We start from the raw sequence: 57671 nt of genomic DNA on the forward strand, positions 1-57671 counted from the left end.
AACATCATATTTTCCGATCTCAGCATGGTTAGCAAGTTCTATTTTAACCTCTATGAAGAAATAGACAGATTGTCATTTATTATACAAGTAGAGGATAGCATCGTAAAAACTCAGTATATCCAGACATTAAATAATAACTTAGTCGACATATCACCCATCATATTATTTGAATGGGATAACATAATGAACGACAGCCCAGAAATAGAAATTATAAACTACAACATAGAAAAACCGTTAATTCTAACCAAAGCTATATTGACGGCAGACACTGGCATTAAAACAGAAAGAAAAAGAGATGTAAATCAAGTAGTAAACACAAGCAAAATAATATGTGCCTTTACTCCGTTCCTAAATATTTATAATTACATTACACATGGTAAATGCCAGCAATTAGATAGTATTATATTTAGCGCAGAGAAATACTTTAATAATAGCACGGAAGGAAAAACATTACATATTGCAGGCAGCAGTCGTCCACTAAAGAAAGAATCACTGGCAAGAACAGAGCCAGCCGATATAAATGGTTTTAATAGCTACGTGCTATTAACTTATATTGACAGTACTAAGCATAACCAATCACTAAGTTTACCGGCTGTTGCTAAAGCCTGCATGGTTTCTATCTATTCTTTATTCAATTCACGTCAGGTACGTCAAATAAAGCCTCATTGTATTGATTGGACATTAGAAATCATGACTGATTTCACCTTATTATTCGGCCATAGTCTGGAAACATGGAATGCTGTATTTTTTGGCCAAATTATAGACTCTATTATTAGAACCGGAAGCACTGGAGTCGAAGTAGCAGACCCAGAGGTGGAAAAGCGATTAATCAATACGGTAAAAGAAAAAGTAACGGAGCGAAGTGAAGAAGATCCTCTCCATCATGTCAGAACCGCCTTTGACTATGCTCAGCTTAGCTATTTAGGGTACAACTTTCGTTATTTATCGGATGAGCCGCCCTTACGAGTGGAATTATTACCTCTAGGAGTCTATGAGTTATTATTAGATACATTTGAATACCGACCAATCCACCCCAGCTTCATGGTGCAAAATGAACTTGTTATGCAACATGACTTGAATTTTGAAGTGGAAATACTGACTACACTCCCCCCTGAAGAGGAGGAAAAACTTTCGGATGCTGAAATTCAGAACGCTCAAGCCATGCGAAGAAGACTCAGCGAAACTATTGCGCAATGGGGGCAACAGTATCAAGGCGCGCATATGGGATCAGATCCTACTGTAGATGGCAAAGAGGCCGTACTCAGTAAAATCCTACATGCAGGACATATTGTTACCGGAATAATCCATCGGAGATTAATTATTCGCCGCCCCGGTGAAATTTATGTGGTTATCAAGCTACATGGCAGAATTATAGCGATTGTTCTGGCTGACCGTTTTAACAGCCAAAATGAAGTTGAGCTGGTCGCCTCAGCAACCCTGCCAGATTATGTATTATCCCCGGAACGTGAAGGAACTGTTCGTGGGGCTGGAACCGCCGCAGTGAGTGAACTCGCCCGCTATTTACAACGACAAGGAGCCAGAACATTATTTTCTGAAGTCATTTCTCAGCCCTCAGCGCGAGTCAAACAGAAGCTCGGCTTTAATTTCAAAACGGAATTTTAAGCTCAATTAGCAAAAAAATAGCCCATAAATTTATGGGCTATTAGAGTAGAAGTTTATTTGGCGATATCGTGGTTCAGCCCATTACTTTCTTGGTTATCTGAACTTTCACGTCACTGTTAATATCATTACGCAGATAAATCCCTAACAACAACCCCACCAGTGATAACAACAACATGTAATACGCGGGAGCCATTGGGGTCACCTTCATCAATAAGGTCACCACAATCGGTGTCAACCCACCAAAAATGGCATATGCCACGTTGTAAGAGAAGGAAATACCGGTGAAGCGAACTTCCGCAGGGAATGCACGAACCATCACATAAGGTACTGCGCCAACAATGCCCACACAGAATCCAGCCATCATATAGTGGCTAAACAGTTGGGTCGGATCAGTCAAATTAGTGTGATAAAACGACCATGTGGACACAGCCAGCATCAGGCTACCAATAATAAAGGTCTTACTGGCACCAAAACGATCAATCGCCAGCCCTGCGACTACACAGCCAAATACCAATGCAACAATTGCCAAGCTGTTTGCTTGCAATGCTAGCGCCGGTAAGACATCAAACTGTTTCTGTAAATAAGTCGGCGTCATCAGGATAACAACCACAATACCGGCTGAGAGCAACCAAGTCAGCAGCATGGAAACAAACACTTCTTTCTTATGATTAACCACGACAGATTTCAATGGCAATTCATCTGCCAAGGTTTTGCGGGCCTGCATCTCTTTGAAGATAGGAGTTTCCTGCAACCAGCGGCGTAAATACATCGCGAACAAGCCGAAGATCCCACCAAGGAAGAACGGCACACGCCAGCCGCCATCTAAAATAGCTTGATGACTCAGCATGGTGTTCATCGCGGTCGCAACCAGTGAACCTAACAAGATCCCAGCGGTTAAACCTGCGGTTAAGGTGCCGCAGGCGATACCAATGCGCCGGCGTGGTACGTGTTCAGCCACAAAGACCCAGGCACCGGGAACTTCACCACCGATTGCCGCACCTTGTAATACCCGCATCAGCAACAGCAGTAATGGTGCCGCGATACCAATAGAGGCATAAGTCGGCAGCATACCAATCGCCAGTGTTGGCAATGCCATCAACAAAATACTCAAAGTGAACATTTTTTTGCGGCCGACCAAATCACCAAAGTGCGCCATGATGATGCCGCCCAGTGGACGAGCCAGATAACCGGCGGCAAAAATACCGAATGTCTGGACCTGACGCAGCCACTCCGGCATATCTGTCGGGAAGAATAGGTCGCCAATAACCGCCGCAAAGAAGACAAAGATAATGAAATCATAAAACTCTAGCGCCCCGCCAAGTGCGGCCAGCGTGAGTGTTTTGTAATCTTGCTTATTCAACCGGCGATTATGATTATGCTGTTGGCTAGCATGAGACTGGGATAAGTCATTTTGAGTTGAGTTGTGTTCTTGAGGCATATGACACCGTAGTAAACCAGAGTAGGGGAAGAAAAATATTTCCAACTTTTTGTAAAGTAAACATGACTATACCGTACAAAATTCCCCACACGCTTACAACGGAGTTTTATGCTATAGAAAATTCTAATTTAGTCTTTTGCACCAATAATGGCACTCTTAGGACGAAAAGACGCTACCACTTCACTGTTAGTTTCGACGTAAGGTCCGTCCAGTAATTGGATGCAATAAGGCACACTGGCAAAAATCCCGGCGACAACAACCTTTGATTGAGCATCTTTCACTCCTTCAAGGGTTTCTTTGATGGATTTAGGCTGCCCAGGTAAGTTAATAATCAATGCTTGCTTACGGATAACCCCCACCTGACGGGATAATATCGCGGTAGGAACGAAATGAAGGCTGATTTGACGCATTTGCTCACCAAAGCCCGGCATTTGGCGATCGGCAATAGCCAAGGTGGCATCAGGGGTAACATCACGTCTTGCAGGGCCAGTTCCGCCGGTGGTCAGCACCAAATGGCAGCCCATTTCATCGACTAGCTCACACAAGGTTTGTTCAATCAGTGTTTGTTCATCGGGGATAAGACGGGTTTCGATTTCAAAAGGGGTGGTCAATGCACTGGCCAGCCACTCTTCCAATGCTGGAATGCCTTTATCCTGATATACCCCACTCGACGCGCGATCTGAGACGGAAACTAAACCGATACGTAATGTATTCATGTGACTACCTCGACGAAAAGCCTTTATCTGTGGCGAATAATAGCATATCCCACGTCATTGGAACTGCTCTCAGACGCAAGTGACAGGCAATAAAAAAGGCGGCTTACGCCACCTTTTCGTCAGATAACTGCGGATAATCAATTACCGCAAGCTATAGAAATTACAGCAGGTCTGAGATCATTTTCTCAAGTTTGCCTTGGTCGATAGCAAATTTACGGATGCCATCAGCCAGTTTATCAATCGCCATTGGGTCCTGATTGTGCTGCCAGTAGAACTCAGCTTCAGTCAGTGGAGCAGGTTTAGCCTGTACTTCACCGGTATAAGACAATTTACGCTCTACCGGGCCTTCACTTTCTGCCAGTTCTTTCAGCAGAGATGGCGCGATAGTCAGGCGGTCACAACCTGCCAACTCGATGATTTCGCCCAGATTACGGAAGCTTGCGCCCATAACCACAGTCTTATAACCGTGTTTTTTGTAATACTGGTAAATCTCGGTGACGGAAACAACACCTGGATCTTCGTTTGGTGCGAACTCTTTTTTATCGCCATTGGCCTTGTACCAGTCAAGAATACGACCAACAAATGGTGAAATCAGGAACACACCCGCTTCAGCACAAGCACGCGCCTGAGCGAAGGAGAACAACAGAGTCAGGTTACAGTTGATACCTTCTTTTTCCAGCTGTTCCGCAGCACGGATACCCTGCCAGGTAGAAGCCAGTTTGATCAAAATACGATCATTGCTGATGCCAGCTTCGTTATACATTTTGATCAGGCGCTTGGCTTTTGCCACACTGGCAACAGTGTCATAAGACAGACGAGCGTCAACTTCAGTAGAAATACGGCCCGGGATCAGCTTCAGAATTTCCAAACCAATATTAACAGCCAGTTTGTCTGTCGCATCAACGATTTGCTGAGCATGGTCGCTACTTTGTTCACGAGCCCAAGCAACAGCCTCATCAATCAGCTTGCGGTATTCAGGAATTTGCGCAGCATTCAGAATCAGTGATGGGTTGGTGGTTGCATCTTGCGGCTGATACAGTTTCATTGCCGCGATATCCCCAGTATCTGCTACTACAGTGGTGATTTGACGTAGGGAAGTAAGTTTATCGGTCATGTTGTCGTTTCTCATCGTTTGTGCATGAACTTTTGGCATGTCGCTGCTTTTTATCTCTGTCGAAACAACTAATCATCTCTTTTCTGATGTTAGCCATTTCTCACAATTGGCTATTTCGACACTGTGCCTTGTCTTGATAATAACATGCGTAAGCCTCGGTGCAAGGCAGTTAAACTGATTAAAAAAGGCACAAACCAGCACTATTCGGTTCGCAACCGTTTTCGCCTTTTAAAACAGCCGGAAACCGGCAGGTTATTAGCAACTTCGTCCATTCTTGTGGTGCTGAGACGATTTAGCTAAACAAAGTTTTTCATCATTGGCTACCAAAGCTGTAAAAACTATATCCGTTATCGGAAATACCGCCTACCTATCTTAGCAATCGTCCAATCTTCTTTTAGCTGACGGGTGCTTTTTGCTACAGTGTGTTATCTGGATAAACAGGATGTCGTTATGCTTATTATTATTTCCCCAGCCAAAACCCTTGATTTTCAAAGTCCGCTAGCGACCAAGAAGTTTACTCAGCCTGAAATGTTGGATAAGTCACAACAACTTATCGAGATTTGCCGTGAGCTGACGCCGGCGCAAATCAGCAGTCTGATGGGGATTAGCGACAAACTGGCGGGGCTAAATGCCGCCCGCTTTAGCGAATGGCAGCCAGATTTCACGCCGGACAATGCTCGCCAAGCTATTCTGGCCTTTAAAGGTGATGTCTACACCGGGATGCAGGCACAAGATTTCAGTGCGGCTGATTTTGATTTTGCCCAACAACACTTGCGCATGCTCTCTGGCCTATACGGTGTGCTACGCCCACTCGATCTGATGCAGCCTTATCGGCTAGAAATGGGAATTAAACTGGCAAACCCGCGCGGCAAAGATCTCTATTCTTTCTGGGGTGATCAGATAACCGAAAAACTGAATCAGGCGCTGGAGCAGCAAGGTGATAACGTGCTGATTAATCTGGCCTCTGATGAGTACTTTAAGGCAGTAAAACCAGCCAAATTAGCCGGTTCACTGATTAAGCCGGTGTTTTTGGATGAGAAAAACGGTAAATATAAAATCATCAGTTTCTACGCCAAAAAAGCCCGAGGTCTTATGAGCCGCTTTATCATTCAGAACAAATTGACCAAACCAGAGCAACTGGTTGATTTTAATCTGGAAGGCTATGAGTTTGATGCCGGGTCATCGGCGAAAAATGAGTTGGTATTTAAACGGAGTGAAAGCTAGGTTTTGTCATTCAGTTGTTTGGGGGCTGGGTTTGTAGGGTGGAGTTAACAGGCAATATTTCTCGCAAACCGCAGGCGCAGGAGGGCTGGTTTACCCTCCTGCTCGGTTGAGTTCACAAAAGTAAGATGAACACTGAACGGTGAGCAACCGATAACAGTGACCCCATACTTAACAACCGAACCATAACCTACTATTTTAACAAAAAACGGATAGACGCTACTTCGGCAAAGCCATCAAGAAACCACGTAACTTTGCAAAATCTGCCGATAAATCATGGGATAGCAAAGGTAACTGTGCCCGCACCGCCAATGGTTTTGGCAACGGCAACTCTTGCCCCAGGATCTCTTCTACACTCTCTTTGAATTTCGCCGGATGTGCCGTACCAATGAACAACCCGAATTCACCATCTTGCAATTGGTCACGCAGAACACGGTAAGCAATGGCAGCATGAGGTTCTGAGATATAACCCAAACCCGCCAGCTCGCGCATGGTGTCTTTGGTGATGTCATCACTGACCGCCCCGTGGCCCAAATCCTTCAACTGCCAGATTTTACGGCGATAGAGTTCTTCAACCCGTGGCCAGTTATTTGGCTGGCTGACATCCATGGCATTCGATAGCGTCGCCACAGTGGGTTTTGGCTGCCACTGGCCATTAACCAAGAAACGCGGCACGGTATCATTGGCATTGGTGGCAGCGATAAAGCGCTTAACCGGCAACCCCAAGGATTTAGCCAGCAGGCCAGCCGTCAAATCACCAAAATTACCACTTGGTACAGAGATAACCAGTTGATTACGCGCTTCTTGTGGCAGTTGGGCTACCGCTTCAAAGTAATAGCAAATTTGCGCCAATAAACGGCTAATGTTGATTGAGTTAGCAGAATTAAGGCTCAATTCCTGCTTTAACTCTTCGTCATCAAAGGCTTGTTTCACCAGGGCCTGACAAGCATCAAAATCGCCATCAATGGCCACCGTGTGGATATTGCCCCCCAGCGTACAGAACAGTTTTTCTTGCAGTGGGCTGATTTTGCCACGTGGGTAGAGGATAACCACCCGCACGTTTTTCAGGCCATAAAACGCATGGGCCACTGCGGCACCGGTGTCGCCAGAGGTCGCCGTTAAGATAGTTACTGGCTGATCGCCAGCCACTTCAGCTAGCATTTGCGCCATAAAACGTGCGCCAAAATCTTTGAATGCCAATGTCGGGCCGTGGAACAGCTCCAGAACCGCGATATCATTCTCAACCTGCGCGACCGGTGCCGGGAACTCAAAAGCCGCCTGCACACGTTTGGTTAAAACTTCGGGAGCAATTTCACTGCCAATAAATGCAGATAAAATGCGGCTGCTGCGTGTTACAAAATCCAGATCCAGCAATTTATCAATTTCAGTCAGCTCAAACTCGGGGAGTTCCAGCGGGAAGAAAAGCCCCTGCTGCTTGCCCAAACCCTGCTTGATCGCTTGCGCGAAGCTGACCTGCTCGTTGTGATCTTTAAGGTTATACAGTTTCATGCGTTATCCCAGTAGTCGTGCGCCTGCGGTATCCAGACGGCAAATATGAACAAAACCTTCGTCGTTTTGCAGGTAATGATTTTGTAGCCAGCCCGCCATACGCTGCGCGGTGTCTGCGTCGTCACAGACGGCAAACAGGGTCGGGCCGGAGCCGGAAATACCACAGGCCAATGCGCCAATATCATGCGCAGCTTGCCGCGCTGCCGCAAAGCCCGGCAGCAATTGGGTGCGATAAGGTTCGGCAATAACGTCTTTCATCATTTTAGCCGCCAAATCTGGCTGCTGAGTGTGGCAGGCGTGAATGAACCCGGCGACATTGCGCCCATGGGTGATGCAGTCCTGACGGCGATACTGCGCCGGTAAAATCGCCCGCGCTTCAGCGGTTGAGACTTTAATACCCGGATATGCCATCACCCACAGCCAGTCATCGAAGCCGGGCACGTCTTGGCTAATATAGCCATCTTGTTCAAGAATCAGCTGCATCCCGCCCAAATAGCACGGCGCAACATTATCAAAATGAACGCTGCCGGATACCCGCCCTTCCAGTTCACCCATCAGGCCAAGCAAGGTAACTTTGTCCAGCGGCTTGCCACAGAATTCGTTCATAGCCATCAAACCAGCGACGACTGAACAGGCGCTAGATCCCAGCCCTGAGCCAATCGGCATGTTCTTTTCCAGTACCATCGCCACCGGGATCTCTTGGCCAATTTCCTGACAAAAACGCTCCCAGCATTGATAAACAATATTCTGTTTTGGGTCGTCAGGCAGTTTACTGACAAAGCGGCCTTCATTGCGCAGGCTGAAACGCTCTGCCGCAACCACACTGACACAGTCACCCAGCAAGCTGCCGTCAATCGGTGAGACCGCCGCACCTAGTACATCAAACCCGACGCTGACATTGCCAATCGATGCCGGAGCATAGATTTTAACCATATTTAAACTCCCAACTTCCATGATAATGTGCGTAAAAGATCGGCGAACACCCCAGCAGCAGTCACGTCATTACCCGCGCCATATCCGCGAAGTACCAACGGAATTGGCTGATAATAGTGGGTATAGAAGGCCAACGCATTCTCACCATTTTTAACTTTATACAGCGGATCGTTACCGTCAACAGCATCCATCCGGACAATACAACGCCCTTCTTCGATAACCCCAACATAACGCAACACTTTGCCCTGCTCGCTGGCATCCGCCACCAGACGAGTAAACTCGGCATCCAATGATGGCAAGCGCGCGAGGAAGCTGTCGACATCACCTGAAGCATCAAAACTTGCTGGCAGAACTGACTCAACCTCGATATCCGTCAGTTCAAGTTTGTAACCTGCTTCACGGGCCAAAATCAACAATTTACGCGCAACGTCCATCCCGGAAAGGTCGTCACGTGGGTCCGGCTCGGTATACCCCATTGCCTTGGCCTGCAACGTCGCCTCCGACAATGTCATCCCTTCGTCGAGCTTACCGAAGATAAAGGAGAGTGAGCCAGACAGAATGCCAGAGAAACGCATCAGCTCGTCACCAGCATTCAGCAAATTCTGTAAGTTTTCGATTACTGGTAAGCCAGCACCTACGTTAGTGTCATACAAGAATTTACGGCAGGATTTCGCCGCCGCCGCACGCATCTGACGGTAATAATTCATTGATGATGTATTGGCTTTCTTATTCGGCGTCACAACATGGAAACCATCCGCCAGGAAATCAGCATATTGGTCAGCCACAGCCTGACTGGAGGTACAATCAACAATCACCGGATTGAGCAAATGGTACTCTTTCACCAGACGAATCAGGCGGCTCAAGTTAAACGGCTCTTTCACTTCAGCCAGCTCATGACGCCAGTTATCCAGCTCGATACCGTGCACATTGGTCAGCATAGCTTTGGAGTTGGCAATACCGCATACGCGCAAATCGATATGGCGCTGTTTCAGCCAAGGTTGTTGACGATAGATTTGCTCGATCAATGCTCCACCGACGCCACCAACACCAATGACAAACACTTCAATGACTTGGTCAGTATTGAACAGCATCTGGTGGCAAACACGCACCCCGGTAGTGGCTGCATCATTGCTGACCACCACCGAAATAGAGCGCTCAGATGAGCCTTGAGCAATCGCGATGATATTGATATTGGCACGGGCCAGCGCCGAGAAGAAACGGGCCGAAATCCCGCGCAGCGTGCGCATGCCATCGCCAACCACTGAGATAATCGCCAAATGCTCCATGACATCCAGAGGCTCCAGCAGGCCGTCTTTCAGTTCCAGATAGAACTCTTCTTCCAATGCTCTGCGGGCGCGAGCTAGCTCTGACTGCGGGACACAGAAACTGATGCTGTATTCCGAAGATGACTGAGTAATCAGCACCACTGAAATGCCGCTGCGGGACATAACCGCAAAGACACGGGCGGCCATGCCGATCATCCCTTTCATACCTGGGCCTGAAACGTTAATCATCGCCATATTATTCAGGTTGGTGATGCCTTTAACCGGGAAGCCATCATCGCTGCTCTCACCACCAATCAGAGTGCCGGGAGCTTGTGGATTCGAGGTGTTTTTAATCAGGCAAGGAATTTGGAACTGGGCGATAGGAGCAATAGTGCGAGGATGGAGAACTGAGGCACCAAAATAGGAAAGTTCCATAGCCTCTTGATATGACATCGATTTCAACAATCGCGCATCAGGAACAACACGCGGGTCACAAGTATACACCCCGTCGACGTCAGTCCAGATTTCGCAACAGTCAGCACGTAAACACGCCGCCAGCGCCGCAGCAGAATAGTCGGAGCCATTACGGCCCAACACTACCAGTTCGCCTTTGTCATTACCGGCGGTGAAACCTGCCATCAGGATGATGTGATCAGCAGGAATAGCACTGGAACCAATACGGCGAGTAGATTCAGTGATATCAACTGTGGATTCAAGATAGTGGCCATGAGCCAGCAATTTCTCCACCGGATCAATCACGCTAACTTGATAACCTTTGGCTTGGAATACCGCTTCCATGATAGCAATGGAGAGTTTTTCGCCACGGCAGATGATGGAGGCATTGATACTATCCGGGCATTGCCCTAGCAAAGAGATACCGTGCAGAACATGTTTGAGTTGCGCAAACTCATGGGCCACCAGTGCTTTCAGGCGCTCGTAGTCAAAACCGGGTTGCGCATCAGCCAATCCACGCAATAGCTCGGAGAAAATTCGCTCTGCATCACTGATATTCGGCGAGATATCTTGCCCGGCGACCATTTTGTCGATCATCGCCACCAGATGATTGGTAATTTTAGCGGGAGCGGATAACACCGTAGCCACTTGCCCCTGACGCGCATTATTTTCAATGATATCGGCAACACGCATAAAGCGTTCTGCATTTGCTACTGATGTCCCGCCAAATTTCAGCACTCGCATTTCTGGTTCTCTCCCGCTTTCGCGCTATTTTTATCGCAAACTTTTTTGCAAAGATTTGATTGAAAAAAAAAGCCCGCACTGTCTAGGTGCGGGCTTTTTTTTGTTGTTTCCTTTACGCGTCAGCCCGCCCCGTAACCTGTGGTTTCGGTGGTGGTAATAATTGTTGTGTTCAGGCTGATGTATCGCATGTCGTCTGTCTGTCTCATAAAATAAGTTCTCCCTCTATTGGTTAAAGCAATCGTCCCCTCAAGTCAAATTTTTTCATCCGCCGCCAGTAAGAAATTAACTGCCGCATAATGGTTAATCGTCTAACTCTGGAAACATTATCAGCGGATACAAATAAAATACCCCGGCAAACACCAGACAATAAAACCGTTGAATTAGCTTTGGTCGCTATAATGAACTTTGCGATTTTTTTTCACCTTAATGATATGAAATACCCTGACAGGCAATTGAGGCGTTCTACAGCATAAAATCTAATTGAAGGGGCAAAATAGGCTGGTTATCGGTTCAAATGGTTTTAAATGCAACAAAAATGAAAACTTTGTCACTTCGCTTTACATTTGACTAACATTGGTGATAATTCTTCTTATGCTTCTGGATGAAATAGACCGCTGACAAGGAAAAAGGCTTAATTGGCTTTATGTCGAAAGAATATTGATTTTAAACAATAAAAATCAACAGATTAGAAATTTCATTTTTTTGTTACGTCTGTCTTCCAATTTTTAATATTAATAACACTGAATCGATCACATAATTTAACCAACTATCGCTTAAGCTGGTATTCTTGTAAGTCTTTTTCACAAAAGTGTTAACGTGCTACAATTGAATTTGATATATGTCAACAAAGCGTAGTTTTGTTGGGTGGTACATTCGGCTCACACTGTTATATTGCTGTTAATAGGGTTAGGATATGCGCCGCTTTTGTCACCTTTGGGGCTGTAGGGAGTAACACCCCGACCAAGCTAGTGATGTTGTTGACGTTGATGGAAAGTGCATCAAGAACGCGTTTACGTACTTTAGTCATGTGATGAACGGGATGACGAGTAACCAGTCAATAAAAATCCTAATATAACAAAGACTTCTGTACTTCCTATTTCTATTTTGTTGGCAATTTTAGGTAGCAAACATGCAGACCCCGCACATTCTGATCGTAGAAGACGAGATCGTTACTCGTAACACCCTGAAGAGCATTTTCGAGGCGGAAGGCTATGTTGTTCATGAGGCTAATGATGGCGCAGAAATGCACCACATTCTGTCTGAGAATGATATCAACTTAGTTATCATGGACATCAATCTGCCGGGCAAAAATGGCCTGTTGCTAGCACGAGAACTTCGTGAACAAGCAAGTGTTGCCCTAATGTTCCTGACAGGCCGTGATAACGAAGTTGACAAGATCCTTGGCTTGGAAATTGGTGCTGATGATTACATCACCAAACCTTTCAATCCGCGCGAATTAACCATTCGGGCACGTAACTTGCTGTCACGCACCATGAATTTGGGTAGCGTAGGCGAAGAGCGCCGCTTGGTTGAGAGCTATAAATTCAATGGCTGGGAGCTGGATATCAATAGCCGCTCACTGATAAGCCCTGCTGGCGAGCACTATAAGCTGCCACGCAGTGAGTTCCGCGCCATGCTGCACTTCTGTGAAAACCCGGGCAAGATTCAATCCCGTGGTGAATTGCTGAAGAAAATGACCGGTCGCGAGCTGAAGCCGCACGACCGTACGGTTGACGTCACTATCCGTCGTATTCGTAAGCATTTCGAATCTACGCCGGACACCCCAGAAATCATCGCTACTATTCACGGCGAAGGCTATCGTTTCTGTGGTGACCTGGAAGAGTAAACCTCTGCCTGCCGTCTACAATAAAAAAGCCAGCTGCAAATGCTGGCTTTTTGCTTTTCTAGCATTAACGCCAAGGTATGATTGGCACCGCACTTATCGCGTTTTTCGGTGAGCCATCGACAATTCTGTCTGAGTAAGTGAGATAAACTAAAGCATTACGTTTCGGGTCATAGAAACGAACCACCTGTAGCTTTTTAAAGACCAATGATGTCCGCTTCTGGAAAACCACCGAACCTTCAGATTTCCTATTCTTAATTTTGTCACTTAACTCGATTGGCCCGACTTGCTGGCAAGAAATGGCAGCATCAGAAGTGTCTTCCGCTAATCCTAATCCCCCCTTGATACCACCGGTTTTTGCCCGGCTGATATAACAAGTTACATTTTTAACATCAGGATCATCGAAGGCTTCAACCACAATTTTATGGTCAGGTCCCAGCAATTTAAATACCGTATCGACGGAGCCAATCTCCTCCGCATGGGCGGTTATTACCCCCAAAGAAAGTACGCAACCAAGGAATATCCAATTTTTTTTCATACACTTACTCCATGTCATTGAATAACGTTATTCAACGTTAAATATTTATTGCTGATAATAAAACAATTGGTTAAAAAGTCATTTTATAAATCTTAGGTACTTTTTTAACACACAAGGCCAGTAAATTCTTAAGCAGTCGAGAACATAAAAAGTTGCTACTATGCGCCAGAGCTATTCTTTTGATATTACTAATACCCTAAATTTAGGCCGCTTTACGAGGAAGATCTATGGATCAAGCCAGTATCATTCGTGATTTGCTTAGCTGGCTAGAAAGTCATTTAGACCAGCCTTTAGCATTGGACAATGTCGCTGCCAAAGCAGGCTATTCAAAATGGCATTTACAGCGAATGTTCAAGGATGTCACCGGGAATGCTATCGGTGCTTATATCCGTGCCAGAAGGCTTTCTAAAGCCGCTGTCGCATTACGATTAACCAGCCGTCCTATTCTGGATATTGCCCTGCAATATCGTTTTGATTCGCAGCAAACTTTCACCCGTGCCTTTAAGAAACAGTTTGCGCAAACGCCTGCGTTATACCGCCGGGCGGAAGATTGGAATTCAGCGGGAATATGTCCGCCTATCCGACTAGGGTCATATACTCTACCTCAGCCTGAATTCATTACCTTACCTGAGCAGCACTTGGTGGGGCTGACGCAAAGCTATTCTTGCACACTTGAGCAGATATCGACGCACCGCACTGAATTACGGACTCATTTCTGGCAACAGTATCTTGGTGGTGCCGATCAAGTGCCGCCGGTGCTGTATGGCTTACATCACTCCCGACCTAATCAGGAGAAAGATGACGAGCAAGAGGTTTTCTACACGACGGCCATCGAACCACAGCATGTGCCGGGTAATGTGCAGGAGGGGCAACCGATTATCTTGCAAGGTGGCGAGTATGTGCAGTTTAGCTATGACGGGCCACTGGAAGGGTTACAGAATTTCATTCTGACACTCTATGGCACCTGCGTGCCACAGTTAGAATTAACGCGTAGGAGTGGCTACGATATCGAGCGATTCTTCCCGCAGGGGAGGCCAAAAGATGGGCCTCCGTCCACGTTGAAGTGCGAATATCTCATTCCAATCAGGCGTTAACGCTGTAGTTCGTCAAGTGCTGGCATATCCAAGTGAGCGGTATCGCCAGCACTTTCAATGACCCATCCAGAAGCCAGCCAAGGGCTTTCCTGATAATCAACACGCGATAGCGAACAGTTACGCAAACGTAACCGCCGTTCAGCATAAGCGGGTAAACCAAGCAAGGTACTCAATAAGCACCCTAGCGCCATACCGTGGCTAACTAATAGCGGCTTACTGCCAGCAGGAAGCTCCAGGCAGCTATCCAGCGCCGCACGCATCCGATGCGCTAACTCCGTCATCGACTCCCCTTGAGGAATCCGACCACCTTCAGTTCCGTTGACCATCTGCTTGCGCCATTGCTCTTCTTCGGGGGTTAAGCTTTCAATCGGACGTGTTTCCAACACCCCCATATTCAGCTCGCGTAGACGCGGGTCTGTCACCATTTTTAGCCCACAAGCATCAGCGATGATTTTTGCCGTTTGCTGCGTGCGCCCAAGGTCGCTGGTGATAATATGGGTGATGCCCTGGCTGCGAACTCGTTGCGCAACCAAGTGTGCCTGACGCAGACCAACATCAGTCAGAGGGCTGTCTGATTGGCCCTGAATCTGGCGCGATGCGTTCCACACGGTTTCGCCGTGGCGCACGAGATATACCTGTAACATGTCATTTTTCCGTTATACTGCGTGAAATATACACCAAATCTATTTAAATCTATTCTGAGACTTATTATGTACCATGTTGTTGCCGCAACTACCAACCCTGCAAAGATTAAGGCTATTAGCCTCGCGTTTGATGATGTCTATGGCTCCGGCGAGTATCACATTGAAGGGGTTAATGTTGATAGCGGTGTTCCCCTGCAACCCATAGGCAACACTGAGACACGCTCCGGTGCCAGACAGCGAGTGAGTAATGCACGTCAGATGCGCCCTGATGCTGATTTTTGGGTCGGGGTTGAAGCCGGTATTGAAGATAATATGACCTTTGCATGGATGGTAATTGAACGCTCGCAGCTCAGGGGGGAGTCCCGCTCTGCCAGCTTGATGCTGCCCGAGATTATATTACAGGGGATTCGCCAAGGCCGTGAGCTGGGCGACGAAATGGCAGATTTAACCGGGATATCGAATGTTAAACAACAGGGTGGCGCGATTGGTATTTTTACCGACGGTAAATTGACTCGTACCAGTGTTTATCATCAAGCTCTGCTGCTGGCACTGGTGCCGTTTCACAATGAAATTTACCAGCGCCCTGCATCGTAATTAGTTTTTGTCTGTCAATAACTGCGCTTCGAGCCAGCTTTTCAATTCTGGCGGCGCCGCTTTCAGACTATTTGAACCACGGGTGATGGTCGCGATACCAGCACCCAATTGATTTTTCAGTTCACGCTGGCTCAACTCACCACGCATTAACTCCTCAATAATACGCACTCGAGTTCCCAGCGCGGTGCGCTCATCTGGAGTCAGCATCAATTGCAACAGGGGTAAATGGAGGTCTTGCGCAATGGCGTCTTGCAACAGTGCAATGAAAGTCAGCCAGTGCTGATTATCCTCAGTCGACAGATTCGGATCGGTCAATCGTAGTTTTGTCATGATATGCAGCCATACTATTTAACTAGTACAGCAGCATACCATAACCTCACATATCCCCAAAACCCTTGGACCAACAGATGAGTGCGCGCCGCTAATACTCCTGTGGCTTCAAGGGCGAAGAGAAATCCCCAAAGTCATTGGAGCCACAGGTAGGCAGCAAGCAAACGCATCCCGGTGAACTTACTCAGGTAAGTGATTCGGGTAAGTGCGCGCCGCTAACGCCGCTGTGCCCCCCAAAGTCATTGGAGCCACAGGTAGGCAGCAAGCAAACGCATCCCGGTGAACTTACTCAGGTAAGTGATTCGGGTAAGTGCGCGCCGCTAACGCCGCTGTGCCCCCCAAAGTCATTGGAGCCACAGGTAGGCAGCAAGCAAACGCATCCCGGTGAACTTACTCAGGTAAGTGATTCGGGTAAGTGCGCGCCGCTAACCCCCCTGTGGCTTCAAGAGCGAAGGGGATTAGTAGCGCCGCTGCCACTCGGCATCACTCAGCACCTTCGCTGGGCGATTCATAAAGTGGCGATAGAATGCATCGTAAGCCAATACGTTTTTCACGTAGCCACGGGTTTCTGAGAACGGAATACTTTCGATGAATGCCACGGCATCCACCTGCCCGCCACTATTCCCCAGCCAGGTATTAACCCTTGATGGGCCAGCATTATAGGCCGCGCTGGATAAAATCCGGTTGCGACCAAATTGCTGATAGACCTCTTCCAGATAGCTGGTTCCTATCTCTATGTTGGTGATGGGGTCGAGCAACTGGCTGCTATTAACATAGCCTGGAATATTATTCAGTTTGACCGTGTGTTCTGCGGTTCGTGGCATCACCTGCATCAGACCTGCTGCCCCCACTGGGGATTGTGCTTTCGGGTTCCAGGCACTTTCCTGACGGGCAATCGCCATGGCATAACTTGGCGTTATGCCTTTACCTTCAGTGGCCTGACGGAATTCTTTCGGCCATGCCAGTGGGAAGCGCTCTTCCAGATGGTCCCATAATTTAGCCACGATGGTCGCCTGAACACTCAGATCCGCCCACTTTTGGTTAAATGCATAACGCGCTAATGCTTCCTGCTCAGGTTTACTGCGGCTGGCAACCAGATAGCTCCACTCGTTGCGCGCCAGATTATCCATATTCCAATACATTAGCTCACGCACCCGGGCGATCTCTGGCCGTTGTGCCAGCGAAGCATCGGGTTTGGTGGCAACCTCAACATTGATAGGGTAAGGAACCCCCAGTTTTTGGGCGGCCACCATCGGATAAAAGCCACGTTCCTGCATCAGGCTGCGCAAAATAGCTTCGCCCTCGGCTTTCTTACCTTGTTCCAGCAGCAACGAAGCACGCCAGTAACGCCACTCATCTTTGTTTTGTGCCTCGGCCGGTAACCGAGCCATCCAAGTCGCGAGTCCTTGGCGGTCGCCACTGCCCAGAGACATGCGGATACGGCGCTCCAGCAATGGGGTTGAATGACTGCGTAAGGTGACTTGATCGCGCCATTTGGCTTGGTCGTAAGTTGCATCATTGCCCATCAAACGCCAGGCTACTGCTTCTTCCAGCTCCAGTTTTTCGCTGTCACTCATTTTTTGTAGCCGTGCCAACGTTGGGATCATCGCCCGCGCATTTTCTACGTCCTGACGAGCCAATCGAGTAAAGGCAATAATCGTGGCTGAGCGAGTAAAATCGGTCGGCCCAACTGTACGGGCAAAGCTTTCAACACTGGCTGGGTCACTTTGCAATTTCGCCAGTGCCGTCCCCATGGTCTGATAATCGGCTGGCAACTGCTTGAGTAAGTAACTCACCAGACTGGCATTGCCCTCTTTCAGGGCTAATTTCATACGGGCCAATGTGGCCAATGGTGTTTGATGCCCGGCTTGCTGCCAGACACTGAATAATTTATCGCAACTACCGGGTAGCGCCTGACCATTAAGCCAGATTTCACTCGCCCCATCCCACGCCACTTGCTGCTCGCCTGTTGCCCATTTGGCATAGTAGTAATTACAGCGGGCTGCGGCCGGTTGCGGAGCTTGCGGGCTGAACGCTAATAACCCACGCCAATCCTCGCGACGTGCCAGCTCATTAACAAAACGCGATGACAGCGAACGTGCTGGCGGCAATGTCGGGTTACGCGTCAGGAAATCATTCACTTGAGCCGCACTCACCTGACTCAAATCTTGTGTTAACTGGCGGTATTCCAGATACGGGTACAGAGGATAGTCGCGCAACGTTGGCATCAGTTGCGTCACGGTATCCATCTGATTGCTGTCCCAAGCTTGTTTAACTTGTTGATAGCGCTGCCGTTGGGCATCAATGGAGTCTGCGAATGCCACTCCTGAAGTCGTCACCAGACACACGCCAATCGCCAGATATCGCCACTTGTCCATACTTACTGTTTCCTCACTGGTTGTTGGCCACTGCATTTTGCTTACCGCAACTTCTGATTAGCATAGTCATAATTAGTTCCGGCAGCAGGACATACTAACTAAGAGTTTCACCTGATAGCCAGCGATTACACTCACGAATAGATAGGGAAACTTAATCTTTTCGGGCGATTGATTAAATTAAGGGAAGTTGAAGAAGATAACTGGCAGGATAGTTCATCATGTAATGACTTATTATTCACCATGTTAGCGGCTATTTATAGTGAAATGTTTCGACTTTATTATCTCAGATCAAGACGCTATTTTGATAAAAATCTACTATCCTTGCTTAATATAACTATGTTGTTGTAAATATATCATTCAGAATCATTTTTTTGTCTTTTAATAAAAATCAAATAATTAAGGAGCAGGATATTTTCATGGAAGAAAGAAGGTGACTCTCTGCCCCGAGTTAATGAAATAGTCCGATGATTCAATCAAATGGATAGATAGATTTCAGATTTATTAATTTTTAAGAAGGTTCTTTCAATGCAAAACTCATCAAACCATACGTCCGGAGCGAAACCCCCAGAGGGAAAGGCCTGGTATCAGCTTACTGCGGAAGAATCTTTGCAGCATTTAAATAGCCGCGAAGAAGGTTTAACCCAACAAGAGGCGGAAGAACGTCTTAAACAATACGGCCCTAATGCGTTACCGGCCAAAAAAAGTAAGCATCCTTTACTTCAGTTTTTAGCGCATTTTAATGATGTCCTGATTTACATTCTATTAGCTGCGGCGTTAGTTAAAGGTCTAATGGGCCACTCTGTTGACACCATTATTATCCTTTGCGTCGCGGTCATTAACGCATTAATTGGTTACGTTCAAGAAAATAAAGCCGAGAAATCTCTGAAAAGCATTCAGAATATGCTTTCCAGCAAAGCTGTGGTAATACGAAATGGTAATGCGCAAACTATTGATGCGCAGAATTTAGTGCCCGGCGATATTGTCACATTGAAACCAGGGGATAAAATTCCAGCCGACTTGCGCTTGCTCGAAGCTCACAATCTCCAGATTGAAGAAGCTATCCTGACCGGTGAATCAACCGTCGTTGAAAAGCAAATCGGGGTAATTGAAAACGAATCAGTGATTGGCGACCGCAAAAACCTGCTGTTCTCCGGTACCACTATCAGTGCCGGTACCGCGAAAGGTATGGTCATTGCCAGTGGCGGTGACACTGAGCTCGGTCATATCAACCAGATGATGTCGACGGTCGAATCCACCCGAACGCCACTGTTGCAACAGATGGATCGGTTGGGTAAAGCCATCTTTATTCTGATTCTGGTCATGATGGCTTTCCTGTTCGTCTTCGCCTTTATCTTGCGCGACTTGCCAGTCAATGAACTGCTGTTGGCCTTGATCAGCCTGGCCGTGGCATCGGTTCCTGAAGGGCTGCCTGCCATTATTTCAATTATTCTGTCCTTGGGTGTGCAAGCGATGGCGCGCAACCGCGCGATTATCCGCAAGCTGCCAACGGTAGAAACCTTAGGTGCGATGACCGTCGTCTGTTCCGATAAAACCGGGACATTGACGATGAATGAGATGACCGTCAAAGCAGTAATTCTGGCTGAGCATTGTTACCGAGTGGAAGGCGAAAGCTATGAACCGGTCGGTAATATCTATCCTGAGGGCAGCGATCAGCAAGCCACTCTTGCCGGGCCGTTAAAAACATTTATCACTGCGGTGAATCTATGTAATGACAGCCAGATTCAAAAGAATGACCAAGGTCACTGGACGATTACTGGCGGCCCAACTGAAGGTGCACTGAAGGTGTTGGCTGCCAAATCCGGCATTGAACTGGGTCAGGTCACTCAACACGGTAAAATTCCTTTCGATTCTGCCTATAAATACATGGCCACCAGCCATCAAGTTCAGTCAGAAAATAGTATCTTCCTGACGGGCGCTCCTGACGTCCTGTTTACCTTCTGCCAGCAAGAACTGACGGACAGTGGTGTTGCGCCATTCCGCCGTGATTACTGGGAAGCCGAGATGGCGCGCTATGCCAAGCAAGGCTTGCGCATGGTAGCCGCTGCCTTCCGCCCAGTAGAGCAAGCGGTCAGCGAGTTAGATCATAGCGATATCCAGCAAGGCATGGTGTTTGTCGGCATCGCCGGCATGATGGACCCACCACGCCCCGAAGCTATCGATGCGATTGCAACCTGCCAGCAGGCTGGTATTCGCGTGAAGATGATAACTGGCGACCACCAAGAAACAGCCATGGCGATTGGTGCCATGCTGGGGATAGGCAATGGGAAAGATTCCATTACCGGTGGTCAGTTGGAGCATATGGATGATAAAGAACTGGCTGAAGCTGCCGTTCGTTATGATATTTTTGCCCGTACCAGCCCAGAGCATAAGCTGCGTCTGGTAAAAGCCTTACAAGAGAAAGGCGAAATTGTCGGGATGACCGGCGATGGCGTCAACGATGCACCGGCGCTGAAACAGGCTGATGTCGGTATCGCCATGGGTATCAAGGGGACCGAAGTCACCAAAGAAGCTGCCGATATGGTGCTGTCTGATGATAACTTCGCGACCATCGCCAGTGCGGTTGAAGAAGGCCGTCGTGTTTACGATAATCTGAAGAAAACCATTCTGTTTGTGTTGCCGACCAACTTGGCGCAAGGGTTGTTAATTATCTTTGCCATCCTGGTCGGTGCCGTGATCCCGCTGACGCCATTGCAAATCCTCTGGATAAACATGGCAACCTCCACCACGCTTTCCTTCGGTTTGGCCTTTGAACCGGCAGAAAGAGGCATTATGCGCCGCAATCCGCGTGACCCATCAAAACACGTGCTAGACGGCCATGCCATCTGGCGTATCGCGTTTGTCGGCACCTTGATTGCTTGTAGTGCATTCGCCCTGGAAGCCTATATGGAACCACGCGGTTACAGCACTGAATTTATCCGTACCGTGTTGATGCAAACATTGGTGACCGCGCAGTGGATTTATATGTTTAACTGCCGCGTCATGGACAGATTCCCGCTTAACAAAGAAGTCTTTGTTAACAAAGGGCTGTGGTTGGTTTCTGGCGTACTGATCGTATTGCAGTTAGCCATTATTTATCTGCCATTTATGAATACTGCTTTCGGTACTGAGCCATTACCGGCTTATTACTGGGGCGTAACATTGCTGGTTTCTATCGCGATCTTCCTGATCGTCGAAGTAGAAAAATGGGTCATCGGGCGCTTCAAACGCGGCTCGAATCCTATCTAATATCAATTAGTTATTACGACAAAAGCCCGGCTAATCAGCCGGGCTTTTTATTTATCGCCAATCAGCCTGATATCAGACTTAAGATAAATCACAGATTGCCGATACCATGACTATTATTGCATCAATAACATCTTATAATAGGATAGCGGCGATTAACTATTTGACCGCTGCAACTCACGTCGCCTAACAGGAAGCGCAAAAATGAATACTGCACCTTGCGCAATTAGCGGCGTCAGTAATGATAAACGCTATTATCCGCGAAAACTGATTACGCCACGGCATGCCTTGCGGGCCTGTGTCTGCGGTTTATTCCTGCTCACTATTTTATTTGCTTCAATGCCTTTAATGGCGGCAACTAATATCAGTGAAGAATTGCTACATGAGCGCAGTGATGCGGCCACAAAAATGGTGCTGGGTATTATCAGCTATTCGCGTTGGCCAACACCACTGCCAGTCACCCGTCTATGTGTTGTCGCCCCCACAAATTACGCAGAAGGGCTATTTAACCCGGCATTAATGGAAACGGCACATCCGATTAAAACGCAGCGCTATTCACTGCCCGACGCCTCAATAGCAACTGATTGTGATGTGGTCTATCTGGGGCTTATTGGGGAGCAGCAGCGCCAGGAACTGACCATCCAACTCGCCGGACACTCGATTCTTACCATCAGTGAAAATTATGACGAATGCACCTTGGGCAGTGCATTTTGTCTGCTACTGGAAGATAAGCAAGCCTCTTTCAAAGTCAATATGGATGCATTAGCACGCGGTGGGGTTCGAGTTCATCCCAGCGTGTTGCAACTTGCCCGTAAAAAGGCTGACGCATTATGAGTTCAACAAAGAAAAAATCTGCTGGTCAGATAAAAAATAAAACTAATGCAGCAAAGCTCCCCACACTTGGCCGTGTCTTGGGGAAAATACATTTAACAGTGGCAATAATCTCCGTCGCGACGGCAGGTATTTTCCTGACATTAGCGGCCCTGTTTGCATTACGGGTTTATGCTGACCATAACCTGCATTTGATCGCCCGCTCCATCAGCTATACCACTGAAGCAGCAGTTGTTTTCGGCGACAAAATCGTTGCTAACGAAGCGCTATCACTGATTGCGGCCAATGAAGAAGTCGCGCAGGCCAAGATTTTAGATGTTAATGGCCGGGAGATAGCCAGTTGGACGATACCTGATCACGGCCCAATACATTATATCGAGCAAAGTGTTGCCCGTTGGGCGCTGCCAGAGCCGGTAGTGGTGCCGATGATTCATGCAGGTAATGAAATCGGCAAAATAGTGATTGTGGGTCATGGCGGCAGCCTGCTGCGTTTTCTGCTGCAAGGATTAGCCGGGCTGCTTATCTGTCTGGTGCTCAGTACCGCGGTGGCACTATTCCTGTCACGCCGCATGCTGTTTGGCATTATCGGCTCACTAAACCGCATTACTGAAGTGGCTCATAATGTCAGTCGCAACCGTAGCTTTGGTCAGCGAGTGCCTTCGGCGAAAATCGCCGAGTTAAATGAGTTAAGCCATGATTTCAATGGGTTGTTGGAAGAGCTTGAGGTTTGGCAAAAACACTTAACTCAAGAAAATGACTCACTCGCACACCGGGCTGCCCATGATAGCCTGACCGGTTTGGCCAACCGTGCTTTCTTTGAAGGCCGCTTAAGCCGAACACTTAAGGATTGTAAAACCAACGAACACGTCGCGGTTTTGTTCCTTGATGGCGACCGTTTTAAAGAGATCAATGACAGCTATGGCCATGCGGCAGGCGATGTGGTGCTGACGACCATTGCTGACCGTATTCGTGCACTATTGCGTGAGTCTGATTTAGTGGCGCGTCTGGGCGGTGATGAATTCGCCGTATTACTGGCCCCCATTCATGACACAGATGATGTACTCAACATTGCTGACAATATCATCGAAAGTATGACCCAACCAATAGTACTGGTGGATGGCAGTGAGATCACCACCTCTCTCAGTATTGGTATTGCTGTTTATCCTGATCATGCACAAACGCCGGAAGAGTTATTACAAAGAGCAGATGAAGCAATGTATCAGGCAAAGAAAGGTTTCCGGCCGAGTGAACGGGGCATAGTTCACCAGTCGGGCTTGACTCACACAGAAGATTCTCAAACAGAAAGCTTAGGATAGGTGACATGCTGGATTTAAAAAGTCGTCGTCAGAGAAATCCCATTTGGATCAGTTTTTTTGCTATTTGTCTGCTGGTGTTAGCAGGCTGTCAGGCCAAACCACAAGGGCTGACAGCGGAACAAATCGCCGCATTACAGGATCAAGGCTTTAAATTAACGGATAATGGCTGGGAGTTTGGACTCACCAATAAAGTGTTATTCGACAGTGACGTTAGAAAGTTAAACTCGTCTGGCGCGCAAACTGTGCAAAATATTGGCCGGGCATTACACAATGTCGGCATCAATCATTTGCGAGTTGATGGTCACACTGACGCAACGGGTGAAGACAACTATAACCAGAAGCTCTCTTACGAGCGCGCGGCCGCAGTGGCGGATTCACTGGCAACCATTGGTATTCCAAGAGCCAATATTGATGTTCGTGGTCAAGGTAAATTAGAGCCGGTGGCGGATAACCGTACGGCAAAAGGCCGGGCAGAAAACCGCCGGGTAGCAATGATAGTGACCGCGCCATAACCTTTTTATGCCGGTCTAGCGAATGAGCTTCATGTGTGAAGCTCATTCGCTGACAGACCCTACCTTTCAGTGCGGCTTTACTGGAAAGAAAACCCGAGTTTTGCATACCGTTTTCAAAAATCTTCGCCGCAGACTCTTCAACTGCCATTGCTGCACCGAATACATCACGCCAGGTGCTCATCGGCATCAAGCCGCATATACCATCCAGACCAAATCCCCGAATGTGCATCATGGTTTTGACCGGAATAACCCGCTTTTTGCCGTTCTCGGTAGGCATCAATGGCCCTGCGTAATGATCTGCGAAAATGATCCGCTCAGTGGCAGGGAAGGTAGGCTCAGATCGCTTTGTGCACACAAGCGGTGGGCCTTGGTTCGCCCGTGAATGGTTTAACGGGTGAATGGCAAAGGCAGTGTTATCCGCACTCCTTTGCCACCCATTTCACAAACAAAAAAACTCTGACTTATGTCGGGGCTTATCATTTTTGAAGTCGGTTCCGGCATCAGCACCTACCAATGTGCTGACCGCATAACTTTGAAATGCAAAAACCCCGCCGAAGCGAGGTTTATTTGACTGGATAAGCGCTACCGCACAACCAACTCTTATCACTATAGTGGGTAAAATTCGTAACGAATAGCTTTTTTGCATTTGTTGTATTCGTTCATACTTACTCTCGTCTCCATGGCACTCAGGGTTCAGTCAGAACGGTGCCAACACAGGTCGTTATTGAACTAAAAATGCGTAATTCTGATGAAAGTAATTAGGATTTAAATGCTAAAATAGATTACGTTTAAAATCTATTTTGGAGTGGTGATGGGGCGTTCAAGTAAGCAGCAGGCCGAAACTAATCGGGCATTGATTGTGGAAAAGGCTAGTGGCCTTTTCAGGGCACACGGCATCGCCAATGTCAGCGTCTCAGATATTATGAAAGCTGCAGGTATGACGGCGGGGGGATTTTATAAGCACTTCAAATCCAAAGAAAGTCTGGCGCGAGAAGCGGCTAACCTTGCATTCAACGCATCCAATCTCAGCTGGAACAATGTTTCATCAGAGCTAGATGGCAACCACCAACACAAGATAGCCCGATATTATTTCACACCTAAACCGACGGATAAACGCTGCCCAATGTTGGCTTTCGGTAACGATCTGATGAAAGGTGATGATCCTGTACTCGCTGAAGAATGTACCGCTGGTATCAAAGACCTATTTAAGGTTTTTTCAAGCCCAGTTAAAATGAATGGCAGCAATGACCGGGATCTCGCGATGTTTGCAGCAATGATTGGGGCAAATTATTTAAGTGAGTTGAGTAGTGATCCAGAGTTTTCAGCACGAATCAGAAAGGCCGTTCTAGACCTAATGTGATTTCCCAGATTAATAAATACGGGAAACCAACAGATTCCCCGTCTGTGTTCAGGCCATAGGCAACTGTGCGGAAGCGGATTTCTTAATTGCGTTTACCAGCTCTTCAGTGGTGAGAACCTCAGTAGCATATGTCGGGCCATCAATATCCATTGCCGCATGCAGGGCTTCGTGAGAACGGGCAGATGTTGCGTCCCTCACCAGAGTAACGTGGAAACCAAGCTCCATACCAATACGAGCTGTCGCCTCAAGGCAGGTGTTGGCTAAGAGACCCACACAAATGATTTTCTCCTTACCATAGCGTTTCAGTTTGTGCTCAAGATCAGTGTTCGGAAAACCGCTTGATCCCCAGTGTTCAGTTGCAACTACATCTCCTTCATGTATCTGGAAGTCATCATGGAAAGTACCTCCCCAAGTTCCTTTTGCAAACGCCTGACGTTGCCCGGCTCCCAGTTGGTAAGGTGACGGATATTTCCAGTCTTCATAATCACCCGGCTCCCAACGATGGTGCGGCACGTGGTAAACAGTAATCCCAACTTCACGCGCAGCAGCCACAATTTTGCGCAAGTTCGCGTGCATATTATTTTCTTTCGCGATGTCTTTCACCCATGGAAATAACTTGCCTCCCTCGGCCAGAAAATCGTTATACAGATCGATACACAGCAATGCGGTGATTTCGGGTTCATATACTGGGTTACTCATGTCTGACCTCTCAATTAGATGGTGCAAGCACCGTTAAAGTAAAAATAGATTATGATCGTAATCTATTTTAGTAAAGAGAAAGTTAAGACTGATCTGGGATATAAGGGAAGAAGCTGAGAGAGAATGAGCTCGCTATTGGCGGAAATAAGGGGTATCCGAGGTAAACTTCATATAAATACCCAAGCTACCAATGATATTGTAGGTCCCTTTAGTGCTGTGAGTTCAACGGGTCGTACTCCCACTGAGATGCATTACTATAAATCGTACCATCTTCATCCATTACTTGAGCATTGAAATGCTTCGCAATCCTCAACATCTTTCTATACAGATATGTGTCTGGCCACTTGGTATAAATATTGCCTGCGCTCCAGTCAAGCCATGGCTCTCCGTACAACGAGGGGCCTGACCATAAGGCGTGGTAATCACCGTTTATAATATATCTGCTTAATTCATTATCGCTATTAATGTAGTTAAGCCATTCATCAGCAGTTATCTGCGCATCATCATTATCTGCCCAAAATTCAGCTCTCGTTATGTGAAATTCAACCCCCATAGCATCCCCTAAACGCAGAAATAGTTTTCGCAAACTAGCATAGTCCCTATTAAAACGAAATTAGTAACACAACAGTATCGATCTGGAAGCTGGCACGTTAACAGTGCGACGAAACTGGACTAGTGTGACACAGTACACTTTGCCAACAACAGAGGCTGGTACCGATCGTACTGTTTTTTTGATGGAGCCAGCGAAAGAGGCATTAAGAAAACAGCTGGCATTAACGCGGCTAAAGCCCACTAGCAAAGTAAAAGTATTAATGCGGGAGCATGGAAAAAGCCGTATAGGCCTCTGCACTTTCGTGTTCGATCCAAAGATAAATGCGAAAGGAAGTGGAGCTGGAGAACGTTTTACACCAACTGCTCTAGCTGATAGCTGGGATCGGGCCGTGAAACGGGCTAAACTGCGACATCGAAATACATACCAATCGCGTCATACTTTCGCGTGTTGGTCATTATCCGCTGGAGCGAACCCTGCATTTATTGCAATGCAAATGGGACACACCTCGGCACAAATGCTGTTTAGCGTCTACGGTGATTGAATGCCGAATCATAACGCTGACCAGCTTGCGTTGCTAAACGCAAAATTAGGTACTAATGCCCCATACATGCCCCACACCAAGAGTGGGGCATCATAAAAACCAGTTATAGCGAGGGTTAGCGCAACGTGGCTCAATACGTCTATTCCATGCATCGCGTCGGCAAAGTAGTTCCGCCGAAACGACATATTTTGAAAAACATCTCCTTAAGTTTCTTCCCTGGGGCCAAAATTGGTGTGCTGGGCCTTAACGGCTCAGGTAAATCGACCCTGTTGCGCATCATGGCTGGCATCGATACCGACATTGAAGGTGAAGCTCGCCCGCAGCCAGGGATCAAAATTGGTTACCTGCCGCAGGAGCCTAAGCTAAATCTTGAGCAAACCGTGCGTGAGTCGGTTGAAGAAGCGGTGGGCGAAGTTAAACGCGCGCTGACCCGTTTGGATGAGGTTTATGCGCTGTATGCTGATCCTGATGCTGATTTCGACAAGCTGGCGAAAGAGCAAGGCGAGCTGGAAGCGATTATCCAATCCCACGACGGCCACAATCTGGATAACCAACTGGAACGCGCTGCGGATGCTTTACGCCTGCCACCTTGGGATGCAAAAATTGCCAACTTGTCCGGTGGTGAGCGCCGCCGTGTCGCCATCTGCCGCCTGCTGCTAGAAAAACCTGACATGCTGCTGCTGGATGAACCGACCAACCACTTGGATGCTGAATCCGTGGCTTGGCTGGAGCGCTTCCTGCATGACTACGAAGGCACTGTCGTCGCCATCACCCATGACCGTTACTTCCTTGATAACGTGGCGGGTTGGATTCTGGAGCTTGACCGTGGCGAGGGTATTCCATGGGAAGGTAACTACTCCTCATGGCTGGAACAGAAAGATGCCCGTCTGGCGTTGGAAGCCTCTTCCGAAGCCGCACGTCGTAAATCTATCGAGAAAGAACTGGAGTGGGTTCGTCAGAATCCAAAAGGCCGTCAGGCGAAAGGTAAAGCACGTCTGGCTCGCTTTGAAGAACTTAACAGTGTTGAATATCAAAAACGTAATGAAACCAGCGAGTTATTCATTCCACCTGGCCCACGTTTAGGCGACAAAGTGCTGGAAGTTGAGCATCTGAGCAAGTCTTACGGTGACCGTGTACTGATTGACGACCTGACTTTCGCACTGCCCAAAGGGGCCATCGTTGGGATTATCGGGCCGAACGGCGCAGGTAAATCAACGCTGTTCCGCATGTTATCGGGTCAGGAACAGCCTGATTCCGGCACGATTTCACTGGGTGATACCGTGCAGCTGGCCTCGGTTGATCAGTTCCGTGACAACATGGATGACAGCAAAACCGTTTGGGAAGAAGTTTCCGGCGGTCAGGACATCATGAAGATCGGCAACTTTGAAATCCCAAGCCGCGCTTATGTTGGCCGCTTCAACTTTAAAGGGATTGATCAGGGCAAGCGAGTTGGCGAGCTATCTGGTGGCGAGCGCGGTCGTATCCATCTGGCCAAGTTGCTACAGGTTGGCGGCAACATGTTGCTGCTCGATGAACCGACCAACGATCTGGACATCGAAACGCTACGCGCACTGGAAAACGCCTTACTGGAGTTCCCAGGCTGTGCCATGGTTATTTCCCATGACCGTTGGTTCCTTGACCGTATCGCCACCCACATCATCGACTATCAAGATGAAGGTAAAGTGGTGTTCTTTGAAGGTAACTTTACTGAATACGAAGAGTGGAAAAAACGCACTCTGGGTGCCGAGGCACTGGAACCACATCGTATCAAGTATAAGAAAATGACCAAGTAATTCTCTTGCTGGCTAAGGCCGGAAGAAAATGACTGAGTGATATCAAGGGCCTGCGCTTGCAGGCCTTTTTAATGGCTAAAATCGGCCTATTAACCACTATGGCACGCTGAATTTCGGCGGCCACCGCCTCCACCATTAAGCCTTCTGTCAGCAGAATTCTATTCTGTGATCATCATCATTGTTAACCACTGAATTTTGCCAGTTTTCCTTGTCCTAAGGCAGTCAGCCGAAGGTGACAAGACTGCACACTATTTAGACTCCTTCGTCATCAGCGGTTTGTGCGCCCTTCCTATTCCGCGCCTCCCCGCACCATCACAACGAAGGATAATAAGATGAACAATGCAATTATATTGGGGATAATTTGGCATCTGGTAGGCGCTGCCAGTGCGGCGTGTTTCTACGCGCCGTTTAAACAAGTTAAAAAATGGTCATGGGAAACCATGTGGTCCATTGGCGGCCTGGTCTCATGGCTTATCCTGCCATGGACAGTTAGCTATCTGTTATTACCCGATTTTTGGCAATATTACGGCTCTTTTAGCTTCGCTACCCTGCTGCCGGTATTTCTGTTCGGTGCCATGTGGGGGATTGGGAATATCAACTACGGCCTGACCATGCGCTATCTCGGTATGTCGATGGGAATAGGGATTGCCATCGGTATCACGCTGATTATCGGCACATTAATGACACCTATTCTGCAAGGGCGTTTTGATGTGCTATTCGGTACCGCGGGCGGGCGTATGACCTTGTTAGGGGTATTTGTGGCTCTGATAGGTGTTGCCACCGTCAGTTATGCCGGGTTACTGAAAGAGCGGGCCATGGGGATTCAGGCAGAAGAATTTAACCTGAAAAAAGGGCTCATACTGGCGGTGATGTGCGGTATTTTCTCCGCCGGTATGTCATTTGCTATGGATGCCGCCAAACCAATGCATGAAGCCGCCAGCGCATTAGGCATCAACCCACTCTATGTGGCGCTACCCAGTTACGTCATCATTATGGGTGGTGGCGCACTCATTAACTTGAGTTATTGCTTTATCCGCCTGGCAACCCTCAAAAATCTGTCAGTCAAAGCTGATTTCTCAATTGCTAAGCCATTGCTGATCACCAACATTCTGTTCTCAGCTTTAGCCGGTTTGATGTGGTATCTGCAATTCTTCTTCTATGCCTGGGGTCATGCCAAAATCCCACAACAATATGATTATATGAGCTGGATGCTGCATATGAGCTTCTATGTGTTGTGCGGCGGCATTGTTGGTCTGTTACTCAAAGAGTGGAAATGCTCAACTAGGAAACCAGTAACCGTGCTGTGTATTGGTTGTCTGGTGATTATTCTGGCAGCCAATATTGTTGGCTTGGGTATGGCGGCGTAATACCCATTATTAAAAATGATTCGATTGACGGGCAGAGTTGAAAAACCTGCCCGTTATTTTATGGATAATCGTTGTGAAGAATAGCGCTAAATGAGAACCCGACAGTGCTCACTGCCATTTTTAGCCGGTGATGCTGGGGAGCGGACAAAGCGCTGGCGATAATCTCGCGGAGTCATACCGGCTTCACGAGTAAAAACAGCCGAGAAATAGTTGCTGTCTTCAAACCCACAGCGCGCGGCAATATCACTGATACGATGCTCACTGCACCGCAATAAACTCTTCGCATGGCAGAGGCGAATCTGGCGCAGATAATGGCTGATACTCATACCCGTCTGCTGGCGAAATAATTGCTTAAGAGAACGTTCAACCAGCTGATTTTTATGACAGAAATCAGCCATATCAAAGTGAGTTGCCAAACTTTGCTGCAACGCCGACATAATTAAATCAAGCTGCTCACCATCGGGCAGTAAGTGGGCCTGTTCAGCTCGATAGCGATGGCGTTTCAGTACAATAGCGAGTTGCAGCAACAGTGCCTCGGTCAACTGTATCGACCAGGAGTCTGTCTTGCGCGACTCCTGCGCTAACTGCTGAATGATAGGCCGCGCCTGCGCCATGCCTTGTGTCGTTAGCCGCCAATACCCTTGATTCTGTTCATGTCCAAAAGGTGGCAGTAACTTGTGCCATTGAGCATTTAGACGCAGCCGCTCGGGGCAATAAATAATATTATCTAGTACCAAATCATGTACCGATTCGTAGCTATGAAGATCTGCGGCTTGAATATAGAAAACATCCCCGCAAGTAATGCGATAAGGGTGATCATTCAGGACATGTAAACCATTACCCCGCCAGACAATCACGATTTCGCAAAATTGGTGAGTGTGCTCTGCGAAGACTTCCTGCGGATATCGGTTGGTTACCGCCACCGGCATCTGTTCCGATGGCAAATAATCCCGGCTTTCTAACAGCAGTGGTGCCCGCATGCATGCAGCCTTATTGTTATAGGTTAATTAATAAGCAGATCATTATCTTGAAACTGCCGATTTTTACCGTGATGTCATTCACGCCCTCGTTGGTTAGCGCGGTAAGGCGCTAAAGCTGGCTGCGCAAATCACGGGGAGATTGTGAAAACTCGCGCTTAAATAGGGTCGAAAAGTGGTTGCTGTCGCCGAAACCACATTGATAAGCAATATCAGTGACACTGTGGTCGCTGTAGCACAGCTGATGGCGCGCTTGCAGTAAGCGCAGCCGCGTCAGATAACGTTGGGGTGTCATCCCGGTTTGGTTTTTTAACTGGCGATGTAGAGTCCGCAGTGGCAAGGCAAAGCGGTCGGCCAACTCTGACCACTCAATCGCCTCGCTATAGTTGCTCTGTAGCCAATCCAGCAGTTGGCATAACCGCCCTTCCTGATCATCCCCTACTTGCGCCCGGCATCCCTGCCACAACTTCACCAATAACTGCATAAAAACACTCTCATGCAGGGCGATATCTTCCACCTGATCACTTTGCGGGGCGTGTTCAAGACAAGCAATTAAGCATTTTACCTGCTGTAAAACCTGGCCATTCACCCGCCAATGAGAGGGATATACACCATCACACTCTTGGGGAAGGAAGTGCCCGACACCGGATAAAAAGCGAAAAGCATCAGGTGCACGAAATAAGACATTGGTGAGAAACAAATCATCTGTTGATTCAAACAAATGGCGGTCATGGTCACGAACAAAACAGACACAGCCACTGCTTAATGTGTATGGGTTGCCATTAAAAACATGCACGCCCGCCCCTTCTTCAACAATAACGATTTCATAAAAATCATGATGATGCTCGGGAAATTCGGGTTGTGGCGCACGCGCTTCAATAGCCACGGGCGACGAGCTAGAAGAGAAAAAATCAATACTGTGCAATACAGTCATCTTTTGCCCCCTTTCGACAGGCACGGCGAAATCGCCCTGCTTCAGCCCTCGATAGTAAAAGCAGCAGCGGTGACTAAACCTTCAATTTTTGACACTAAAAAGCACTTTGGCGGCGATTTTTTTTAGATAGACGCAGCAATGTTGAAAAATATGCGCGAGGTCACAGGTGGGGAAGGTTGCGCATAAATACGAAACTGTGAGCTATTTCACTTTCACTTTCGTCATTCTGCCAGCAAGCCATAGCGGCTGGCAGTGATGAGAAGGTCGTAGATCAGGCAAATTTCTACACTGTTGGACATCGAGAAACGACAGGCCGCTTATCATGCCCACACAATCCACATTTTCATCATCAACCGTCACACCCCCCAATGCCCCACGGCACATGGTCGCTATTGACCTTGGAGCCTCTAGCGGGCGAGTGATGCTGGCAAGCTATTATCCCGCCCAGCAACAGCTTAAATTGCGTGAAGTCTGCCGCTTTACCAACCAGATTAAATCCATTGACGGCTCAGATGTCTGGGATATTGATGCCATTGAGCAATCTATTCGTCAGGGCCTAAATAAGCTCGACAGTGAAGGGATCGCGCTGGACAGCATTGGTATTGATAGCTGGGGCGTGGATTTTGTGTTGCTTGATAAGCAGGGAAAACGGGTCGGGCTGCCGGTATCTTATCGCGATAGCCGCACTCAAGGGGTGATGGAACAGGCGCAGCAGAAACTGGGTAGCAAAGCGATTTATCGCCGCACCGGCATTCAATTCTTGCCATTCAATACCCTGTATCAATTACGCGCATTGAGTGAACAGCAGCCCCATTTACTTGCCGATGTCGCCCATCTCCTCCTGATCCCGGACTACTTGCATTACCGCCTGACCGGCCAACTTAACTGGGAATATACCAACGCCAGTACCACTCAGTTACTCAATATTGACACCAATGACTGGGATGGCGACTTACTGGCTTATGCGGGGGTACCCGCGCACTGGTTTGCCAAACCCAGTAAACCCGGTAATACCATCGGTTATTGGCGCAGTGCCCGTGGTCAAGAGGTTCCAGTGGTGGCCGTTGCCACCCACGATACGGCCAGCGCAGTTCTTGCCGCCCCTCTGATTGATGCTGATGCCGCCTATCTTAGCTCTGGAACCTGGTCACTGATGGGCTTTGAGAGTGCTACACCGCTGACTCATCATCAAGCGCAGTGCAGCAATATCACCAATGAAGGTGGCGCTGAAGGCCGCTATCGGGTACTGAAAAATATTATGGGTTTGTGGCTACTGCAACGCGCCACCGATGAATTGCAGATTGACGATTTGCCGCAATTGATTGAACAAGCAGCGCGGCAGCCCGCTTGTCGCTCGCTGATCAACCCCAATGATAGCCGTTTTATCAACCCGGCCAATATGTGCCGCGAGATCCAAGATGCCTGCCGCGAGCATGGCCTGCCAGTTCCAATTACGGCTGCCCAATTGGCCCGCTGCATCTTTGATAGCCTCGCCATGTTGTACCGGCAAGTGGCTCAAGAGTTAGCAGAACTGCGCGGACGCCCCATCAGCCATTTGCATATTGTCGGCGGCGGCAGCCAAAACCAATTTCTCAATCAACTCTGCGCCAATGCTTGCGGCTTGCATGTGAGCATGGGGCCGATTGAGGCTTCTACACTTGGCAATATTGGTAGCCAATTGATTTCGCTGGGCGAGGTGGCTGATGTCACTCATTACCGCCGCATCGTGGCGAATAACTTCCCACTCCACCATTTATCCCCTCACGACAACACTGACTTTGCTGCCCATTGGCCGCAATTCCAGTCACTGAGTCAATTACCTAAGGAACTTTGCATATGACGAACTCTATTGAACAGGCCTGGGAGCTGGCTAAGCAGCGCTTTGCTGCTGTCGGCGTTGATGTTGATGCCGCACTTACTCGTCTTGATACGCTACCGGTCTCCATGCATTGCTGGCAAGGTGATGATGTCACCGGTTTTGAGAATCCAGATGCTGTATTGACCGGGGGGATCCAAGCAACCGGAAACTACCCCGGAAAAGCACGTAATGCTGCCGAGCTACGCTCTGACCTGGAACTGGCGCTGACATTAATTCCTGGGCCTAAACGGCTAAATTTACATGCCATTTATCTGGAATCCGATACGCCGGTAGCGCGCAATAAAATCGAGCCACGCCACTTTAACCACTGGGTTGAATGGGCTAAAAAACACCATTTAGGGCTCGATTTTAACCCCTCTTGTTTCTCTCACCCATTGAGTGCTGACGGTTTTACCCTGTCACATGCCGACCCAAAAATCCGTCAGTTCTGGATTGAGCACTGTCAGGCTAGCCGCCGGGTTTCCGCCTATTTGGGTGAGCAATTAGGTACCGCTTCCGTCATGAACATCTGGATCCCTGATGGCATGAAAGACACCCCCATTGATCGCCTTGCGCCCCGCCAGCGCCTGCTGTCAGCTCTGGATGAAGTCATCAGTGAAAAGTTAAATCCGGCTCATCACATTGATGCGGTGGAGAGCAAATTATTTGGTATTGGTGCTGAAAGCTACACCGTCGGTTCCAACGAGTTTTATATGGGCTATGCCGCCAGCCGCCAAACGGCGCTGTGCCTGGATGCCGGTCACTTCCATCCCACTGAAGTCATTTCCGACAAAATATCCAGCGCCATGCTGTATGTCCCGCGCCTACTGTTGCATGTCAGCCGCCCAGTTCGTTGGGACAGTGACCACGTGGTGTTGCTGGATGATGAAACACAGGCTATTGCCAGTGAAATCATCCGCCACAACCTGTTTGATCGGGTTCATATCGGTCTGGACTTCTTTGATGCCTCGATTAACCGCATTGCCGCTTGGGTCATTGGCACCCGCAACATGAAGAAAGCTTTATTACGCGCCTTACTGGAACCTACCGAGATGCTACGCCAACTGGAACTGCGCGGTGATTACACCGCAAGATTGGCGCTGCTGGAAGAGCAGAAATCCCTGCCATGGCAAGCCGTTTGGGAAGGTTACTGCCAACGCAATGACGTACCGGTCGATGCCCGCTGGCTCGATGCAGTACGTGAATATGAACAACAGATTCTCAGCCAACGTTAAGGACTCATGATGATGCAAGCGATTCTATCTTCCTGGTTTATTGAGGGAATGATTAAAGCCACCAGCGATATGTGGCGCAAAGGGTGGGACGAACGTAACGGTGGCAATATCAGTTTGCGACTGCTGGCTGAAGAAGTGGAACCTTATCGGCGCGATTTTTACCCTCAACCGCGTAACGTGGAGCTCACGCAACCGGCTCCCGAACTGGCAAACAGCTGGTTTCTTGTCACCGGTTCCGGCAAATTTTTCCGCAATGTTGAATTAAATCCTGCTGAAAATCTGGTGTTGCTGCAAGTCAGCAATGATGGCATGGCTTATCACATTCACTGGGGCTTGACTCAAGGAGGGCTACCCACCTCTGAGCTGGCGGCACACTTCCAATCCCACATTGTGCGGATGCAAGTCAGCGGCGGCAGCAACCGAGTGATTATGCATTGCCATGCTACCAATCTAATTGCCCTGAGCTATGTGCAAAAACTGGATAACGCCAGCTTCACCCGTCTGTTGTGGGAAGGCAGTACCGAATGTCTGGTGGTGTTCCCTGATGGGATTGGCATTGTGCCGTGGATGGTGCCGGGCACCGATGGGATTGGTGCACAGACGGCGGAACAGATGCGTGAACACAGTCTGGTACTTTGGCCTTTCCATGGCATTTTCGGCAGTGGGCCCACACTGGATGACGCCTTTGGCCTGATTGATACCGCCGAGAAATCAGCCGAAATCATGGTGAAAGTGCTGTCGATGGGCGGCAAGAAACAGACTATTTCACGCGAGCAATTGATTGCACTGGCGGCACGTTTTGATGTCACGCCGCTGGCCGCTGCACTGGACGTCTAAGCCCTCGACCACAGCCCCGACGGATGACATCGGGGCGAATCATCACTTATGCGTTATTTGAGGAGTACAGTATGAGTTTCATGTTGGCACTGCCGAAAATCAGCTTGCACGGCACCGGGGCTATTGGCGATATGGTTAAATTGCTCAGCGACAAACAGTGGGGAAAAGCACTGATTGTTACAGATGGGCAACTGGTCGAAATGGGTTTGTTGGATAGCTTACTCACGGCGATGAAGCAGCATCAGTTACCTTATGCGCTGTTTGCACAGGTATTTCCTAACCCAACCGAAGAGTTAGTACAGGCAGGTTTTAGCGCCTTCACACAGCATCAATGCGACTATTTGGTGGCCTTCGGTGGTGGCAGCCCCATTGATACCGCCAAAGCCATTAAGATACTAACCGCCAATCCGGGACCATCCACGGCTTATTCCGGTGTGGGTAAAGTCAAACAAGCCGGGGTGCCGCTCATCGCCATCAATACCACGGCAGGAACGGCGGCAGAATTGACCAGCAATGCCGTCATTATTGATAGTCAGCGGCAAGTGAAGGAAGTCATCATCGATACCAATATCATTCCTGATATTGCGGTGGACGACCCGTCAGTAATGCTCAATATTCCCGCCAGTGTCACCGCCGCAACCGGAATGGATGCCCTCACCCATGCGATTGAAGCTTATGTTTCACTCGGCGCGCATACATTGACTGACCATTCAGCGCTCGAATCAATCCGCCTTATTAGCCAGTGGCTGCCATTAGCGGTGGCAGACGGCAAAAACCTGCATGCTCGGGAAATGATGGCATGTGGGCAGTATCTGGCGGGCATGGCGTTTAACAGTGCTGGGCTAGGTTTGGTTCACGCACTGGCCCATCAGCCGGGGGCCACACATAACCTGCCTCACGGCGTGTGCAATGCTATCTTACTGCCGGTAGTTGAAGAATATAATCGCCCACAAGCAGTCAGTCGCTTCGCTCGCATTGCGCAGGCAATGGGGGTAAACACTCAGGAAATGAGTGATGAGCAAGCCAGCCATCAGGCGATAGCGGCTATTCGTCAGTTGTCGTTGCAAGTCGGCATTCCTGCCGGGTTCTCCGCCTTAGGTATTGAGGAAAATGATATTGAGGGCTGGTTAGATAAAGCGCTGGCCGACCCTTGCGCGCCTTGTAACCCACGTCCAGCGAGTCGTGAACAAATCCGAACCTTGTACTTGCAGGCACTGTGAGCGGAGACAACATCATGATACGCAAAGCGTTTGTTATGCAGGTCAACCCTGACTCCCATGCTGAATATCAGCGCCGACACTCACCAATTTGGCCGGAACTGCAAGCTGTGCTGAAAGCCCATGGCGCTCACCACTATGCTATTTTCCTCGATGAAGCGCGCAATTTGCTGTTTGGTTTTGTCGAAATTGAATCAGAAGAGCGCTGGAATGCAGTGGCGCAAACCAACGTGTGTCAACGCTGGTGGCAACATATGGCCGATGTCATGCCAAGCAACCCAGATAACAGCCCAGTGAGCCAATCCCTGCGCGAAGTGTTTTATCTGGAATGAAGTGTATTATCTGGAATAGATAGCCCAAAGTGGAGTCGGTAGCCCCGCACTCCACTGCGCTTACAACTTACTCTAACCCCTGCATATAATCCTCAAATACCGGATGCCCAATCACTACATCAATAAAACAGCTCAGTGCGGGAGAGTTCAGCTTGCGGCTCGGATAGACCAAATACAGCTCATTTCCCTCAGCCTGCCATTGCGGCAATACTTCAATTAACTGCCGATTTGCCACCACTTCACGGCTTAAGAAGGCCGGAAGTAGCGTGATGCCGCCATGGTTCAGCGCACATTCACGGGCATATAACAGGTTATCGGTAATATGTAGCGCGGGCACCTGCCAGCGATAGAATTCCTCATCGCGGCGCAAAATCAGCGCCTGCCAGGCACGATGGGCAATGCAGCGATGAGTATCCAATTGGCGCGGATGGAGTAATGGCGGGTGTTGGGCCAAATAAGCAGGGGAAGCCAGCAGGTAACGCGGAGCATATCCCAGCCGCCGACCAATCAGTGACGAATCCTGTGGTTTACCGGTACGCAGCGCCACATCGAAGCCATCTTCGACCAAATCCACCATGCTATCCGACACCAAAACCTCCAGCAACACATCAGGATATTGCCGCTGAAAGTCTGCCGCCAGCCGGGCCAGTAACGTGGCCCCCAATCCTGCTGGTGTGGAAATGCGCAAGCGCCCACTGGGGTTATCCTTCAGCCGTTGGAGTGCCAAATCAGCGCGCTCGGCGGCTTGTAGCATCTCCTGACAATGCACCAGATAGCGCTCTCCGGCAAACGTCAGGTTCAGTTGGCGCGTGGTTCTATTGAGCAACCGAATCCCCAGATTTTGCTCCAACTGGCTAATCCGCTGGCTGACGCTAGATTTAGGTAAGCCCGCCATAGTAGCCGCACGGGTGAAACTGCCGCACTCTGCGACCTTGGCGAACAGAGCCATATCCTGAAGTTGCTTAAACATAGCTAGGTTTCTCACGCATAATTGTTTACCTCAGACGAACACTGCGTTAGTGATTGTCCATCTTATCACTGTCATCAGAGTGGTCTAGACTCAGTTGATATGCTAAACAGGAGCAGGAATATCATCATGTCCATTAAAGCCATTGCCGTAAATCCGCAACAACCCGCTGATTTTATTGAAATCACCCTAGATACACTCACCCCCGGCCCTTTTGATTTGCTGGTAAATGTCAAAGCCGCCTCGATTAATCCAGTTGATACCAAGGTACACCACGGCCTGAAGAAAAATGGCCTGCAACAGCCGCGGATTCTGGGCTGGGATGCTGCTGGTGTGGTGGTCAGTGTTGGTGAGAAAGTGACAGGTTTTCGTGCGGGCGATGAAGTTTGGTATGCTGGCGATATCACTCGCCCCGGCAGCAATGCCACTCAACAGTTGGTTGATGCTCGTATCGCCGCCCACAAGCCAAGTTCACTCAACTGGGCGCAGGCCGCGGCCCTACCATTAACGGCCATCACCGCGTGGGAAGCACTGTTTGAACATCTGAAAATTCAGCAGGCCAGTGCCGATAAAAGTTTGCTCATCATTGGTGGTGCCGGTGGCGTGGGATCACTGGCGATCCCTTTAGCTGCGTTACGTAGCCCGGTAAAAGTGATTGCGACCGCCTCACGCCCAGAGTCAGCGGCTTGGTGCCGCGAACGCGGGGCTGACTTAACCGTCGATTACCGCGACCTGAAAGCACAGTTGCAGAAAGAAGGCATTGATAAAGTTGATTATATTCTTTGCTTGAATGATACCGACGGTCATTGGCCCGCTATCAGCGAGCTTATTGCACCCTTAGGGCAAATCTGCACCATCGTTGAGAATGAAAAACCGCTGGATCAGAACCAGTTGAAACTGAAAAGTGCCGCCCTACATTGGGAATTTATGTTCACCCGCAGCATGTTCTCCACACCAGATATCGCCCAACAGGGTGAGATTCTAAAACAAATCAGTCAGTTGGTTGATGAGGGCAAACTGCAAGGCACTCTCAGTGAAACGCTGCATGGCCTGACGGTCGAAAACCTGCACACGGCCCACAGCCAGGTGGCAGGTGGGCATATGCGCGGCAAGGTCGTGATTAGTTACTAATTAAAAGGGCTGCAACAATTGCGCCCTTGAATACTAAATTCACATCAATCTTCTTGCGGTATTTCACTTAATACTGATGGGCGGGCTAGCCTTTGCAGATCGGCGGCCAGTAATTGTTGAACCAGCTCGACACAGCGCAGGAAGCGCTCGTCGTAGTCCGCCGACTCCACATGGACATACTCAATATTATTGCTGCGCAGCATCTGCTCCAGTAATTTCTGGAAAGATTTGCGGTCACGATCACTGCCGAGGCTACGCAAACCATCGGCAACCCACGGCGTGTTATTCTCCAGCAAAATAACCAAATCAAAGCGATATTCATCAATCAGCGCCTGCACAAATGGGTGCTCTCGTCCTTCATATTTCTTACAAAATGCCTGCGTGGTAACAAAATCGGTATCAATAAAGGCCACTTTATTGGCATATTTCACCGCAAAATCAACATATTGTGCCTGCCCCAGTGCAATCTTGTCATAATCGGAATATTGCAGTGCCATCTCATCGCCCCCCAGATGAGAGAAAACATAGTCACGACCATATTCCCACGCACTGGTGGTATTGAAAATATTGGCTAACTTATTGACCAACGTAGATTTTCCACTAGATTCTCCCCCCAATATCGCCACAGTGCGCACAAAGAAGGGCTTCACTTCGGTCGGGATATAATCCCAGTAGCGGAAAGGATCACGGCGGATCTGGCGGCCACTGATATTCATAAATGAGCGCTGCGGGTCGATCAGGATGGTTTCAATACCAAATTGCTCATGATAATGCGGCGCATCCTGACTTTCGCTGGAGTAAATAAAGTTTGGGACAATCCCCTTTTCTGCCATGAATTTTTTGACGCCATGGCTCCAGACATCCCAGCCATGAGGGTATGGCTCAATACCGTGCTCATCAAATGAATGAATATGGATATTTTTCTGATATTTAAAGGTTTGTAATAACCAGCGCAAGCGGTCACTGACCGTCGGTTGCTGCGACATAGAACTGTTTTCAAACAGCTCGCGGTCACGGGGTTCATCGAAGCAAAGAATGATATGCAGCTCATCAACCTGGCTACAAGCACGTTGGATAAGATAGATATGGCCGGTATGTAGCGGGTAAAATTTACCAAACACCACGCCGACTTTTTTCTCACGACGCGGGAATTCCAGCTCAAGGTAACGGTGCAGGGCTTCTAGCTTTTGTGCACTGGGGCTTTTGATTTTGTCATTGAGTAACTGGCTTAAGTAACCTTTGGTCATGCCACTGGCATCGGCCACCTGCTGTAAAGTACAGCCTTTTTGCTTAATCGCTGTTTTGAGATAGTCGAACTGCAGCATGCTGCCTCCTTGTTTAGTGCACTAAACAAAAATAACACAGTATGCTGCGCGATTGACACGACTAAATGTGCGGTATGGCGTTACAAATCTTCCAACACCGCCAGTGCATCGGCCAGTTTTTTCACCCCGAAAACCTGCATATTGGGCAGTGGCTTCTTCGGCATATTGGCGTAAGGCACGATAGCGCGTTTAAAACCGTGCTTGGCTGCCTCTGAAATACGTTCCTGACCACTGGGTACTGGCCGAATCTCACCGGCCAAACCGACCTCGCCAAATACCACTAAATCCTGTGGTAGCGGGCGGTCACGTAGACTAGAGACCAGCGACATCAGCAACGCCAGATCAGCACTGGTTTCGGTGACTTTCACGCCCCCCACCACATTGACGAATACGTCTTGGTCGGACATCTGCAAACCACCATGACGGTGCAAAACGGCCAGTAAAATGGCTAGTCGGTTTTGTTCCAGCCCGACCGCCACCCGGCGCGGATTCGACATCATGGAGTGATCCACCAGCGCCTGAATCTCAACCAACAGCGGGCGCGTCCCTTCCCACACCACCATCACCGAACTGCCCGCCGTGACTTCATCGCCCCGGCTGAGGAAGATAGCTGACGGGTTACTGACCTCGCGCAGACCTTGCTCGGTCATGGCGAAAACACCCAGCTCATTGACGGCACCAAAGCGGTTTTTGTGGCTACGCAGAGTACGAAAACGTGAGTCACCGTCGCCATCGAGCATCACTGAGCAGTCAATGCAGTGTTCCAAGACTTTTGGCCCAGCCAGCGAACCATCTTTGGTCACATGGCCCACCATCACAATGGCGACGCCACGGGTTTTAGCAAAACGCGTGAGATAGGCTGCAGTTTCACGCACTTGCGCCACACTGCCCGGCGATGATTGAATATCCGCCATATGCATCACTTGAATGGAGTCGATAACCATCAAGCGCGGCTGTTCTTGTTCAGCAATCAGGCAAATCTGTTCAATGCTGGTTTCCGACAACATATTCAGGCCGGCGGTGGGTAACCCTAAGCGATGCGCCCGCATGGCAACTTGTTGCAGCGACTCTTCCCCGGTGACATACAGGGTTTTCATGTTTTCGGACAGCTTGCAGAGGGTTTGCAGCAGTAAAGTACTCTTGCCGGCCCCCGGATTACCACCAATCAAAATAGCGCTGCCCGGCACCACACCACCGCCCAGCACTCGGTCAAACTCAAGAAAGCCGGTAGAGAAACGCGGCAATTCTTCCAGACTGATATCAGATAACTTTTGTACCCGACTAATACCGGCATCACCCGCATAGCCACCAAAACGCTCATTACGAGATGATGACGTCGCAGCCGCCGCCAGACGAATTTCGGTAATAGTATTCCAGGCATTGCAGGCGCTGCACTGCCCTTGCCAGCGCGGATAATCAGCCCCACATTCATTACAGACAAATGCCCGTTTTGGTGCTTTAGCCACGGTTCACCTCAATATGACAGCCTAACAGTGAGTTGATGACCCAATGCAGACACACCCATTTTATCGTTCAACGTCTACTGGGATAACTTGGTCATCAACTCAAATAGGCGTAATTGTTGCAGACAGTTTGGATGCGGACAGCGCGCAAAAACCGGAGCGTACACAGAGTACGTGAGGATTTAGAGCACTGCCCAAATTCAAAATGGTAAATAAAATAGCCTATTTCAGCGCTCTTCGTGCTTAAGACTACCGGTCAGAATGCACAACACACTCAGCAAATCGCCATGACGAATCGCCACTTTTGCTTTAGCGTAAACTTTCGGTTTGGCATGGAAAGCCAGACCCAGACCGGCGGCTTGCATCATTTTCAGGTCGTTAGCGCCATCGCCTATTGCCACAGTTTGAGCAATGGGGATATTCAGCTTTTCAGCCAGTTTAAGCAGGGTGTCGGCTTTGTATTGCGCGTCGACAATTGGCCCGAGCACTTTGCCTGTCAGTTTGCCGTCTTTGATTTCCAGCTCATTGGCAGCCACGTCCACCAGGCGCAATTTGTCGCGCAGATACTCGGCATAATAGGTAAAGCCGCCGGATGCAATGGCCACATGCCAGTCCAGCGCCTGAAGTTTGCGTACCAAGCTGGTCAGCCCCGGCATCAAAGGCAATCCGTCACGAACCTGTTTGAGAATATTGGCATCAGCCCCTTTCAGGGTAGCCACGCGTTGGCGCAAACTGGCCGAGAAATCTAGCTCGCCTTGCATAGCGCGCTCAGTGACAGCCGCCACTTCTTCCCCTACACCTGCCAACTTGGCAATCTCATCGATACACTCAATTTGGATGGCGGTGGAATCCATATCCATCACCAAGAGGCCCGGCGTGCGCAAGTGTGGAATAGCGCCCAGTGGCGCAACATCCAGCCCGCTCTCGTCAGCCAGCGTTTTAATACGCGGAGTCAAACTGCCCGCCAGGCGAATGACTTGATAATCTTCCACACACCAAGCGGAAACAATCACCATTGCCGCGCCCAAGTGACGCTGGAAATCGGTGATGCGCTTTTTATCCAGTTTTCTGCCATACAATAGCCAACCTGTATGACCGGCACGATAATCCAGCGGCATTACTTCATCACCACTGAGTGAAAGTGGCAAACCCGGCCATTGATAGATCTCCGCTGGGAGATCGCAATAGGTCAGACTATTAGACATGAACTGCTCCTGTAGAAAACGAAACTCGGCAATATGCTACCCGGTAGATTGTGCGTTGCGACAAGACAGCAACGGAGTCAATCCCCAACAGCCTAGTTCACTCAGTGGCTGGGGTAAGTGAAGGAAGCCAACACCGCAGCAATGTGAAATATGCAGAGTAGAAATAACGCATCAAACTATCCTATCGTAATAACTTCTGGCAACATAAAGTCACCAAATACGGCAAGGAACCTGCATGGCCAAGGCCAAATTAAAATTTCGATTGCACCGTACAGCTATTGTGCTGATCTGTCTGGCATTATTGGTGCTGCTAATGCAAGGTGCATCCTATTTCAGCCTCAGCCATCAACTGGCCCGTTCGGAACAGGTTGAAGAACTGGCAAAAACGCTGGCAAAACAAGTCACTTTCAGCCTGTCACCCATTATGGATACCGGTGATGATGATATTGATAGCCAGAAAGTCGATGCTATCCTCCAGCAATTAACCCAATCAAGCCGCATATTGGATGCCAGCGTATACCAGATTGACGGGACACTGGTTGCTGCCGCCGGTGAAAACGTAAAAGTACGTGACCGGCTGGCCTTAGATGGTAAGCGCCCCGGCAGTTATTTCAATCACCAGATTGTCGAACTGATCCCCGGCAAAAGCGGGCCTAGTGGATTTTTGCGCATGACGCTAGACACCCACGTGTTGGCAACAGAATCCAAGCAGGTGGATAATACCACCAATTTGTTGCGGCTGATGATACTGGTCGCGCTCGCGGTTGGCATTATCCTAGCCCGCACTCTGTTACAAGGCCGTCGCAGCCGTTGGCAACAATCGCCTTATCTGCTGACCGCCAATACGCCAGTTAAAGAAGATGATAATGAAGATGACGCAGCAGATACATCGGCTGCTGCGCCAGAAGTCGACAAAAAACCGGATGATAAATAGCGAGATGGTGTCAGGAACAGGGAATTACGCCATGCGCTCAATGATAGGTGACAATGACGCCATCTTCTCCTGCATCTGACTGGCTATAACTTTAAAGTTCACACTGATATTAGGATGGGTACTAACAGTACCCCAAAATTGTTCGGCCAGTTGCTTTGCCTGCTGCCAATGTTCACGACCAACATCAGCCGATAACGTGATATCCGGCACCATTTGTCGCATATTCCCCGTGCCTGATGGAGCAAAAGCCATAGGTAACATGTCATAGATAGGCGCAAGTGATAGGGGACGATTTTCCGGATGCAGGAAAGATAGATTTCCATGGTGCATATCAGTATTCGCAATTAACACCCCGAAAGCCCAAAATAGTCTGACTTGCTCAAGGTCAACCATACTCAGTAAACCTATCTCGGCCAATTCTCGACATACTTTCGGCCAACTGGCTACAGGTATGCCGATAAACTCGGCATTTACTGCCTCCAAAGACACCATGCCAATACGACCACGCTGACCAAAACGGTCAAAACGCTCAACTTCCAGAAAAGTTTGTCTATCCTGATATTGCAATATGTGACTGACAGCTGCGCAATATCCTGCATTTCTTAAGGTATTTAACGCCAAAGACTCGGCAATAAGTAAATCCGCCCAACGCTGCGCGTTAGGGTTATCCTGCGCAGCAGTAAATTTGACGATAACATATGACGGAGGCTTTTCCTCATATCCGGCATAACAAGTAAATTTAGGTTGCTCCCCACCAGCTGAGGAACCCACCATTTCCCCCGCAAGCGCCATTAGAGACAATTCATTATAACGTTGCAGCTTGTCTGACGGTGGAATGGGAACAGCATCGGGCTTAACGAGCCAATGTTGATAGCTTTCCTGCCCGAGCAAAATATTGCCGTTACTGTCATCCGCCATGCGAGATAGCGCGAGCAGGATATTATCTTCATTCCACCCACGAATATCCTTATTAAGCTGCAAATGTTCAGCAACAGACTTGCCCCAAATTCGGCCAAGAAATCCCTGTGGCCGCATATCTGCCAGATACCAAGGGAGGCTGTCAAATTGTTGCCATGTATTGTCATCCAATTGATGGACACAACACATTTCTGCCGGATAGATCGGGTATAAATTGGCAAAATGGCTGGCATTCCCGAAGCGGTCAATTCTGTAGAGTGGGAATTCACTAATGCCTGTAACCAGCCGAAGTAAAGCATAACGGGTCGATTTTCCTTTCCCGATCTTTAGCACTCGACTTTTTAACCCATTGATTAGACGAGATACGGTCGGCTGGCTAATGGCCAAAGCCTGTGCCAAGGAGCTTGCCGTAGTGGGGCCTTGTCGTAATAACATTTCCAAGGAAGGCATTTGAATAGCTCCATGAATAGAAAAATGAATAGAACCGTGAATAGATTTATATCGCTAATAATATGATATGTAAAGGAAGAAGGTGAAAACCAAGAGGATAGATGAATAGATTAAGGAAGATTAAAATAACGCCTAACAGAACCGAAATACTGTGGTTCGATTCTGTTAGGTTAACGAAATTACGCTTTGTCACCCAGCAGCACAGATTCCAATGCAATCTCAATCATGTCATTGAAAGTGGTCTGGCGCTCGGCGGCGGTGGTTTGTTCACCGGTACGGATATGGTCAGACACGGTACAGATAGTGAGCGCTTTAGCACCGAATTCTGCGGCAACGCCATAGATACCTGCGGCTTCCATTTCTACACCCAGAATGCCGTATTTCTCCATTACATCAAACATTTGCGGATCTGGCGTATAGAACAGGTCAGCCGAGAAAAGATTGCCCACACGGACATCAATCCCTTTTGCTTTGGCGGCATCCACTGCATTACGTGTCATTTCAAAATCAGCAATTGCCGCGTAATCGTGGTCTTTAAAACGCAGGCGGTTGACTTTGGAGTCGGTACAAGCGCCCATGCCGATAACTACATCGCGCAGTTTAACATCAGCACGCACCGCACCACAGGAACCCACACGAATGATTTTCTTCACGCCGAAATCTGTGATCAGCTCTTTGGTGTAGATAGAGCAGGATGGGATACCCATGCCGTGGCCCATCACTGAAATTGGACGCCCTTTATAAGTACCGGTGAAGCCCAACATGCCACGCACATTGTTCACTTCGCGCACATCTTTCAGGAAGGTTTCGGCGATAAACTTCGCACGCAGCGGATCCCCTGGCATCAGTACAACGTCAGCGAAATCACCCATTTCAGCATTAATATGTGGCGTTGCCATAATCACTTTCCTTAAAAAAAAAATCAGAGAATTAAAATTTATATGACCAAACCGTCTTTGAGTTTGAGCTGCTTTGCACAGTTTGGATAAAATCAGCCATCACCCGCGTAGATGAGTGACTTAAAGCATATTCTTACCGTAATCCATTGGTGACAAATCAAAATACTTGGCAACCGTCTGGCCAATATCAGCAAAGGTTTCACGATGTCCAAGTGAGCCCGGCTTAACTTTCGGGCCGTAAACCAAGACCGGAATATGCTCACGGGTATGGTCGGTGCCCGGCCAAGTTGGGTCACAACCATGGTCAGCCGTCAGGATCAGAATGTCGTCTTCTTTCACCAATGCCATCAATTCTGGCAGGCGACGGTCAAATAATTCCAATGCCGCAGCATAACCTGCAACATCGCGGCGGTGGCCGTAAGAAGAGTCAAAATCAACAAAGTTAGTGAACACAATAGTGTTGTCACCGGCTTTTTTCATCTCTTCTATAGTGGCATCAAACAGCGCATCCAACCCCGTGGCTTTCACTTTTTGGGTGATCCCTATATGGGCATAAATGTCGGCAATTTTACCGATTGAAACCACTTCACCCTGTTTCTCTTCCACCAGTTTTTTCAACATGGTTGGCGCTGGCGGTTCAACAGCCAGATCGTGGCGGTTACCGGTACGCTGGAAGTTACCCGGTTTGTCGCCAATAAACGGACGCGCAATCACACGGCCAATATTGTAGCCGCCTTCAGTCAGCTCTTCGCGGGCTATCTCACACAGCTCATACAAACGGTCCAGACCAAAAGTCTCTTCATGGCAGGCAATTTGGAACACCGAGTCAGCCGAAGTGTAGAAAATCGGCTTCCCGGTTTTCATATGCTCTTCGCCCAGTTGATCAAGGATCACCGTACCTGAAGAGTGGCAGTTACCCAAATAGCCCGGTAAGTTGGCGCGTTTGACCAGTTTATCCAGTAATTCTTGGGGGAAACTGTTTTCCACATCACTGAAATAGCCCCAGTCGAACAATACCGGCACACCGGCAATTTCCCAGTGACCTGATGGGGTGTCTTTGCCGGAAGATAACTCGCTGGCATAACCATAGGCACCAATGATGTCTGCGTTCTTATCCAGCCCTACCGGGAATTTGCCGGTAGATTCTTCGGCTGCTTTACCCAAGCCTAAACGGCTCAGGTTAGGTAATTTTAACGGGCCGCTACGACCAATATCGGCTTCACCACGGGCGCAGGCCTCAGCGATGTGGCCCAAAGTATCGGCCCCTTCGTCGCCAAATTTCTTAGCATCAGCGCTAGCGCCAATACCAAATGAGTCTAATACCATAATAAATGTACGTTTCATCATTTTCTCCTGCATAGGTTCGCTCGCTTAGCGGCTCCCCTTAAAGTATGGCGTTTATTCAGTAATACGGCGATAAACCACAGGGGTTTCTTCCGGCGCTTTATCACCCAAAGTAATTGCTGCGCGAACCGCATCTGCCGCCAGTTGCCAATCATCTTCATTATTGGCATGAATCACGGTTAATGGCTGTTGGCTGTCAACACGGGCACCCAGACGGGCCATGTCGGTAAGACCAACACTGTAATCAATAGAATCAGTTGCCCGACGACGGCCTCCGCCAAGGGAAACCACAGCCATACCTAAGGCGCGGGTATCCATGGCAGTGATAATACCTGGGCGCTCGGCAAATACGGGTTTGCTCAGCATGGCGGCAGGTAAATAGCTGTCATAGCGTTCAACAAAATCGCTCGGGCCTTTTTGCGCCGCAACCATGCGACCAAAGACTTCCGCCGCTTTGCCGTTATCCAATACCGCTTGCAGCTTGGCTCTGGCATCAGCAGCATCTTGCGCCAAACCACCTGATAGCAGCATTTCGACACAGAGTGCCATTGTCACTTCCAGCAAGCGTGGGTTACGGTACTCTCCGGTCAGGAAGCGCACCGCTTCGCGCACTTCAACCGCATTACCGGCACTGGAAGCCAATACCTGATTCATGTCGGTCAACAGCGCAGTGGTTTTACAACCCGCACCATTTGCCACACTCACGATAGCCTGTGCTAAGTCTTCAGATAACTGATAAGTCGGCATAAAAGCACCTGAGCCAACTTTAACATCCATCACCAGCGCATCCAGACCTTCAGCCAGTTTCTTCGCCAGAATAGAAGCGGTGATCAGTGGGATGGAATCCACTGTGGCGGTAATATCACGGGTGGCATAGAAGCGTTTATCCGCCGGTGCCAGTGAGCTGGTTTGACCAATAATAGCCACACCGACATCCTGAATGATTTTGCGAAATGCACTGTCATCAGGGAAAATATCAAAACCGGGGATAGCTTCCAGTTTGTCCAATGTTCCGCCAGTATGTCCCAAACCACGGCCTGAAATCATTGGCACATAGCCACCGCAAGCGGCAACCATCGGGCCAAGCATCAGAGAAGTTACGTCGCCGACACCGCCGGTGGAGTGTTTATCCACAATTGGGCCGTTGAGGTTGAGGCTCTTCCAGTTCAGTACCGTGCCGGAATCGCGCATTGCCATGGTGAGCGCCACGCGTTCAGGCATCGTCATGTCGTGGAAATAGATGGTCATTGCCAAAGCAGCAATCTGCCCTTCGGAAACCACATTGTCGCGAATACCATTGATAAAGAACCGAATTTCTTCTTCGCTCAGTGGCTGACCGTCGCGTTTTTTACGGATAATTTCTTGTGCCAGAAACAAGGCATCCCCCTGCTTGACGTCAATATGGAAAAAGCTGCACTGCGGCAACCTAGCCCGCAGTGCATCTGCTCAGTGCAATCACTGTGAAAACGATTAGTAGCCGCTGGTTTTGCTGTCGCTTTGATGACCCAGTGTTGTCAACAAGCTGCCTAACAGACTGGAGGCACCAAAACGGAAATGGCGAGCATCAGCCCAGCCTTCACCCATCAGTTTATCGGCCAGTTGCAAGAACTGTGCGGCATCTTCAGCGGTGCGTACGCCCCCCGCCGGTTTGAAGCCGACGGTTTTCTCCACACCTAAGTCACGAATAGTGCGCATCATGATGTCGGCACTTTCCAGCGTGGCATTGACCGGCACTTTACCGGTTGAAGTTTTAATGAAATCAGCCCCCGCTTTGATAGCAATCTCGGAAGCCTGACGAATTAAATGTTCTTGTTTTAATTCACCCGATTCAATAATCACTTTCAATAACACGTTCGCGGCAGCACAGGCTTCTTTGCACACTTTCACTAATTCGAAGCCCACTTTATCGTTACCAGCCATTAAGGCGCGATAAGGGAAAACCACATCCACTTCGTCGGCACCATAAGCAATCGCCGCACGGGTTTCAGCCAGTGCAATAGCAATATCATCATTGCCATGTGGGAAGTTGGTCACCGTTGCAATACGGATCTCAGGTGTCCCCTGCTCACGTAATGTCTTACGAGCAATAGGAATAAAGCGAGGATAAATACAGACTGCCGCAGTATTGCCAGCAGGACTTTTAGCCTGATGACACAAAGCGATAACTTTATCGTCGGTATCATCGTCATTCAGGGTAGTTAAATCCATTAAACTCAGCGCGCGTTTGGCATAATCATTCAGATTCGCGCAGGCGGTTAAATCGGTCATAAAACTCTCCAACACTTTTCAGCTTCGGCACATTGCCAAAACTGAGCATTTATTTATGAGCGGGCAAAGAGACCGGCTTGGTCTCTCTGGTAATTAAGCTCAATACGTTGGCGAGCGGACTTGGTTCCTTGAAGATAGCCCCACGGATAACACCCTGGGTAGCAATTGAGATCCATCTCACCGCACTAACTCATAACTCTATTTGAACACGTTACACAACCATGAGATGTGTTCAGATTCACACTAATCAATAGTAACTTGTAACGAGACTAAATTATATGTGATTAAAGTCACAAAATAACCTGATTTATGCCCTACTGACAATAAATGCCCACTCGCATCAAGAATAGCTTATGGGCAGGAATCCACCTGATTATTGGCATGAGCCACAAGACAATTAGGCGTTAGTCGCGCAGATAGTTTGGGGCGGGCAGCGCACCAGAACCGCAGCATACACACAGTATGTGACGGTGATGAGCACTGCCCAACTTCCCTACTTATTAATGAATAATATCCAGTAAATTAGTCTAATCAGAGAGCCAAGAAGAAGCCGGCAATAGTGGCGCTCATCAAATTCGATAATGTCCCTGCGGCCACCGCTTTCAGACCAAAGCGTGCGATGTCATGGCGCCGACCAGGCGCCATACTGCCGAGTCCACCCAACAAAATGGCAACAGACGACAAGTTGGCAAAGCCACACAATGCGAAGGAGATTATGGCTTTAGAATGTTCAGATAGCACCTGCAAACCAGCAGCTCTAACTAGCTCTTCGGACTGGAGATACTGACCGAAGTTCATAAATGCCACAAATTCGTTCACGATGATTTTCTGGCCGATAAAGGAACCTGCCACCATCGCCTCACTCCATGGAATGCCGATCAGATAAGCAATAGGTGAGAACACCCAGCCCAGAATCAGTTCCATCGAGAGTTGTGGGTAATCGAACCAGCCGCCAATACCACCCAGAATACCATTGAGCAATGCAATCAATGCGATAAAGGCTAATAACATCGCCCCGACATTCAACGCCAGTTGCATACCGGACGCCGCGCCAGATGCCGCTGCATCAATAACGTTAGCCGGGCGCTCATCTTCAGCAATCAGAGTGGTAGCATCGACGGTATCATGGGTTTTTTCAGTCTCTGGCACCATCAATTTAGCGAACAGTAACCCACCGGGTGCCGCCATAAAGGAAGCCGCAATCAGGTACTCCAGCGGTACGCCCATCTGCGCATAACCGGCCAATACTGAACCGGCAACCGAGGCTAAACCACCACACATGACAGCGAACAATTCAGATTGGGTCATGGTGGCGATATAAGGACGCACCACCAATGGAGCCTCGGTTTGCCCAACAAAGATATTGGCAGTTGCAGAGAGAGATTCGGTACGCGATGTCCCCAACAGCTTTTGTAGCCCGCCGCCTAATACCCGAATAACCAGCTGCATCACGCCGAGGTAATATAAAACAGCAATTAATGAAGAGAAAAATACGATGACGGGCAAGACTCGCAGCGCAAATACAAAACCACCGCCGCCAAAGACTTCAAACATTTTGTCGGAAACCAAACCGCCAAACATAAATGAAATACCGTCATTACCATAAGCAATAACGTTCGCTACCCCTTGAGACATGCCACCCAGAATACGACGGCCAATTGGCACATATAATACCAGTGCGCCAACCCCCACCTGGAGAATAAAGGCCCCAGCCACAGTGCGGATATTGATCGCCCTAAAATTACTGGAAAGAAGTACGGCTATTAATATCAGTACTGCCATCCCGACTAAACTCATGAGCATGTCGATAATCCTGTTAATGATTTATATTTAAATAATGTTTGTGGGGAGGATTATACCGGCATGATCTCGCTATCAAACAATCTCTGTCACAAATAAACACAACTGGAAGCAACTGTAAGACAGTTAATGTGATGGCGGTCACATTAAAGCGAGAGGCAAAGTGGAAGCAAGCTAACTATTAGCCTGTTTTGCATATTGTGGCTTAGGATCTACGAGGTGAATTTCTTGACCGGAGGTAGTCGGAATAAGCGCTGGCTATTTTCTAATAACTGAGCCGCAATCTCCTGTGGCGCTTCAGGACGTAATTCGCAGAGTACATCAAACACATTTGCTGCCCGCTCAGGCCGATTGGGTTGGCCCTGAAAACCGGCAAGTGGCATATCTGGAGCATCTGTTTCGAGTAATAATGCTGATAACGGCAATGTCGCCATCACATTTCGGGTTTTCTGCGCCCGCTGATAAGTGATGGTTCCACCCACGCCGATGTAATAACCCAATCGAATGAATGCCTGCGCTTGCGCTAAACTCCCGGCAAAACCATGTACCACGCCGGTGCGTGGCAACGCGGCTTTACGCAATGCGGCGGCCAGTTGATCGTGTGAGCGGCGTGAATGCAATATAACTGGCAGGTCATGTTGCCTGGCGAGCTTCAATTGGGCGTGCAATAAAGCAAGTTGGCGTGATAGCTGCGGCTCATCCATATAGAGATCCAGACCAATCTCCCCCACAGCAATCAGTTTGTCAGTTTTATCCGCCAACGATGCGGCCAATATGGCTAAGTCAGCGGTTTGATGTTGCGCAATATAGAGCGGATGCAGGCCAAGTGCGGCAAAGAGCTGCGGATAATTTGCCGCCAAATCAACAATGCGAGGAAAGTAATCGGCACTGACCGCTGGCACAATAATTTGCCGGACATTCGCCTGTGCCGCACGCGCTAAACTGGCAGTTTCCGCGCCACTGAATGGCGGGAAATCAAAATGACAATGCGTATCAACAAAATAGAGTGAGTCGGAAAAACACGACATCTGCCCACAAGTCTGTACCATTATGCCGTATCGCCTTTAGTTTTCTCCGCCCCCGCAGGCAAGATAATCTCTCCTGGTAGCGATTTCTTTTTGCCCCGTGTCGATGCCGGAATAATCAGCCCGCTGTCTGTCACAGTCATCTGAGGGGGAAGGTGACTTTCCGCAGCCTTTACTGCATCAACCGGTGTGATGATATCTGGCGATTGATTGATATCAAAAGAAGAATCATCGGCATCAATTAAGTCGGCCATATCGTCTGGCTGATTAATATCTTGTGGTTGGATCAGTCGGCGAGAGAGAGAAATTGTGCTTTTCTCACCTTTGATATCAGAGAGTTCCAACGAATCCTTTGGCAGTAACCAGTGACCGACCGTTGCCAGGAAATAGCGGCCACAACGGCGACCTAGATGGTAATCACGATTTAGTGCCGCAACCCGGCTACCCAATGCGTTACTGGCGAGGGGCTTAGGAGGGAAAATTTCGAAAATACGCAGATCACCCGGTGGCTTCTCAATAAATTGCTGAATGCGATGATAGCTCTGCTCATGTTGCTGCATAATGCGCACCAGTTGCTGCAAGCTACTTTCACTCAGCCAGTGTTCCATCCGCTTCATCCATTGCGGCGTATAATAAGCCTGAGAAGGAACAGTGCGGATAACCACAATGGTATCCGCTCCACGTCGATAAGCTTCTTCGACGGGAATAGCGTCACTGATACCGCCATCTTGATAACTTACGCCATCTAAATCAACGCCTTGGCGATACAGTCCTGGAATGGCACTGGATGCCTTGATAGCGGGTAACCAGCTTTCTCGGGTTGGGGATATATAGGTGGGTTCGAAATCATCACTGCGGCAAGCGCACATGAGAAATTCACGACCATTTTGGAGATGCTGCTCGGCACTTTCTATTGCCAAAGGTAGCTGCTGGGAGGTGATATCCACCAGCCAGTCCAGATCAATTAAGTGACCACCACGCACAAAACGCAGCGGATTGAAGAAGTTAGCCGTGGTGGTGTAGCGGGTAATCACGCGGCGAGCATAGCCGGGTTGGCCACAGATAAAAGCCGAGAGGTTTTGCGCCCCCGCAGAAGTACCAATCATCAGATCAAAAGGGTTAAAGCGGGCGCGCTGGAATTCATCCAGCACACCGGCTGTAAAAATTCCCCGCTGCCCGCCGCCCTCGCACACCAGCGCCATTTTACCGGGCTGGTATGGCTTATAGGCGAGTGGCTCAATATTACCGAGCGTGATAGGTATTCTGTATCCCACCATCCATCCTTAATTCCGTTACAACAGGCGTTGAGAATACCTCTTCTTACCTTTGCTGTAACCCTCACGCCTAACTAAAGCCGCTTACGTCCTGTAAACAAACTGATGAGGAATAGGATAATACCCACGACGAAGACAACTTTTGCGGCCCAGGCTGCCGTACCGGCTAGCCCACCAAAACCTAATGCCGCAGCGATTAACGCAATGACCAGAAATATAATGCCCCAGCGAAACATAAGCTTCTCCTTACCATTTGAAAAATGACTTCATAAACTCTCGTTCAAAAATCATTCTTTAATCACCTCTGTCTATTTAACAGTAGCGCATATAACAGAAGTCGTATTAGTTGGGTTTATTGGATGAATTATTGGGCTGATGGGCTTATTAAAAGGTATTTCGTGGATAATATTGCTGCCCACGAAATACCCACCAGCCAGATAATAATTAAGGCTTGATGCTAAGGTCGTTTTTAACGCTTTTCACGCCTTTAACGGCTTTAGCAATGCTTTCTGCGCGCTCGGACTGCGCTTTATTCTCGACATTACCGGACAACTGCACCACGCCATCCGTCGTCTCTACTGTCACTTTACGTGACGGTACGATGTCATCTGCCAGTAATTTGGCTTTGATTGAGCTGGTTGTCGCTGCATCACCCGCATATTCGCTGACAGATTGTGTTTTCTGATCTTTCACATGTAGCTTATCGCTAACGGATTTAACACCTTCAACATTACCGGCGATTTCAACCGCGGTTTCAGCTTCAGCCTGAGAAGTCACGAAACCAGTGAGTGTGACAACACCATGGTTAGTTTCGACTGAGATATCAGTGCTTTTAAGGGACTTTTCTTCCAGCAACGCACTTTTCACTTTTGCTGTTGCCGCGCTGTCCCCCATGTAATTATCAACTTTCTTCATGGAACTATCGAGTTTAGCACCGGTACTGTCCACAGCGTTGGAGGCTTTATTTAGCATAGTGTCTTCGGCGAACACGCTACCACTCATAAGCGCAGTACCTAAAACAACAGCCATCACTGAACGGGCAAATTTTGTGTTTGTCATCGATTTCTTCCTTTTTTGTTTTGAATTCCAAATCGGATATAACACCCCAATTTGCGAATTCTTACGCCACCTTATGTGGGTGGGCATTTGATGAATACTTTACGATTACTGCAGGTTAACCGACCTTAATTTGATGCAAGTCAATCCTGCCGGTACCTATAAAGATAGAGCATCTCGGAAGAAATACAGTCGGAATCGGACTAAAGTCAGATTTTTATCACTAAGTGAGAGTTATCTTAGAGAGAAAATAGTGAGGGAAATTAATGATTCGGGGTACTGAGTACCCCGATAGAATGCGGCTTACGGCTCGATTAATGCTCGCGAGTTTTACGGAAACGAACTTCCGGATAACGTTCTTGCGTAATATTAAGATTAACCATAGTTGGGGCAATATAGCTCAAATTATCACCGCCATCTAATGCCAGATTAACCTCATTCTTACGTTTAAACTCTTCGAATTTCTTCACATCATCACATTCAACCCAGCGAGCAGTTGAAACGTTAACCGACTCATACACCGCTTCCACGTTGTATTCGCTTTTCAGTCGTGAAGAAACCACTTCAAACTGCAAGACACCAACGGCCCCAACAATCAGATCGTTGTTGGTCAGTGGACGGAAGACTTGCACCGCGCCCTCTTCGGACAACTGCACCAATCCTTTCAGCAATTGCTTCTGTTTCAATGGATCACGCAGGCGAATACGACGGAACAACTCAGGGGCAAAGTTCGGAATACCGGTGAACTTCATATCTTCACCTTGAGTGAAGGTATCACCAATCTGAATGGTACCGTGGTTATGCAAACCGATAATGTCGCCAGCATAAGCTTCTTCAAGGTGCGAACGGTCGCCCGCCATAAAGGTCAGTGCATCGGAAATCACCACGTCTTTTTTAGTGCGAACCTGACGCAGTTTCATGCCTTTTTCAAAACGACCGGAAACCACGCGCAAGAAAGCAACACGGTCACGGTGTTTCGGGTCCATATTGGCCTGAATTTTGAAGACAAAACCGGTAAATTTCTCTTCAGCCGCCACCACTTCGCGCGTGTCTGTTTTACGTGGCATTGGCGCGGGGGCCCACTCAACCAAGCCATCCAACATATGGTCAACACCAAAGTTACCCAGTGCCGTACCAAAGAAGACCGGTGTTAAGTCACCAGACAGGAAAGCTTCATGATCAAATTCATGAGATGCGCCCTGAACCAGCTCCAGCTCCTGACGGAACTGTTTAGCCAAGTCTTCACCCACCGCAACATCCAGATCCGGGTTATTCAGCCCTTTAACAATGCGCACTTCTTGGATGGTGTGGCCTTTACCGGTCTGATACAGGTAAGTTTCATCTTTATAAAGGTGGTAAACCCCTTTAAATAACTTACCGCAGCCAATCGGCCAGGTTATCGGTGAACAGGCAATCTTCAGTTCACGTTCGACTTCATCCAACACTTCCATTGGATCACGGATATCGCGGTCCAATTTGTTCATAAAAGTCAGGATTGGCGTATCGCGCAGACGGGTAACTTCCATCAGCTTACGGGTCCGGTCTTCTACCCCTTTCGCCGCATCAATCA

The 57671-nt window shown here is 48.7% G+C and carries 51 protein-coding genes, 2 pseudogenes and 1 other annotated feature (2 of these 54 cut by a window edge); of the genes and pseudogenes, 20 read left to right on the plus strand and 33 right to left on the minus strand.

What is annotated here, in order from left to right; genetic code table 11:
• A protein-coding gene (locus FTA96_RS20645) for a GNAT family N-acetyltransferase (protein ID WP_145574777.1) crosses the window boundary here: on the plus strand, nucleotides 1–1623 show its 3' portion. It extends 831 nt beyond the left edge of the window; the window shows 1623 of its 2454 coding nt (coding positions 832–2454); its start codon lies off the left edge, out of view; it ends in the stop codon at nucleotides 1621–1623.
• Between the two features lie 73 nt (nucleotides 1624–1696).
• Here the strand turns inward: FTA96_RS20645 and FTA96_RS20650 are convergent, their stop codons facing one another.
• From FTA96_RS20650 to tal, 3 genes are all read right to left on the minus strand, one after another.
• Nucleotides 1697–3061 (minus strand): MFS transporter, encoded by a 1365-nt coding sequence (locus tag FTA96_RS20650; RefSeq protein ID WP_050106602.1) that lies wholly within the window; start codon nucleotides 3059–3061, stop codon nucleotides 1697–1699.
• Nucleotides 3062–3189: 128 nt separating this feature from the next.
• Nucleotides 3190–3777: a molybdopterin adenylyltransferase gene (mog, locus tag FTA96_RS20655; protein ID WP_050106603.1), complete on the minus strand. Its 588-nt coding sequence runs from the start codon at nucleotides 3775–3777 to the stop codon at nucleotides 3190–3192.
• 160 nt (nucleotides 3778–3937) lie between these two features.
• Nucleotides 3938–4891: a transaldolase gene (gene tal / locus FTA96_RS20660; protein ID WP_004706065.1), complete on the minus strand. Its 954-nt coding sequence runs from the start codon at nucleotides 4889–4891 to the stop codon at nucleotides 3938–3940.
• Between the two features lie 450 nt (nucleotides 4892–5341).
• Here tal and yaaA point away from each other — a divergent pair, with 450 nt between their 5' ends.
• On the plus strand, nucleotides 5342–6115 hold the full coding sequence (gene yaaA, locus FTA96_RS20665) for a peroxide stress protein YaaA (RefSeq protein WP_145574780.1): 774 nt from the start codon (nucleotides 5342–5344) through the stop codon (nucleotides 6113–6115).
• Between the two features lie 216 nt (nucleotides 6116–6331).
• Here the strand turns inward: yaaA and thrC are convergent, their stop codons facing one another.
• The 5 genes from thrC to yjjY all read right to left on the minus strand — a co-directional run bounded on the left by thrC (nucleotide 6332) and on the right by yjjY (nucleotide 12043).
• Nucleotides 6332–7621, minus strand: a complete 1290-nt coding sequence (gene thrC / locus FTA96_RS20670) for a threonine synthase (RefSeq protein ID WP_145574783.1) — start codon at nucleotides 7619–7621, stop codon at nucleotides 6332–6334.
• Nucleotides 7622–7624: 3 nt separating this feature from the next.
• Nucleotides 7625–8554, minus strand: coding sequence for a homoserine kinase (gene thrB / locus FTA96_RS20675; protein WP_050145707.1), 930 nt, complete (start codon nucleotides 8552–8554; stop codon nucleotides 7625–7627).
• 2 nt (nucleotides 8555–8556) lie between these two features.
• Nucleotides 8557–11016, minus strand: a complete 2460-nt coding sequence (thrA, locus tag FTA96_RS20680; RefSeq protein ID WP_087817729.1) for a bifunctional aspartate kinase/homoserine dehydrogenase I — start codon at nucleotides 11014–11016, stop codon at nucleotides 8557–8559.
• Between the two features lie 62 nt (nucleotides 11017–11078).
• Nucleotides 11079–11197: a sequence feature (Thr leader region), on the minus strand.
• Entirely contained in the window at nucleotides 11136–11222 is an 87-nt protein-coding gene (thrL, locus tag FTA96_RS20685) for a thr operon leader peptide (protein ID WP_071598596.1), read from the minus strand. Its footprint overlaps the feature before it by 62 nt.
• Nucleotides 11223–11902: 680 nt before the next feature.
• A complete protein-coding gene (gene yjjY / locus FTA96_RS23610; RefSeq protein ID WP_004706054.1) occupies nucleotides 11903–12043 on the minus strand; it encodes a YjjY family protein in 141 nt (46 codons plus the stop codon).
• A 102-nt stretch (nucleotides 12044–12145) separates the two neighbouring features.
• On the opposite strand from yjjY, the gene arcA reads away from it, so the two are divergent.
• Nucleotides 12146–12862, plus strand: coding sequence for a two-component system response regulator ArcA (arcA, locus tag FTA96_RS20690; RefSeq protein ID WP_004706052.1), 717 nt, complete (start codon nucleotides 12146–12148; stop codon nucleotides 12860–12862).
• 64 nt (nucleotides 12863–12926) lie between these two features.
• On the opposite strand, the gene creA is transcribed toward arcA, so the two are convergent.
• Nucleotides 12927–13397: a protein CreA gene (gene creA, locus FTA96_RS20695; protein WP_145574786.1), complete on the minus strand. Its 471-nt coding sequence runs from the start codon at nucleotides 13395–13397 to the stop codon at nucleotides 12927–12929.
• 227 nt (nucleotides 13398–13624) lie between these two features.
• Between creA and robA the strand changes: the two genes are divergently transcribed.
• Complete coding sequence (gene robA / locus FTA96_RS20700; RefSeq protein ID WP_050106608.1) at nucleotides 13625–14491, plus strand: MDR efflux pump AcrAB transcriptional activator RobA; 867 nt, start codon at nucleotides 13625–13627, stop codon at nucleotides 14489–14491.
• Here robA and gpmB read toward each other — a convergent pair.
• Nucleotides 14488–15135, minus strand: coding sequence for a 2,3-diphosphoglycerate-dependent phosphoglycerate mutase GpmB (gene gpmB / locus FTA96_RS20705; protein WP_050106609.1), 648 nt, complete (start codon nucleotides 15133–15135; stop codon nucleotides 14488–14490). The two genes, robA and gpmB, sit on opposite strands and share 4 nt — an antisense overlap.
• Before the next feature lie 66 nt (nucleotides 15136–15201).
• On the opposite strand from gpmB, the gene yjjX reads away from it, so the two are divergent.
• Complete coding sequence (yjjX, locus tag FTA96_RS20710) at nucleotides 15202–15729, plus strand: inosine/xanthosine triphosphatase (protein WP_050106610.1); 528 nt, start codon at nucleotides 15202–15204, stop codon at nucleotides 15727–15729.
• Here the strand turns inward: yjjX and trpR are convergent, their stop codons facing one another.
• Together trpR and sltY are read right to left on the minus strand one after the other, a co-directional pair.
• Nucleotides 15730–16059 (minus strand): trp operon repressor, encoded by a 330-nt coding sequence (trpR, locus tag FTA96_RS20715; protein ID WP_050106611.1) that lies wholly within the window; start codon nucleotides 16057–16059, stop codon nucleotides 15730–15732.
• A gap of 458 nt (nucleotides 16060–16517) precedes the next feature.
• Nucleotides 16518–18437, minus strand: coding sequence for a murein transglycosylase (gene sltY / locus FTA96_RS20720; protein WP_050109494.1), 1920 nt, complete (start codon nucleotides 18435–18437; stop codon nucleotides 16518–16520).
• Nucleotides 18438–18962: 525 nt separating this feature from the next.
• Here sltY and FTA96_RS20725 point away from each other — a divergent pair.
• From FTA96_RS20725 to FTA96_RS20740, 4 genes are all read left to right on the plus strand, one after another.
• Complete coding sequence (locus tag FTA96_RS20725; RefSeq protein WP_050109495.1) at nucleotides 18963–21683, plus strand: cation-transporting P-type ATPase; 2721 nt, start codon at nucleotides 18963–18965, stop codon at nucleotides 21681–21683.
• 201 nt (nucleotides 21684–21884) lie between these two features.
• Nucleotides 21885–22514 carry a YfiR family protein gene (locus FTA96_RS20730; RefSeq protein WP_145574789.1) on the plus strand — a complete coding sequence of 210 codons (630 nt, stop codon included), beginning with the start codon at nucleotides 21885–21887 and terminating at the stop codon, nucleotides 22512–22514.
• Nucleotides 22511–23827: a diguanylate cyclase domain-containing protein gene (locus FTA96_RS20735; RefSeq protein WP_050150369.1), complete on the plus strand. Its 1317-nt coding sequence runs from the start codon at nucleotides 22511–22513 to the stop codon at nucleotides 23825–23827. The genes FTA96_RS20730 and FTA96_RS20735 overlap by 4 nt, the downstream gene beginning before the upstream one ends.
• 5 nt (nucleotides 23828–23832) lie before the next feature.
• Nucleotides 23833–24339, plus strand: coding sequence for an OmpA family protein (locus FTA96_RS20740; RefSeq protein WP_050121619.1), 507 nt, complete (start codon nucleotides 23833–23835; stop codon nucleotides 24337–24339).
• 66 nt (nucleotides 24340–24405) lie between these two features.
• On the opposite strand, the pseudogene FTA96_RS23615 reads toward FTA96_RS20740, so the two are convergent.
• Nucleotides 24406–24610 (minus strand): annotated as a pseudogene (locus FTA96_RS23615) (phage portal protein); the annotation flags it as partial.
• 540 nt (nucleotides 24611–25150) lie between these two features.
• On the opposite strand from FTA96_RS23615, the gene FTA96_RS20750 reads away from it, so the two are divergent.
• Nucleotides 25151–25699, plus strand: coding sequence for a TetR/AcrR family transcriptional regulator (locus tag FTA96_RS20750; RefSeq protein ID WP_050109499.1), 549 nt, complete (start codon nucleotides 25151–25153; stop codon nucleotides 25697–25699).
• A 48-nt stretch (nucleotides 25700–25747) separates the two neighbouring features.
• On the opposite strand, the gene FTA96_RS20755 is transcribed toward FTA96_RS20750, so the two are convergent.
• Nucleotides 25748–26398, minus strand: coding sequence for a cysteine hydrolase family protein (locus tag FTA96_RS20755; protein ID WP_050109500.1), 651 nt, complete (start codon nucleotides 26396–26398; stop codon nucleotides 25748–25750).
• A 208-nt stretch (nucleotides 26399–26606) separates the two neighbouring features.
• The gene (locus FTA96_RS20760; protein ID WP_050109501.1) at nucleotides 26607–26951 is read right to left on the minus strand and encodes a hypothetical protein; all 345 of its coding nucleotides are present in this window, start codon (nucleotides 26949–26951) and stop codon (nucleotides 26607–26609) included.
• Between the two features lie 82 nt (nucleotides 26952–27033).
• Here FTA96_RS20760 and FTA96_RS23810 point away from each other — a divergent pair, with 82 nt between their 5' ends.
• From FTA96_RS23810 to rhaT, 3 genes are all read left to right on the plus strand, one after another.
• On the plus strand, nucleotides 27034–27492 hold the full coding sequence (locus tag FTA96_RS23810; RefSeq protein ID WP_260654441.1) for a tyrosine-type recombinase/integrase: 459 nt from the start codon (nucleotides 27034–27036) through the stop codon (nucleotides 27490–27492).
• A 125-nt stretch (nucleotides 27493–27617) separates the two neighbouring features.
• Nucleotides 27618–29285 carry an energy-dependent translational throttle protein EttA gene (gene ettA, locus FTA96_RS20770; RefSeq protein WP_050109503.1) on the plus strand — a complete coding sequence of 556 codons (1668 nt, stop codon included), beginning with the start codon at nucleotides 27618–27620 and terminating at the stop codon, nucleotides 29283–29285.
• 332 nt (nucleotides 29286–29617) lie between these two features.
• On the plus strand, nucleotides 29618–30652 hold the full coding sequence (gene rhaT / locus FTA96_RS20775; protein ID WP_050121621.1) for an L-rhamnose/proton symporter RhaT: 1035 nt from the start codon (nucleotides 29618–29620) through the stop codon (nucleotides 30650–30652).
• A gap of 86 nt (nucleotides 30653–30738) precedes the next feature.
• On the opposite strand, the gene rhaR is transcribed toward rhaT, so the two are convergent.
• From rhaR to FTA96_RS20790, 3 genes and pseudogenes are all read right to left on the minus strand, one after another.
• Entirely contained in the window at nucleotides 30739–31632 is an 894-nt protein-coding gene (gene rhaR / locus FTA96_RS20780; RefSeq protein WP_050109505.1) for an HTH-type transcriptional activator RhaR, read from the minus strand.
• Between the two features lie 109 nt (nucleotides 31633–31741).
• Entirely contained in the window at nucleotides 31742–32563 is an 822-nt protein-coding gene (rhaS, locus tag FTA96_RS20785) for an HTH-type transcriptional activator RhaS (protein ID WP_050109506.1), read from the minus strand.
• Nucleotides 32564–32784: 221 nt separating this feature from the next.
• A pseudogene (locus FTA96_RS20790) lies at nucleotides 32785–32947 on the minus strand (phosphoribosylaminoimidazole synthetase).
• Between FTA96_RS20790 and rhaB the strand changes: the two are divergent.
• The 5 genes from rhaB to rhaM all read left to right on the plus strand — a co-directional run bounded on the left by rhaB (nucleotide 32946) and on the right by rhaM (nucleotide 38042).
• Complete coding sequence (gene rhaB, locus FTA96_RS20795) at nucleotides 32946–34403, plus strand: rhamnulokinase (protein ID WP_145574792.1); 1458 nt, start codon at nucleotides 32946–32948, stop codon at nucleotides 34401–34403. The pseudogene FTA96_RS20790 and the gene rhaB overlap by 2 nt on opposite strands.
• Nucleotides 34400–35656 carry an L-rhamnose isomerase gene (locus FTA96_RS20800; protein ID WP_050145554.1) on the plus strand — a complete coding sequence of 419 codons (1257 nt, stop codon included), beginning with the start codon at nucleotides 34400–34402 and terminating at the stop codon, nucleotides 35654–35656. The genes rhaB and FTA96_RS20800 overlap by 4 nt, the downstream gene beginning before the upstream one ends.
• 12 nt (nucleotides 35657–35668) lie before the next feature.
• The gene (rhaD, locus tag FTA96_RS20805; RefSeq protein WP_050109576.1) at nucleotides 35669–36493 is read left to right on the plus strand and encodes a rhamnulose-1-phosphate aldolase; all 825 of its coding nucleotides are present in this window, start codon (nucleotides 35669–35671) and stop codon (nucleotides 36491–36493) included.
• A gap of 71 nt (nucleotides 36494–36564) precedes the next feature.
• A complete protein-coding gene (gene fucO / locus FTA96_RS20810; RefSeq protein ID WP_050133275.1) occupies nucleotides 36565–37713 on the plus strand; it encodes a lactaldehyde reductase in 1149 nt (382 codons plus the stop codon).
• Nucleotides 37714–37727: 14 nt separating this feature from the next.
• A complete protein-coding gene (gene rhaM / locus FTA96_RS20815) occupies nucleotides 37728–38042 on the plus strand; it encodes an L-rhamnose mutarotase (RefSeq protein WP_050133277.1) in 315 nt (104 codons plus the stop codon).
• A gap of 67 nt (nucleotides 38043–38109) precedes the next feature.
• On the opposite strand, the gene FTA96_RS20820 is transcribed toward rhaM, so the two are convergent.
• The gene (locus tag FTA96_RS20820; protein WP_050121628.1) at nucleotides 38110–39012 is read right to left on the minus strand and encodes a LysR family transcriptional regulator; all 903 of its coding nucleotides are present in this window, start codon (nucleotides 39010–39012) and stop codon (nucleotides 38110–38112) included.
• 126 nt (nucleotides 39013–39138) lie between these two features.
• Here FTA96_RS20820 and FTA96_RS20825 point away from each other — a divergent pair, with 126 nt between their 5' ends.
• Nucleotides 39139–40140 carry a zinc-binding alcohol dehydrogenase family protein gene (locus FTA96_RS20825; RefSeq protein ID WP_145536380.1) on the plus strand — a complete coding sequence of 334 codons (1002 nt, stop codon included), beginning with the start codon at nucleotides 39139–39141 and terminating at the stop codon, nucleotides 40138–40140.
• A gap of 44 nt (nucleotides 40141–40184) precedes the next feature.
• Here FTA96_RS20825 and nadR read toward each other — a convergent pair whose 3' ends face one another.
• From nadR to serB, 3 genes are all read right to left on the minus strand, one after another.
• Complete coding sequence (nadR, locus tag FTA96_RS20830; RefSeq protein ID WP_050109513.1) at nucleotides 40185–41465, minus strand: multifunctional transcriptional regulator/nicotinamide-nucleotide adenylyltransferase/ribosylnicotinamide kinase NadR; 1281 nt, start codon at nucleotides 41463–41465, stop codon at nucleotides 40185–40187.
• Between the two features lie 80 nt (nucleotides 41466–41545).
• A complete protein-coding gene (gene radA, locus FTA96_RS20835; protein ID WP_050109514.1) occupies nucleotides 41546–42931 on the minus strand; it encodes a DNA repair protein RadA in 1386 nt (461 codons plus the stop codon).
• A gap of 224 nt (nucleotides 42932–43155) precedes the next feature.
• On the minus strand, nucleotides 43156–44133 hold the full coding sequence (gene serB / locus FTA96_RS20840; RefSeq protein ID WP_050121630.1) for a phosphoserine phosphatase: 978 nt from the start codon (nucleotides 44131–44133) through the stop codon (nucleotides 43156–43158).
• 235 nt (nucleotides 44134–44368) lie between these two features.
• Here serB and FTA96_RS20845 point away from each other — a divergent pair, with 235 nt between their 5' ends.
• Nucleotides 44369–45067 carry a YtjB family periplasmic protein gene (locus FTA96_RS20845; protein WP_050121631.1) on the plus strand — a complete coding sequence of 233 codons (699 nt, stop codon included), beginning with the start codon at nucleotides 44369–44371 and terminating at the stop codon, nucleotides 45065–45067.
• A gap of 24 nt (nucleotides 45068–45091) precedes the next feature.
• Here FTA96_RS20845 and yjjJ read toward each other — a convergent pair whose 3' ends face one another.
• From yjjJ to prfC, 11 genes are all read right to left on the minus strand, one after another.
• Nucleotides 45092–46435, minus strand: a complete 1344-nt coding sequence (gene yjjJ / locus FTA96_RS20850) for a type II toxin-antitoxin system HipA family toxin YjjJ (protein ID WP_050145550.1) — start codon at nucleotides 46433–46435, stop codon at nucleotides 45092–45094.
• Between the two features lie 179 nt (nucleotides 46436–46614).
• A complete protein-coding gene (deoD, locus tag FTA96_RS20855; protein WP_032909895.1) occupies nucleotides 46615–47334 on the minus strand; it encodes a purine-nucleoside phosphorylase in 720 nt (239 codons plus the stop codon).
• A 120-nt stretch (nucleotides 47335–47454) separates the two neighbouring features.
• Complete coding sequence (deoB, locus tag FTA96_RS20860; RefSeq protein ID WP_145574829.1) at nucleotides 47455–48678, minus strand: phosphopentomutase; 1224 nt, start codon at nucleotides 48676–48678, stop codon at nucleotides 47455–47457.
• Between the two features lie 54 nt (nucleotides 48679–48732).
• Complete coding sequence (gene deoA, locus FTA96_RS20865; protein WP_050109518.1) at nucleotides 48733–50055, minus strand: thymidine phosphorylase; 1323 nt, start codon at nucleotides 50053–50055, stop codon at nucleotides 48733–48735.
• Between the two features lie 93 nt (nucleotides 50056–50148).
• Nucleotides 50149–50946: a deoxyribose-phosphate aldolase gene (gene deoC, locus FTA96_RS20870; RefSeq protein ID WP_050109519.1), complete on the minus strand. Its 798-nt coding sequence runs from the start codon at nucleotides 50944–50946 to the stop codon at nucleotides 50149–50151.
• A gap of 531 nt (nucleotides 50947–51477) precedes the next feature.
• Entirely contained in the window at nucleotides 51478–52749 is a 1272-nt protein-coding gene (locus tag FTA96_RS20875) for a NupC/NupG family nucleoside CNT transporter (protein WP_072077402.1), read from the minus strand.
• A 209-nt stretch (nucleotides 52750–52958) separates the two neighbouring features.
• A complete protein-coding gene (locus tag FTA96_RS20880; protein ID WP_050133344.1) occupies nucleotides 52959–53774 on the minus strand; it encodes a TatD family hydrolase in 816 nt (271 codons plus the stop codon).
• A 20-nt stretch (nucleotides 53775–53794) separates the two neighbouring features.
• A complete protein-coding gene (locus tag FTA96_RS20885; RefSeq protein WP_145574795.1) occupies nucleotides 53795–55048 on the minus strand; it encodes a patatin-like phospholipase family protein in 1254 nt (417 codons plus the stop codon).
• Between the two features lie 71 nt (nucleotides 55049–55119).
• Nucleotides 55120–55281, minus strand: a complete 162-nt coding sequence (locus tag FTA96_RS20890; RefSeq protein WP_004389381.1) for a DUF1328 domain-containing protein — start codon at nucleotides 55279–55281, stop codon at nucleotides 55120–55122.
• A 208-nt stretch (nucleotides 55282–55489) separates the two neighbouring features.
• Nucleotides 55490–56104, minus strand: a complete 615-nt coding sequence (osmY, locus tag FTA96_RS20895; RefSeq protein ID WP_050109523.1) for a molecular chaperone OsmY — start codon at nucleotides 56102–56104, stop codon at nucleotides 55490–55492.
• Between the two features lie 311 nt (nucleotides 56105–56415).
• Nucleotides 56416–57671 carry the 3' portion of a peptide chain release factor 3 gene (gene prfC / locus FTA96_RS20900; RefSeq protein ID WP_145574798.1) on the minus strand. 334 nt of this gene lie beyond the right edge of the window, so only the last 1256 of its 1590 coding nucleotides appear in the window; the start codon falls outside the window, past its right edge — the gene reads right to left on this strand; it ends in the stop codon at nucleotides 56416–56418.

The organism is Yersinia alsatica (assembly GCF_902170305.1).
GTDB lineage: Bacteria > Pseudomonadota > Gammaproteobacteria > Enterobacterales > Enterobacteriaceae > Yersinia > Yersinia alsatica.

Coding starts and splice junctions, on each gene's coding strand:
- fucO (WP_050133275.1), top strand. CDS start 36,565: ATGAGTTTCATGTTGGCACTGCCGAAAATCAGCTTGCACGGCACCGGG.
- yjjJ (WP_050145550.1), bottom strand. CDS start 46,435: ATGCCTTCCTTGGAAATGTTATTACGACAAGGCCCCACTACGGCAAGC.
- FTA96_RS20885 (WP_145574795.1), bottom strand. CDS start 55,048: ATGGTGGGATACAGAATACCTATCACGCTCGGTAATATTGAGCCACTC.
- deoC (WP_050109519.1), bottom strand. CDS start 50,946: ATGACCGATTTAACCGCCTGCGCGAATCTGAATGATTATGCCAAACGC.
- rhaM (WP_050133277.1), top strand. CDS start 37,728: ATGATACGCAAAGCGTTTGTTATGCAGGTCAACCCTGACTCCCATGCT.
- thrA (WP_087817729.1), bottom strand. CDS start 11,016: ATGCGAGTGCTGAAATTTGGCGGGACATCAGTAGCAAATGCAGAACGC.
- FTA96_RS20875 (WP_072077402.1), bottom strand. CDS start 52,749: ATGCTCATGAGTTTAGTCGGGATGGCAGTACTGATATTAATAGCCGTA.
- FTA96_RS20880 (WP_050133344.1), bottom strand. CDS start 53,774: ATGTCGTGTTTTTCCGACTCACTCTATTTTGTTGATACGCATTGTCAT.
- rhaR (WP_050109505.1), bottom strand. CDS start 31,632: ATGCGGGCACCACTGCTGTTAGAAAGCCGGGATTATTTGCCATCGGAA.
- yjjX (WP_050106610.1), top strand. CDS start 15,202: ATGTACCATGTTGTTGCCGCAACTACCAACCCTGCAAAGATTAAGGCT.
- FTA96_RS20755 (WP_050109500.1), bottom strand. CDS start 26,398: ATGAGTAACCCAGTATATGAACCCGAAATCACCGCATTGCTGTGTATC.
- deoB (WP_145574829.1), bottom strand. CDS start 48,678: ATGAAACGTACATTTATTATGGTATTAGACTCATTTGGTATTGGCGCT.
- FTA96_RS20760 (WP_050109501.1), bottom strand. CDS start 26,951: ATGGGGGTTGAATTTCACATAACGAGAGCTGAATTTTGGGCAGATAAT.
- osmY (WP_050109523.1), bottom strand. CDS start 56,104: ATGACAAACACAAAATTTGCCCGTTCAGTGATGGCTGTTGTTTTAGGT.
- deoD (WP_032909895.1), bottom strand. CDS start 47,334: ATGGCAACGCCACATATTAATGCTGAAATGGGTGATTTCGCTGACGTT.
- FTA96_RS20820 (WP_050121628.1), bottom strand. CDS start 39,012: ATGTTTAAGCAACTTCAGGATATGGCTCTGTTCGCCAAGGTCGCAGAG.
- creA (WP_145574786.1), bottom strand. CDS start 13,397: ATGAAAAAAAATTGGATATTCCTTGGTTGCGTACTTTCTTTGGGGGTA.
- FTA96_RS20735 (WP_050150369.1), top strand. CDS start 22,511: ATGAGTTCAACAAAGAAAAAATCTGCTGGTCAGATAAAAAATAAAACT.
- thrB (WP_050145707.1), bottom strand. CDS start 8,554: ATGGTTAAAATCTATGCTCCGGCATCGATTGGCAATGTCAGCGTCGGG.
- gpmB (WP_050106609.1), bottom strand. CDS start 15,135: ATGTTACAGGTATATCTCGTGCGCCACGGCGAAACCGTGTGGAACGCA.
- thrC (WP_145574783.1), bottom strand. CDS start 7,621: ATGAAACTGTATAACCTTAAAGATCACAACGAGCAGGTCAGCTTCGCG.
- mog (WP_050106603.1), bottom strand. CDS start 3,777: ATGAATACATTACGTATCGGTTTAGTTTCCGTCTCAGATCGCGCGTCG.
- thrL (WP_071598596.1), bottom strand. CDS start 11,222: ATGAGACAGACAGACGACATGCGATACATCAGCCTGAACACAACAATT.
- arcA (WP_004706052.1), top strand. CDS start 12,146: ATGCAGACCCCGCACATTCTGATCGTAGAAGACGAGATCGTTACTCGT.
- FTA96_RS20750 (WP_050109499.1), top strand. CDS start 25,151: ATGGGGCGTTCAAGTAAGCAGCAGGCCGAAACTAATCGGGCATTGATT.
- FTA96_RS20740 (WP_050121619.1), top strand. CDS start 23,833: ATGCTGGATTTAAAAAGTCGTCGTCAGAGAAATCCCATTTGGATCAGT.
- rhaS (WP_050109506.1), bottom strand. CDS start 32,563: ATGACTGTATTGCACAGTATTGATTTTTTCTCTTCTAGCTCGTCGCCC.
- robA (WP_050106608.1), top strand. CDS start 13,625: ATGGATCAAGCCAGTATCATTCGTGATTTGCTTAGCTGGCTAGAAAGT.
- trpR (WP_050106611.1), bottom strand. CDS start 16,059: ATGACAAAACTACGATTGACCGATCCGAATCTGTCGACTGAGGATAAT.
- serB (WP_050121630.1), bottom strand. CDS start 44,133: ATGTCTAATAGTCTGACCTATTGCGATCTCCCAGCGGAGATCTATCAA.
- sltY (WP_050109494.1), bottom strand. CDS start 18,437: ATGGACAAGTGGCGATATCTGGCGATTGGCGTGTGTCTGGTGACGACT.
- FTA96_RS20845 (WP_050121631.1), top strand. CDS start 44,369: ATGGCCAAGGCCAAATTAAAATTTCGATTGCACCGTACAGCTATTGTG.
- yaaA (WP_145574780.1), top strand. CDS start 5,342: ATGCTTATTATTATTTCCCCAGCCAAAACCCTTGATTTTCAAAGTCCG.
- FTA96_RS20800 (WP_050145554.1), top strand. CDS start 34,400: ATGACGAACTCTATTGAACAGGCCTGGGAGCTGGCTAAGCAGCGCTTT.
- tal (WP_004706065.1), bottom strand. CDS start 4,891: ATGACCGATAAACTTACTTCCCTACGTCAAATCACCACTGTAGTAGCA.
- FTA96_RS20825 (WP_145536380.1), top strand. CDS start 39,139: ATGTCCATTAAAGCCATTGCCGTAAATCCGCAACAACCCGCTGATTTT.
- yjjY (WP_004706054.1), bottom strand. CDS start 12,043: ATGACTAAAGTACGTAAACGCGTTCTTGATGCACTTTCCATCAACGTC.
- FTA96_RS20650 (WP_050106602.1), bottom strand. CDS start 3,061: ATGCCTCAAGAACACAACTCAACTCAAAATGACTTATCCCAGTCTCAT.
- FTA96_RS20730 (WP_145574789.1), top strand. CDS start 21,885: ATGAATACTGCACCTTGCGCAATTAGCGGCGTCAGTAATGATAAACGC.
- FTA96_RS20890 (WP_004389381.1), bottom strand. CDS start 55,281: ATGTTTCGCTGGGGCATTATATTTCTGGTCATTGCGTTAATCGCTGCG.
- rhaB (WP_145574792.1), top strand. CDS start 32,946: ATGGTCGCTATTGACCTTGGAGCCTCTAGCGGGCGAGTGATGCTGGCA.
- rhaT (WP_050121621.1), top strand. CDS start 29,618: ATGAACAATGCAATTATATTGGGGATAATTTGGCATCTGGTAGGCGCT.
- rhaD (WP_050109576.1), top strand. CDS start 35,669: ATGCAAGCGATTCTATCTTCCTGGTTTATTGAGGGAATGATTAAAGCC.
- FTA96_RS20725 (WP_050109495.1), top strand. CDS start 18,963: ATGCAAAACTCATCAAACCATACGTCCGGAGCGAAACCCCCAGAGGGA.
- nadR (WP_050109513.1), bottom strand. CDS start 41,465: ATGCTGCAGTTCGACTATCTCAAAACAGCGATTAAGCAAAAAGGCTGT.